This window comes from Amphibacillus jilinensis Y1 (assembly GCF_000306965.1).
In the GTDB taxonomy this organism is placed as follows: domain Bacteria; phylum Bacillota; class Bacilli; order Bacillales; family Amphibacillaceae; genus Amphibacillus_C; species Amphibacillus_C jilinensis.
On sequence record NZ_JH976434.1, the window covers coordinates 386,409 to 444,079 of the forward strand.

42 protein-coding genes, 2 pseudogenes and 1 riboswitch (1 of these 45 only partly in view) are annotated in these 57,671 nt (G+C 38.0%); of the genes and pseudogenes, 15 read left to right on the forward strand and 29 right to left on the reverse strand.

Annotated elements, in window-relative coordinates; genetic code table 11:
- Positions 1–311: hypothetical protein (locus B494_RS21325; RefSeq protein ID WP_420884334.1), on the forward strand; the 311-nt coding region annotated here is incomplete at its 5' end.
- A 162-nt stretch (positions 312–473) separates the two neighbouring features.
- Positions 474–1,397 (forward strand): aldo/keto reductase, encoded by a 924-nt coding sequence (locus tag B494_RS0102495; protein WP_017470782.1) that lies wholly within the window; start codon positions 474–476, stop codon positions 1,395–1,397.
- Positions 1,398–1,530: 133 nt separating this feature from the next.
- Here the strand turns inward: B494_RS0102495 and glpK are convergent, their stop codons facing one another.
- Positions 1,531–3,024 (reverse strand): glycerol kinase GlpK, encoded by a 1,494-nt coding sequence (gene glpK, locus B494_RS0102500; protein ID WP_017470783.1) that lies wholly within the window; start codon positions 3,022–3,024, stop codon positions 1,531–1,533.
- 706 nt (positions 3,025–3,730) lie between these two features.
- Here glpK and ppc point away from each other — a divergent pair.
- From ppc to B494_RS0102510, 3 genes are all read left to right on the forward strand, one after another.
- Complete coding sequence (gene ppc / locus B494_RS0102505) at positions 3,731–6,484, forward strand: phosphoenolpyruvate carboxylase (protein ID WP_017470784.1); 2,754 nt, start codon at positions 3,731–3,733, stop codon at positions 6,482–6,484.
- Between the two features lie 596 nt (positions 6,485–7,080).
- Entirely contained in the window at positions 7,081–7,218 is a 138-nt protein-coding gene (locus B494_RS21690) for an aspartyl-phosphate phosphatase Spo0E family protein (protein ID WP_420884338.1), read from the forward strand.
- A 305-nt stretch (positions 7,219–7,523) separates the two neighbouring features.
- On the forward strand, positions 7,524–9,392 hold the full coding sequence (locus tag B494_RS0102510; RefSeq protein ID WP_017470785.1) for a PTS fructose transporter subunit IIABC: 1,869 nt from the start codon (positions 7,524–7,526) through the stop codon (positions 9,390–9,392).
- A 250-nt stretch (positions 9,393–9,642) separates the two neighbouring features.
- On the opposite strand, the gene B494_RS0102515 is transcribed toward B494_RS0102510, so the two are convergent.
- The 10 genes from B494_RS0102515 to B494_RS0102560 form a co-directional block, all read right to left on the reverse strand.
- Positions 9,643–12,180 (reverse strand): PEP/pyruvate-binding domain-containing protein, encoded by a 2,538-nt coding sequence (locus tag B494_RS0102515; RefSeq protein WP_017470786.1) that lies wholly within the window; start codon positions 12,178–12,180, stop codon positions 9,643–9,645.
- Between the two features lie 406 nt (positions 12,181–12,586).
- Positions 12,587–13,921 (reverse strand): ISL3 family transposase, encoded by a 1,335-nt coding sequence (locus B494_RS0102520; RefSeq protein WP_017470787.1) that lies wholly within the window; start codon positions 13,919–13,921, stop codon positions 12,587–12,589.
- Positions 13,922–14,087: 166 nt separating this feature from the next.
- Complete coding sequence (locus B494_RS0102525; RefSeq protein WP_017470788.1) at positions 14,088–15,827, reverse strand: phospho-sugar mutase; 1,740 nt, start codon at positions 15,825–15,827, stop codon at positions 14,088–14,090.
- A 350-nt stretch (positions 15,828–16,177) separates the two neighbouring features.
- Positions 16,178–18,247, reverse strand: coding sequence for a beta-galactosidase (locus B494_RS0102530; RefSeq protein WP_026065122.1), 2,070 nt, complete (start codon positions 18,245–18,247; stop codon positions 16,178–16,180).
- 138 nt (positions 18,248–18,385) lie between these two features.
- Positions 18,386–20,050, reverse strand: a complete 1,665-nt coding sequence (locus B494_RS0102535) for a glycoside hydrolase family 53 protein (RefSeq protein WP_017470790.1) — start codon at positions 20,048–20,050, stop codon at positions 18,386–18,388.
- A gap of 86 nt (positions 20,051–20,136) precedes the next feature.
- On the reverse strand, positions 20,137–21,282 hold the full coding sequence (locus B494_RS0102540; RefSeq protein ID WP_017470791.1) for a glycoside hydrolase family 53 protein: 1,146 nt from the start codon (positions 21,280–21,282) through the stop codon (positions 20,137–20,139).
- A gap of 40 nt (positions 21,283–21,322) precedes the next feature.
- On the reverse strand, positions 21,323–22,165 hold the full coding sequence (locus B494_RS0102545; RefSeq protein WP_017470792.1) for a sugar ABC transporter permease: 843 nt from the start codon (positions 22,163–22,165) through the stop codon (positions 21,323–21,325).
- Positions 22,165–23,472, reverse strand: coding sequence for a carbohydrate ABC transporter permease (locus B494_RS0102550; protein WP_017470793.1), 1,308 nt, complete (start codon positions 23,470–23,472; stop codon positions 22,165–22,167). Before B494_RS0102550 ends, B494_RS0102545 begins: the two co-directional genes overlap by 1 nt.
- A 63-nt stretch (positions 23,473–23,535) precedes the next feature.
- Positions 23,536–24,786 (reverse strand): sugar ABC transporter substrate-binding protein, encoded by a 1,251-nt coding sequence (locus tag B494_RS0102555; protein ID WP_017470794.1) that lies wholly within the window; start codon positions 24,784–24,786, stop codon positions 23,536–23,538.
- A gap of 244 nt (positions 24,787–25,030) precedes the next feature.
- A complete protein-coding gene (locus tag B494_RS0102560) occupies positions 25,031–25,876 on the reverse strand; it encodes an AraC family transcriptional regulator (protein WP_017470795.1) in 846 nt (281 codons plus the stop codon).
- Between the two features lie 500 nt (positions 25,877–26,376).
- On the opposite strand from B494_RS0102560, the gene B494_RS0102565 reads away from it, so the two are divergent.
- On the forward strand, positions 26,377–27,333 hold the full coding sequence (locus B494_RS0102565) for a ribose-phosphate diphosphokinase (protein WP_017470796.1): 957 nt from the start codon (positions 26,377–26,379) through the stop codon (positions 27,331–27,333).
- Between the two features lie 37 nt (positions 27,334–27,370).
- Positions 27,371–27,448, forward strand: a pseudogene (locus tag B494_RS21060) (protein rep); the annotation flags it as partial.
- Positions 27,449–27,873: 425 nt separating this feature from the next.
- On the opposite strand, the gene B494_RS0102575 reads toward B494_RS21060, so the two are convergent.
- The 6 genes from B494_RS0102575 to B494_RS0102610 form a co-directional block, all read right to left on the reverse strand.
- Positions 27,874–28,365, reverse strand: a complete 492-nt coding sequence (locus tag B494_RS0102575) for a hypothetical protein (RefSeq protein ID WP_017470798.1) — start codon at positions 28,363–28,365, stop codon at positions 27,874–27,876.
- Between the two features lie 660 nt (positions 28,366–29,025).
- Entirely contained in the window at positions 29,026–29,673 is a 648-nt protein-coding gene (locus B494_RS0102590) for a hypothetical protein (RefSeq protein WP_017470801.1), read from the reverse strand.
- On the reverse strand, positions 29,660–30,538 hold the full coding sequence (locus tag B494_RS0102595) for an ATP-binding cassette domain-containing protein (protein ID WP_017470802.1): 879 nt from the start codon (positions 30,536–30,538) through the stop codon (positions 29,660–29,662). The genes B494_RS0102590 and B494_RS0102595 overlap by 14 nt, the downstream gene beginning before the upstream one ends.
- Positions 30,539–30,556: 18 nt before the next feature.
- Positions 30,557–32,656: an ABC transporter permease gene (locus B494_RS0102600; protein ID WP_017470803.1), complete on the reverse strand. Its 2,100-nt coding sequence runs from the start codon at positions 32,654–32,656 to the stop codon at positions 30,557–30,559.
- A 605-nt stretch (positions 32,657–33,261) separates the two neighbouring features.
- Positions 33,262–34,644: a zinc-binding metallopeptidase family protein gene (locus B494_RS18840; RefSeq protein WP_017470804.1), complete on the reverse strand. Its 1,383-nt coding sequence runs from the start codon at positions 34,642–34,644 to the stop codon at positions 33,262–33,264.
- A gap of 118 nt (positions 34,645–34,762) precedes the next feature.
- Positions 34,763–35,029, reverse strand: coding sequence for an AbrB/MazE/SpoVT family DNA-binding domain-containing protein (locus B494_RS0102610; protein ID WP_017470805.1), 267 nt, complete (start codon positions 35,027–35,029; stop codon positions 34,763–34,765).
- Between the two features lie 191 nt (positions 35,030–35,220).
- Here B494_RS0102610 and B494_RS0102615 point away from each other — a divergent pair, with 191 nt between their 5' ends.
- Complete coding sequence (locus B494_RS0102615) at positions 35,221–35,919, forward strand: TetR/AcrR family transcriptional regulator (protein WP_017470806.1); 699 nt, start codon at positions 35,221–35,223, stop codon at positions 35,917–35,919.
- Positions 35,920–35,931: 12 nt separating this feature from the next.
- The gene (locus B494_RS0102620; protein ID WP_017470807.1) at positions 35,932–37,980 is read left to right on the forward strand and encodes a CocE/NonD family hydrolase; all 2,049 of its coding nucleotides are present in this window, start codon (positions 35,932–35,934) and stop codon (positions 37,978–37,980) included.
- A 189-nt stretch (positions 37,981–38,169) separates the two neighbouring features.
- On the opposite strand, the gene B494_RS0102625 is transcribed toward B494_RS0102620, so the two are convergent.
- Positions 38,170–39,864, reverse strand: coding sequence for an FAD-dependent oxidoreductase (locus B494_RS0102625; protein WP_017470808.1), 1,695 nt, complete (start codon positions 39,862–39,864; stop codon positions 38,170–38,172).
- Between the two features lie 407 nt (positions 39,865–40,271).
- Here B494_RS0102625 and B494_RS0102630 point away from each other — a divergent pair, with 407 nt between their 5' ends.
- The 6 genes from B494_RS0102630 (at position 40,272) to B494_RS0102655 (ending at position 46,463) form a co-directional block, all read left to right on the forward strand.
- On the forward strand, positions 40,272–41,093 hold the full coding sequence (locus B494_RS0102630; RefSeq protein ID WP_017470809.1) for an ABC transporter ATP-binding protein: 822 nt from the start codon (positions 40,272–40,274) through the stop codon (positions 41,091–41,093).
- Between the two features lie 5 nt (positions 41,094–41,098).
- Entirely contained in the window at positions 41,099–42,145 is a 1,047-nt protein-coding gene (locus tag B494_RS0102635) for a FecCD family ABC transporter permease (RefSeq protein ID WP_017470810.1), read from the forward strand.
- A 14-nt stretch (positions 42,146–42,159) separates the two neighbouring features.
- Positions 42,160–43,179 (forward strand): FecCD family ABC transporter permease, encoded by a 1,020-nt coding sequence (locus B494_RS0102640; protein ID WP_241211400.1) that lies wholly within the window; start codon positions 42,160–42,162, stop codon positions 43,177–43,179.
- 190 nt (positions 43,180–43,369) lie between these two features.
- Positions 43,370–44,425 carry an NAD(P)/FAD-dependent oxidoreductase gene (locus B494_RS0102645; RefSeq protein WP_017470812.1) on the forward strand — a complete coding sequence of 352 codons (1,056 nt, stop codon included), beginning with the start codon at positions 43,370–43,372 and terminating at the stop codon, positions 44,423–44,425.
- Between the two features lie 77 nt (positions 44,426–44,502).
- Positions 44,503–45,507 carry an ABC transporter substrate-binding protein gene (locus B494_RS18845; RefSeq protein ID WP_017470813.1) on the forward strand — a complete coding sequence of 335 codons (1,005 nt, stop codon included), beginning with the start codon at positions 44,503–44,505 and terminating at the stop codon, positions 45,505–45,507.
- 20 nt (positions 45,508–45,527) lie between these two features.
- A complete protein-coding gene (locus tag B494_RS0102655) occupies positions 45,528–46,463 on the forward strand; it encodes an ABC transporter substrate-binding protein (RefSeq protein ID WP_017470814.1) in 936 nt (311 codons plus the stop codon).
- A gap of 390 nt (positions 46,464–46,853) precedes the next feature.
- Here B494_RS0102655 and B494_RS21695 read toward each other — a convergent pair.
- The 11 genes and pseudogenes from B494_RS21695 to B494_RS0102705 all read right to left on the reverse strand — a co-directional run.
- Positions 46,854–46,986, reverse strand: a pseudogene (locus B494_RS21695) (ISL3 family transposase); the annotation flags it as partial.
- 125 nt (positions 46,987–47,111) lie between these two features.
- Positions 47,112–47,969: an aldose epimerase family protein gene (locus tag B494_RS0102660; protein ID WP_017470815.1), complete on the reverse strand. Its 858-nt coding sequence runs from the start codon at positions 47,967–47,969 to the stop codon at positions 47,112–47,114.
- 144 nt (positions 47,970–48,113) lie between these two features.
- Positions 48,114–48,866: a VOC family protein gene (locus tag B494_RS18850; RefSeq protein WP_017470816.1), complete on the reverse strand. Its 753-nt coding sequence runs from the start codon at positions 48,864–48,866 to the stop codon at positions 48,114–48,116.
- Positions 48,867–48,879: 13 nt separating this feature from the next.
- Positions 48,880–49,683 (reverse strand): pyrroline-5-carboxylate reductase, encoded by an 804-nt coding sequence (proC, locus tag B494_RS0102670; protein WP_017470817.1) that lies wholly within the window; start codon positions 49,681–49,683, stop codon positions 48,880–48,882.
- Between the two features lie 219 nt (positions 49,684–49,902).
- Positions 49,903–50,715, reverse strand: a complete 813-nt coding sequence (locus tag B494_RS0102675; RefSeq protein WP_017470818.1) for a MetQ/NlpA family ABC transporter substrate-binding protein — start codon at positions 50,713–50,715, stop codon at positions 49,903–49,905.
- A 13-nt stretch (positions 50,716–50,728) separates the two neighbouring features.
- Positions 50,729–51,745: a uroporphyrinogen decarboxylase family protein gene (locus B494_RS0102680; protein ID WP_017470819.1), complete on the reverse strand. Its 1,017-nt coding sequence runs from the start codon at positions 51,743–51,745 to the stop codon at positions 50,729–50,731.
- A 127-nt stretch (positions 51,746–51,872) separates the two neighbouring features.
- On the reverse strand, positions 51,873–52,574 hold the full coding sequence (locus B494_RS0102685; protein ID WP_017470820.1) for a methionine ABC transporter permease: 702 nt from the start codon (positions 52,572–52,574) through the stop codon (positions 51,873–51,875).
- Positions 52,574–53,593 (reverse strand): methionine ABC transporter ATP-binding protein, encoded by a 1,020-nt coding sequence (locus B494_RS0102690; RefSeq protein WP_017470821.1) that lies wholly within the window; start codon positions 53,591–53,593, stop codon positions 52,574–52,576. Before B494_RS0102690 ends, B494_RS0102685 begins: the two co-directional genes overlap by 1 nt.
- A 654-nt stretch (positions 53,594–54,247) precedes the next feature.
- Positions 54,248–55,342: a 5-methyltetrahydropteroyltriglutamate--homocysteine S-methyltransferase gene (locus tag B494_RS0102695; RefSeq protein ID WP_017470822.1), complete on the reverse strand. Its 1,095-nt coding sequence runs from the start codon at positions 55,340–55,342 to the stop codon at positions 54,248–54,250.
- Between the two features lie 16 nt (positions 55,343–55,358).
- Positions 55,359–56,456, reverse strand: a complete 1,098-nt coding sequence (locus tag B494_RS0102700) for a PLP-dependent transferase (protein WP_017470823.1) — start codon at positions 56,454–56,456, stop codon at positions 55,359–55,361.
- 150 nt (positions 56,457–56,606) lie between these two features.
- A riboswitch (SAM riboswitch) is annotated at positions 56,607–56,712 on the reverse strand.
- A gap of 128 nt (positions 56,713–56,840) precedes the next feature.
- Positions 56,841–57,671, reverse strand: the 3' portion of a protein-coding gene (locus B494_RS0102705) for a PTS sugar transporter subunit IIC (RefSeq protein ID WP_017470824.1). The gene runs 483 nt beyond the window's last position; the window shows 831 of its 1,314 coding nt (coding positions 484–1,314); its start codon lies off the right edge, out of view; it ends in the stop codon at positions 56,841–56,843.

Below are 57,671 nucleotides of genomic sequence, written 5' to 3' on the forward strand. Positions count from 1 at the left end.
ATGGCAACAAGAGGTTAAAAAGGCTCTCGTTTGAAATAGCACATAGCAGAGGAAATATGCGAGACTCCTGCGGAAAAACGGGCGACCGAGACCCCACAGCGGTCTTTGCGAGGAGGCTTGGGCGTTCGTCCGCGGAAAGCGAGTATATTTCCCTCTGCGGCTTAGCAATAGCACTACTTTATGGAAAAAGAGCTTTTAACAAAGATGAATGGTGGAGTGAACATTACACCACCACATTTGACAGAGAACCGATTTTTCGATCTTCTACCACTATTGATGGTTTCACCGTAAACACCTGCCTAAATAGATGAGCTCTATGACTTTGAGATGGGGTTTTTACGGACAGTTATCTGTGATAAATGTAGCCAACATAAAGATAATTAGCGTAACTATTAAAGCTAAATTCCATTTGTTTTATTGGTGCTGTGAAATATGCTATCCTTAATTAGGACAATACAGAGAGGATGAATAGCATGCAATATCGAAAAATAGGTCAAACCAGTTTAGATGTTTCTGTTATTGGTTTAGGAACATGGCAGTTTGGTGGTGAATGGGGCGTTGACTTTACCCAAGATCAAGTCGATGCTATTCTTGATCAAGCTAAGCAAGAAGGGATTAACTTATTAGATACAGCAGAATGTTATGGTGACCATCTTTCCGAAAAGTTTATTGGTGATTATTTAAAAAGAAACTCACGCGAAGATTGGATTATAGCAACAAAATTCGGTCATCATTTTCACGCTCCGTTTGAGCGTACACGCCATGTTGATGCAAAAGATGTTCTTAAGCAGTTAGATACTTCCTTAAAAGTACTCAATACCGATTATATTGACCTTTATCAATCACATTCTTTAACAGATGAAGAATTCAATAATGACGAACTTTGGACGATGCTAGATAAACAAAAACAAGCAGGTAAAATTCATACGATTGGTTTATCTCTGCAAAACAATCCAAGTGTTTTGCAAACAAGACAAGCTAAATCAGTTGGCGTAGAGACGTTACAAATCGTTTACAATCGACTAACCCGTGAACCCGAGCAAGATATATTTCCTATAGCTGAAGCTGAACAGCTGGGGGTCTTAGCTCGTGTGCCATTAGCGAGTGGCTATTTAAGCGGCAAATATCAACCAGGTGCAACATTTAAAAAAGGCGATGTCCGTTCTAGACATAATCAAGATGAACAATCGCGTAAGCTAATGGAAGTAAGTAAAATCGCTGAAACCGAAGTGCCAAACGATGTCCCAATGGCAACATGGGCTTTGGCCTGGTGCTTACAACACGAAGCAGTAACTGCTGTCATTCCAGGCTGTAAAAGCCCGGAGCAAGTTTCTAAAAATGCAGAAGCTGTCCAATTAGATCTTGTCTCTAAAACACATCCACAATTCATAAAGTAATCAAAAGCTGTCGATGTTAAGTTAACCTCGACAGCTTTTAATATAATATACGTCTTGTTCTTTCAACGATCACGAGTGTGTTATCAGCTGGAGGAGCAAAAATAATTGCAGTATGTTTTGGGCTCGAACATCCTTATTTAAAAGCACGGGTGGCTTGTACTGCTTTTTGCCATCCCTCATACAACTGGTCACGTTCACGACGCTTCATCTTCGCTTCAAATGTCCGATCGTGTTGCCAGTGCTTAATTAATTCATCTTGACCTGACCAAAAGCCAATTGCTAATCCCGCTAGGTAAGCAGCTCCAAGCGCAGTTGTCTCATTAATTTTTGGTCGTTCTACAGTCACACCTAATAAATCACTCTGAAATTGCATCAGAAAGTTGTTCTTTACTACACCGCCATCTACACGTAGTTGCTTCACTTCAAGACCTGCATCTTTAACCATCGTATCCAACACATCTTTTGTTTGATAAGCGATTGATTCTAACGTTGCCCTAACAAAATGCTCTTTCGTGGTCCCACGCGTCATTCCAAACATTGCCCCACGCGCCTCACTATCCCAATATGGTGTACCTAATCCGACAAAAGCAGGAACAAAATAAACACCATCAGTAGATACGACGCGTTCAGCGTACTGCTCACTTTCACGTGAATCTTTTATTAGCCGAAGTCCATCACGTAACCATTGAATCGCAGAACCTGCAACAAAAATGCTCCCTTCAAGTGCATAATGAACATCACCATTAAGCCCCCAAGCAATTGTTGTTAATAATCCATGGTTAGAGTTAATTGCTTCTTGTCCTGTCAACATTAACATAAAACAACCCGTACCATAGGTGTTCTTTACCATCCCCTGTTGAAAACAAGCTTGTCCAAATAACGCTGCTTGTTGATCTCCTGTTGCAGAAGCGATTGGCACACTTTCACCAAAAAAATGATGCGGAATGGTATGCCCATATATTTCAGAGGACGAGCGTACATCAGGCAATATCGATCGTGGTATATTTAATAAATCTAATAACTGATCATCCCATTTTAATTCGTAAATGTTATAGAGCATCGTTCTTGACGCATTTGAGTAGTCTGTCACATGGGCTTCCCCACCGGTAAATTTGTAAATAAGCCAACTATCAATCGTTCCAAATTGAAGCATGCCTTTTCTCGCCTTTTCTTGTGCACCTTCAACGTGGTCTAAGATCCATTTTATTTTACTTCCAGAAAAATAAGGATCGATCAATAATCCAGTTTTATTTTTTATCATGTCACGATGCCCTTGTTCACGTAATTGTTGGCAAATCGATTCCGTTTGTCGTGACTGCCATACCACTGCATGATATATCGGTTTACCTGTTTGCCGATCCCATACAACCGTCGTTTCCCTCTGATTTGCTATGCCAATACCAGCGACTTGACTTGCATGGATATCAGCTTTTCTTAAAACATCTGCGACACAAGCTAACACAGATGTCCAAATCTCGTTTGCATCATGTTCTACCCAACCCGGTTGGGGAAAAAATTGTTCAAATGCATGCTGAGCACTCGCTATAATATCTCCTTTTTGATTGATTAGAAAAGCCCTTGAACTTGTTGTCCCTTGGTCAATCGTTAACATATATTTCGTTTTCATTACTCATACTCCTCTTATATTAATGTTTAAGCCCATTTTTCGGAATCGCTCTTTTATTCATTTGACCTGCAATAAAAATACTTCGACGCCTCATGATGTTCCTAGATAGTGGTCTTAAAGATTATTTGTTGTTAACTTACCTCTTACTATAACCTTTGTTTAATAACGTCATAATTTCTAATACCCCACTCACTATGATTAAATTCTTCATTTTTACTCAAACACTAAACTTTGAGAAGGCTATCATGGATACTAAAGACTTATTCACTTTATATTTTAAAACACGAGAGCATGCCCCACGATCGTATGATCCTATGTTATTTTAGAATAAAAAAACACCCACACCATAATTATGGCATGGGCAAAGACTTGCGAAGGGATGCAGCTCGCTTGCTACTTTTATATCATAACCAATTTTGAAAGCGTTATCAATACTTTTTTATAAAAAAATAAATTTTTTCTATCTTTCATAGGATAATAATCGCAACATGTTATAATTTATGATAATATAAGTTAAAATCATTGCCCTTTACGTATGATAACGCTTTATATTTACCGTTTCGAAGATTTTTTAAATGATTTTTCAGAAAAATTCATGTTATTATACAGTTAGAGCCTTGGCTTCAGACAATCACGCGCATCCACCTCCCCAACAATATCAAACACTACCACACGTTATAAGAAAATTCTGAAAGGAAGTGATGACATGGTACAAAAAGAAATGCAACTTAGCAAAATCACATTAAATCAAGATGTCGATTACTTAAATATGATCTTAGATGAAGTGTTACGTCATGAAGGGGGCGAAGAACTTCTTGGAACGGTAAAGCATTTCCGTTCCTTATCTAAAGCACTTCGTGATGATAAAAATCCGAGTAACTTTGATCAATTTAACCAAGAAATTTATAAACTCGAACCTGATTTACGCGAGAAGGTCATCCGTGCATTTTCTGTTAATTTACAACTTTACAACATTGCAGAACAAAATTATCGTGGGCGACGTCGTAGACAATATCAAATGCAAGATGATAACATCATTCAATCACGCTCTTTACAAGAAGGGGTTAATCAATTATTTGATCACAACATATCGATTGATCAAGTTGAAAAGGCATTGGAAGATTTATCGTTAGAATTGGTGATTACTGCGCACCCTACAGAAGCTACACGCCGGACCATGTTAAGAGTTCACCAACGCATTGCTAAACTTTTAAAACAATGGGAATTCTCTTATACACGTTATGATAAAAAAGTTATCCAAGAAATGATTGAAAATGAAATTACAATTCTTTGGCAAACAGCAGAAATTCGTGAAAAGAAACCATCCGTAATGAAAGAAGTCTCCAATGGTCTATATTTCTTTGATAAGGTACTGTTTAATATTTTACCTGTTCTACATCAAGATTTGGAAGATTTATTAAAGGAGAAGTACAATCATGATTTCCATGTACCAGCTTTCTTACGTTTCGGTTCATGGATCGGTGGGGACCGCGATGGTAATCCAAATGTAAAGGCCAAAACAACTTATAAAACCCTAAAAGAACATCGTAAGCTTGTGCTAGAAAAATATATCGAATCCATTGATAAATTGAAAGAAAAATTAAGTCAATCAACAAAGAAAGTGACCGTTAGTGAAGCATTAGTTGAATCGATTGCTAATGATCAAAAAGAACTCCAGTTTAACGGTTGGCACAAATCGGATGAAGTATATCGTGTAAAACTAGGGTTAATCTTGAGGCGTTTAAAATTAACAGCAAAGGATCAAGATGGGGGCTATCGTGATGCCCATGCCTTGCGTGATGATCTCTTACTTATTCAAGAGAGTCTCGATTACCATCATCCTAATGGACATCCAATTAAATTGTTACGCCACGTACTTCGTCAAGTTCAGATTTTTGGGTTCCATTTAGCTACTTTAGATATTCGTAACCATAGTGGTGAACATGAAAATACCCTTGCTGAAATTTTGCGTCAAGTAGGTATTGCTGATGACTATAAAGCACTTGATGAAGAAGAAAAATTAGCTACATTAATTAAAGTTCTTGAAGATCCACGACCACTGATATCTATTTATGATGAGTTTTCGGAATCATCTCAAGAAATGATTGAGACATTTAGAACGATTAAAGAAGCAAAGGATACATTCGGTGAACGAGCAATTGAGGTTTATTTGATTAGTATGACACAATCTGTTAGTGATATCCTTGAAGTACTTGTACTTGCTAAAGAAGTCGGTTTATATCGTGTTTATCCAGATGGAAAGGTCCGGAGTCGACTACACGTGGCACCATTGCTCGAAACGATCGATGATTTAAAATTCGGCCCTAAGATGATTAAGCATCTCTTCGATATTCCACTTTATCGTAAGCACTTAGAAGCACGTGGTGACTTGCAAGAGATTATGCTAGGTTATTCTGATAGTAGTAAAGATGGTGGAAATCTAACAGCAAATTGGGAACTCTACAAAACTCAGGATGAAATTCACTCTATCGCTTCATCCTACGGTGTTAAATTAAAATACTTCCATGGCCGTGGCGGCTCACTAGGACGTGGTGGTGGACCATTGTATTCAAGCTTATTATCACAACCACCGATCACTTTGGGTGATGGCGTCAAAATTACTGAGCAAGGTGAAGTTTTATCTTCTCGCTATTTATTACCTGATATTGCTTATCGTAGTTTGGAACAAGCCACAAGTGTATTGTTAACATCTATTGCTGGTATTACTCTAACCGAAAAACATGCAGACATGCCTTCTGAAGAAGCAAGAAAAACAATGGCATATATTTCAGAAGCTGCCTTAAAGAAATACCAAGATCTTGTGTTTGGTGATCAGGATTTTCTAAAATATTTCAATCAGGGTACACCTTTAAATGAACTTGGTGCTTTAAATATCGGTTCACGACCAATGAAGCGAAAAGGAAGTGATCGCTTTGAAGATTTACGCGCTATCCCTTGGGTTTTCGCTTGGACACAATCACGTCAGCTTCTTCCGGCCTGGTATGCTGCTGGAACTGGCCTAAAAGCTTATCTCGACGAAACGAATAATTTAACTTTACTACAAGAGATGTATCAACATTGGCCGTTCTTCCAAGCAACGATTAATAATTTACAAATGGCTCTAACAAAGGCTGACCTCGAAATTGCAGATGCTTACACCGATATGATTGAAGATCAAACAATGGCGGTGCGTATTTTTGATCAAATTAGAGATGAGCACGCGTTAACGAAAGAAGTTGTCTTGAAAATCGCACAGCAAGACGACCTTATGGATCACCAGCCAAATATCAAGGAATCGGTGAGATTACGTAATCCATTAGTCGACCCATTGAACCTGATTCAAGTTCAGTTAATTAACCAATTACGATCACTGGATGACAATGATGAATCGACACCATTGTTAGAGGAAGTATTACTAACGATAAACGGCATTGCCGCTGGCTTACGCAACACAGGTTGATGCTATTGATTATGACGGACAAAAAAATTAGCTTCAATGAATAAGAAATGGTTCTATTTACGTTTTTTCGTAGATAGAACCATTTTATTTGTAAGAATGTTTGACTTAGCGCCGCTCTCACCCAACTAAATAGATTTGCTCTACTGTGGTGCGTCATTCACGGCCGGTTATCTGTGGCTTCTTGATGTCCGAAGATCCGTTAATAAAGGCTTGGGAGAGCTGTTATGACTTAACTGAGGCCGATCTTGCTGTAGCAACCACTGAGAAAGTAGAAATCACCGCAGGATATTTTAAGCCAAGTAGATAATTATGAAATTCAGTAGTATAAGAAAGACCTATAGCGTTTTTTTACAGTATGTCTCTGTTAAGACTACCTGTTTTACTTCACCTGTTTATTCACTCTTCACACGAATTAAATCGATGTGCATTAAAATGTAATCGCACTCATACAAAAGTAGACAAAGTCAGACAATTTATCCCCGTTTACATAAGCTACCAATTTCATTAAACTATAATAGGGCAAAGACACAGAGGAGGTGTAAGAAATCGACGTTTTTTATAACAAAGCTGGGCCTTTTATAAATATTAATGCTGAAATAGAAAAGCTCAGATATGAAATGTACGATGTATATCAAGATACAAACGATCCGCAAAAGATCGTTGATATTTCCCAAAAGCTTGATCGACTTCTTAACCAGTTTTATTTTTCTAAATCTCCCAAAAAGAATCAATAAAACTTCGTGTTTGTCAGTCCTCCATTCATATCACTCGGCTCAATTGACTTTCAACTGTTAACCTACTTTTTAATAAAGTAGGTTTTTTTATTAATCAAAAAGGGCTTGTTCGTGAAATCACTGCTGTCTGCCTAAACTAAAATGATTGTTATTGATTATTTTTGATAAAAAATGATTGAAAATGATTGATTTATGAAAACGTTTCATTTATGATAGAAGTATAAACAGGTTATATTAAGGTATTATATTTTATATTCCATACTTCACCTGTTTACTTTCTAATCCAATCAAGGAGGGTTTGAACAATGAAAATTACCGATTTATTAGGAAAAGACACGATTAATCTTGAATTGTCAGCTGATTCAAAGGATCAGGCCATTGATCACTTAATTGATTCGTTAGAACAGGCCAATAAGCTTTCAGACAAACAAGCCTTTAAAGCAGCTATTATCGAACGTGAACAACATACTTCAACTGGAATTGGTGATGGTGTTGCTATCCCCCATGCGAAATCAAATGCGGTTAAACAACCTGCTATCGCATTTGGTCGGTCGAGCGCTGGAGTTGACTTCCAATCATTAGATGGTCAGCCTAGTCACTTGTTTTTTATGATTGCTGCTTCAGAAGGAGCGAACAATGAACATCTGGATACGCTTGCTCGATTATCAAGTATGCTAATGGACGAACAGTTTCGCGCTACTCTTTTACAGGCAACATCAGTGGATCAAATATTACAGGCAATTGATCAAAAAGAGGCTGAAAAACAGGAAGATGATATATCAAGTGCAAACGGTGGTAAGCAACTTTTAGCTGTCACTGCTTGTCCAACTGGAATTGCACACACCTTTATGGCAGCAGATGCCTTAAAGGCAAAAGCAAAAGAATTAGGCATCGATATTAAAGTAGAAACACGTGGATCAGGTGGAGCAAAAAACGTTCTCACAGATGAAGAAATTGCTTCTGCTGACGCCATCATCATTGCTGCAGATACTAAAGTTGATATGGATCGATTTGCTGGTAAAGTCGTTATTGAAGCAGGGGTTACTGACGGAATCAGAAGACCTGATGCCCTTATATCACAAGCATTAGCCGACGACGCTCCACGCCATCAAGGTTCAAGTCAAACGAGTGAACGTACAAACAAAACCGGGAAATCCGGAAATGCTTTTTACCGCCATCTCATGAACGGGGTTTCACATATGTTACCATTCGTTGTTGGCGGAGGGATTTTGATTGCACTTGGATTCCTGTTTGGGATCGAAGCCCACGTGCCCGGTGATGCTGATTATAACCGATTCGCTGAAGCGCTAAATACAATTGGTGGTGGAAATGCATTTGGATTGATGATTCCTGTTTTAGCCGGCTTTATTGCAATGAGTATTGCTGATCGACCGGGCTTAGCCCCAGGTATGGTTGGAGGCTTTATGGCTGCACAAGGAGATTCAGGCTTTCTTGGTGGGTTAATTGCAGGTTTCTTAGCTGGTTACATTGTTGTTGCTTTAAGAGCAGTATTTGCAAACATGCCGAAGTCATTAGAAGGCATTAAAACGATCTTAATTTATCCATTGCTTAGTATTTTTATCACTGGGATGTTAATGTTCTTTGTTATTGAAATGCCAGTTAGTTGGTTTAATAATGCCTTAGGCGATTGGTTACAAGGCATGGGAACAACTAACGCAGTCCTACTCGGTATTATTCTAGGTGGTATGATGGCCATTGACATGGGTGGTCCAATTAATAAGGCCGCTTATACATTTGGAATTGCGATGATCGCAGAAGGTTTCTTAACGCCACATGCTGCTATTATGGCTGGCGGGATGGTCCCACCACTAGGCATTGCTTTAGCTACGCTTTTATTTAAAAATAGATTTACAGGTGAAGAGCGTGACGCCGGGAAAACAAACATTATTATGGGATTCAGCTTTATTACAGAAGGTGCGATTCCTTTCGCTGCTGCTGATCCTGTCCGTGTTATCCCTTCATTAGTCGCAGGTTCTGCTATAGCTGGTGCATTATCGATGTTGTTTAACATCGGGCTTCCTGCACCACATGGTGGTATTTTCGTTATTGGTTTAGTTGAAGGTAGTGGTTTGATGTATTTACTCGCAATTATTATTGGCTCCATTGTTTCTGCACTGCTATTAGGCGCTTTGAAGAAACCGCTCGAACAATAAGACGACACTTCAATTAGTGGACGGAGGGCGACAGGACGTGGCCGGTCTTAGTCTTCGATCTTACCCTCCCACTGATTGCTAGTATCCGTTATCACCCACCTATATAGATTTACCTCTGTTCTCTATTTTGAGGTGGGTGCTTTACGGACGCTTATCTGTAATAAATATAGTATAAATTAACAGATTCTCCTCTCAACAAGAACAAATGGATGATAGAATATCCGTCTCTTGTTGGGAGGAGCTTTTATTTTTACCGACAGATCAACAATTGCTGAATAATATCTGCCTGTAATTCCATTCCCTTTACTTTCACACATGTTAGTGCTTGTTTTGTCTCTTCTTTATTCATTATATCTAATTTCACCGCTGGATAACGTGATAAATAATTCGGATCAAAACGAACCCCTTCACTTCCTTCAAAAACGGCTGCGTAAAAGATATTTGATTCAACCATATCTTGAAAAAAGTGACTTCCATATGATAATTCCGGTTCAAAACCTTTTTCGGGTGAAGCGACCTCGCAAATGACATCAACATGTTGAATCTCACTAAAATGAACAGGCACACCTAAGGAAGGAGTAGATGTCCCCCAACGTCCCGGTCCAATCAACATAATGGTTTTGTCTTTAAAATAACGTGTTAATTGACCAATTTGTCTTGCAACAGCATATTTATTTTGCTCCGTCAAATCAAGGTAGCGCTCGACATCAACATGGATAATATAATCAAGTGGTAAACGAATGTTACCACCCATAAAGTGTCCCGTTGTTTCAATCAAGCAATCTTCGTCAGCTAATCGCTGTTTGATCGGAACGTTTTTTCCTAAGCCTCTCGTTTGCAAAGGACGACACTGAACAAGATTGATCTTAAAAGCATCTTCTGATGTGAAATTCCCAGTGAATTCAATGTCAACGGGATATGCATAGACATCTGATAATCGTTTAAGCATAGCTTTCATTAATTGCGGAAAAGCTGTCTTTTTCAATAAGCGCTTAAAATCTAAAATATGAGGATCAGGTTGATCTTGGTAACCTAATTCTCGTAGACGCATACCCGCTAAATGATCTATCGTTGCAAATAAACGACGATCTACATTTAATACTTGACTCAATACATGATCTGCTTGAACACTTGTTAGTTGTCCGTCACGAAGACTTAAAAGGTCAACCGCTTGCTGTGAAAACTTCTTCTCATCTTCTTTGTGCACGAGTGGTTTTCGCGTTGGCCTATCAAGTGTGACTATTCTAGCATAATCGTCTACGGTTCGATCAACCGCACGTGTACCTAAGCCAAATACAAGTCTTAACATACCCGCTTGCATATCCACGTCCTTATCCCACACATATAAATTAGATGAATTACCGACACCAGCAAGATGCGGAAAGAAATAATCCTTATATTGATCACCTGATACACGTTGAACCAATATTGCCATTTGTTCATCTTTCATAGCAAGTCCACGATTGAGCCGATATTCTAATGCCTCCGGATTCATCGTACTTGCATACACTTGGCGAATCGCATCCTCAAATGCTTGATAACGCTGCTCTGGGGTACCTTGATTTATACAAAACACACTTTCATATTTACCTGCAAACGCATTGCCAAAGTTATCTTCTAGTAATGAGCTTGATCGAACAATAATAGGTGACTGTCCGAAATAAGCGAGCATTTGCGTGAACTGTTCTTTAATATGATTAGGAAACACCCCACTTTGTAACTTTTTCCGGAGCTTTTCTGCATAAGGATAATAGCCTGCTTCTGTCTTCTGATAAACACGATCTTTCCACCAGCCATTTTGTACAATATAAGTGTAAAAGATATCGGAACCTATATAAAACGAATCATGTGCTTCTAGATATGAAGAGAATCGATCTTCTGGGTCTGTGACTAATATCTTTCTTGCTAACAGCATGCCAACGCTCTTACCACCGATAAATCCCGTGCCAATTTCCCGTTGGGCAATGCGGAGAATGTCAGCTAAAGTAAAATAACGGTCACACAATTCAAACATACGTGATTGTTCACCAATCAATAAGGACATTAATTTACGCTTCATTTTATCTTTTTCACTATCTTTTATCGTTAAATCGGACGCTGCCTTTTGAAATAAAGCATCCCAATAATCTGGACGTTCTTCAATTCGATTAATATGACCAAATAGCGCAGCAGCTTCCGAACTTGACGTGATGCTTTTCACTTGATCCCCCTTAATTAAATGCGGAAAAAACATCGTTGGTGAGTAGCGCTCCCAAACTTTTATTGGATGAATATAATGGTGTTGATCAACTGAATAAAGATCAAGCAACACTTGTGTCGTCTCCCGTATACGTGCAATCGTAGAGTACGTGTGAACATTACGAGTTAAAGCAAAATAAGCAACAGTATCTAATTCATACAGATAAGGACAACATACTTTAAAAAAATTCCCAATCATTAAATCAGAGCACCATTGCTCTAATAAGTCCGTTAAACAGTCAAAGACATAGAAAACTTCAGGACCTTCTTCTTCAATTAAACGATGAACTTCAGTAGCAAAATATTCAAAACCTTGTGAAGCATCAACATGATAAACTGGAACAAATCCGTCTTCTAATAAGGGCTCATGTTGACCAAATCGCACATAGACGAGACGTCGTTGATCTGATAAGGCTTGATCGACATAAGATCGAACAACGCGTTGATAACTATCGATATGATCAACTTGCCAGACCACGTTATCCCCTAACCGAAGTCCATCAATCGTATGGTCAAACCCCGTAATACCAGTCGACACCTTTTGAACCATAACATACGCCTCCTTGTTTATCTTATCTCTTCTTTAACTATACCTTTTTATATTCCACCTTTTCTATATTAAATACAGATTGTTATCATATAACATTGTGATGTGAAATTAACGCGATGATGAAGTTGAATACAGTGAATTTTCACTAATTTGTAAAACAAACCGCTATTTTCGGTTGTTTGTCAAATATGGTAGGGCGACATTCACGCCCGACCTCTTTGTTAAAAAGCTCTAGCAAAAATAGAAGGGACCCAAACGTCTCGTCCATTCCTTCTGCTCATAACAAAAACGACTTCCATTTTGATTAATGAAAGTCGTTTTGAATTAATGGTTCTTTGTCAAATGACGTTGGTCAGAATTTTTGTCGACAATTTTATAGTTGAATTTCACAAACATTTAAGTAGGGTTATACTGCTTGAATGTTTGTTTGGTTTGGCACCATTTTTGTTGATTTTGATTCAACTGATCTTAACTTGAAATGAAGTAAGATGCGGTATTTATAGTTTCTGAAATTGCGATAACCATAGGCCACACGATTAAGCACTTTAATCTTATTGTTGATCCCCTCGATGCGTCCGTTGTTAAACGGGTACGTAAAGCTATTTTTAATGTAAGGCAGGTGTTGGCGTAAGGTTTTCATACTTGTCTTCATATAGCTAGAGACTGGGCCTTTATGCTGGTGGTTTAAGAGCGTCCGCAGTGCCTCCTGATCTGCTTGCTCAAACGCACACAAGATACGCTGATACAAGTCGTAATTCTCTTTTAATTCAGAGGAGAAACGAAGTAGTTCTTCTACTACATTGGTTTCCAACCGTTGCCCAAATAAATGAAAATACTTATATTCTGTATTCGATAAATCCGATTGACGCTTTAATAACAGACGCCAGTAACGCTTTAAGCGACGGTATTTCTTAAGATCTTCTCCGTTAGAAGTATGGAAGCTATTCATCACACGAATACGCGTCTTATTCATGGAACGATTGATTAATTGCGTGAGGTGAAAACGATCAATAACGATCTCCGCTTGAGGAAACATCGCTTTGATGACATTCACGTATCCCGCATTCATATCAATGGTGATGGTTTCCACATTTTTGCGGTCAGCTAAGCTATAATTCGCGATGAAGTGATCCTTAATCTTTCGAGCGTCTCGGTATTCAAGGATATCAAGAATATCGCCCGTTTCCGCGTTAATGTATTCAAAGGCCATCAATCCTTTGGCGTATTTAAATTCATCAAACGAAAGATGTTTAGGTAATAAGCAATGATGAAAGCTATACCCTTTCGCTTCTTCCGTAATGAGCCGTTGAACCGTTGTCGCAGACACGGCCGTATCTTTTGCGATATCCTGTAAAGACTGCGCTTCTGTCGCCTTGATTAAAACACATGCCTTCGTATATTTCGAAAGATAACAATGTTTTTCTACAAGAGAGGTAGTTGCGGTAAACGTACCCTCGCACGCCTTACACTTAAAGCGTTGCTTTCTCAAATTCAGGTAGGTTTTCTTCACCCCATCAATCGGAAGGGTAATACGTGAGCATTGTGTGCCATTTTTATAGATCGTGTAATCTTCATTCTTAACGCCACAACTTATGCAAGCTTCTGGTGTATACGTTAACTTTCCTTCTACATAGCGACACGGTTTTCCCTTTAATTCCCCATCATAGAGGCATCCTTCCTCAAAAGTTATATTTCGGTCTTGAATATCGAGTAACATTCTAATATCATTAGAGTATGACAAGTGCGTTCCCTCCTGGATTGGTTTTCGTCGACTTTAATTCTACAGGGAAACGCACTTGTTTTCTATCTATATACATAGAAAAGACGCTAGTGAATTTCGATCTCCTTTTCACATAATTATGAAAGGGAGATTTCTGTTCACCAACGTCAAATATTATACAACCGAATTAATTTAAGAAATCATCGACACGAGCCATGACCTCTGTTTCAATTTGATTTAACTTAGCTTTTGTTTCAGCTTCTGCTTCTCCATTAACAGCAAAGTAAAATTTAATTTTCGGTTCAGTACCCGAAGGTCGTACACAAAACCATGAACCATCTGCTAAGAAATATTTTAAAACATTCGACTTTGGCAAAGTAATAGGTTCAGTCGTTTGGTTTAATACATCCATGCGCACACTATTTTGATAATCTTCAATCGTGACGATAGCTTGATTAGCAATTGATTCAGGTGGTGTTTGACGAAAACCAACTAACAAGGCGTCAATTTGTTCAGCACCATCTTTACCTTTTAATGTTAATGATTGTAACCCTTCATAATAGTATCCATATCTCTTAAAGACATCCTGTAAGCCTTGGTAAAGTGTTTTGCCTTGCTTTTTATAGTAAGCGGCCACTTCAGCTGCTAACATGCTAGCTTGTACAGCATCTTTATCTCGAACAAAGTCTCCGACTAAGTAGCCATAACTTTCTTCATAACCAAATAAGAAGCTATGTTCTCCATTTTTTTCGTACTGCTTAATCTTTTCACCAATAAATTTAAAACCTGTCAGTGTATCAATCGTTTCTAAGCCATGTGCCTTTGCGATATCACGTCCTATCTCACTAGTTACAATCGTTTTAAGTACGGTTGCATTAGCTTTAAGCGTTCCTTGGGCTTTTTTCGCTACAATTAAATAGTCAAGCATTAAAGCACCAACTTGATTTCCAGTTAACACAACATAGCGTCCTTCATTATCTTTTGTGGCAATCCCAACACGGTCAGCATCAGGGTCTGTTCCAATCAACAGGTCTGCTCCCGATTTTTCGCCCTGTGCAATGGCAAGAGTAAAAGCTTCATGTTCTTCCGGATTTGGCGATTTTACCGTACCAAATGTTGGATCGGGTTGCTCCTGTTCCGGTACCACCTCAACATGTTGAAAACCCATAGATTGAAGTGCGTGTCGAACCGGAATGTTCCCTGTACCATGAAGCGGTGTGTATATAATTTTAAGTTGATCAGCAACGGCTTCTATAACAGTGGGTTGCTGAACAATCGTTTGTAAATGTGTTTGGTATGCCTGATCAACATCAGCACCAATCATTTCAATGAGTCCCTTTGCCTTTAAAGTTTGTTCTTGTTCAACTTGAATGGTCAACTCATTTTCTACTGCATTCACTTTCGCGATAATATCTGCTGCCATATCAAGACCAACTTGTCCACCATCATCATTGTATACTTTAAAACCATTATATTCTGGCGGATTATGGCTTGCTGTTACCATAATGCCACTAAACGCTTTAAGGTGTCGAACCGCAAACGATAGTTCCGGGGTTGAACGTAATGATTCAAATACATAGGCCTTGATACCATGTGTCGCTAATGTTCTAGCGGCTTCCATCGCAAATAATGGTGATTTGAAGCGACAGTCATAAGCAATAGCTACGCCACTATCCTTAGCTTGCTCACCTTTTTCTAGAATATATTGTGCCAAGCCACAGGCGGCCTTGCGAATCGTATAAATATTCATTCGATTTGATCCTGGTCCGAGTTCACCACGCATGCCACCCGTTCCAAATGTCAAATTTTTATAAAAACAATCTTCTAATTTTTTCTGATCAGATGCTAGCTCCTCTAACTGCTGTCGTAACTCTCCATCTAAATCTGTGAATTGAATCCATTGTTCATATGTATGTTGCCAACGCATTGAATCGCCTCCGCTTTTAAAATTCATTTTAGGTTGATACCCTTTTCATTATAGCAAAGATCTATCTCTACTTGGTTAAAAATTTAGAAAAACTTGACTGCTTATAAATGAACCTACAATCAATTGGTACTTTCGTTCTTCCCGGCTGATTATTGGGTGAATGAATCAGAAGATTAGCGGGTGTTTTATGGACGATTAGCTGTGAAAAACATTTTATCTAGCTATCAACAAAAACCAACCCGAACTTGATTCAAATGTCTACTGTTAGCATTTGAATCTGGTTCGGATTGATCATTTATTGGTTTTTCACTTATGATTAGTGTCTTTTTCTACTACTCAAGGTTGAACCACTAATCTACTTTTGATCGTGTTAGTACTTTAACCGAATGGCCTTCAAGTAAAATTGCACCTGTGATCGCTTCATCTGTTTTAATGTCCTTGTAAGCATGATCATCTAGGGGCACCACACGCACCTGCTCAGAAAAGTTTTGTGCAAATACGAAATCTGTTGTGTCATTCGAACGTAGTTGAACAGTTACGCCGTCTGGTAATTCCTGATCAATCACACGTTTTAAATCAAGTTGTTTGACTAAAGAACGATAAAAATCACGATTGAAATCAAGTGTATGTCTGGCAGCCATATAGTATGCCTTCCCTGCCCCCAGTTGATTTACCGTTAATGCAGGACGCCCCTGATAAAAATCATCTTGATAAGTAGCTAATGAAGTCGCACCCTCCAAATGAATTAAATCACACAGATCCCGCACTTGATAACGCCCTGATAAGCCAAGTTGATTCGCCTCACTCATTTGAATAGCATTGGTTTCATGGTCATACAATGCATCAATTTCTTCCGACCAGATCCCTAATGTTTTGCGAAGTGGCCCTGGGGAACCATTCAGGAAACAAAGATCAGTCTCATTGACAATGCCTGACCAATAAGTCGTTACGAATGTTCCACCAGTCTCAACAAACTGTTCAATTCGTTCTCCAACGCCTGCTCTAACCATGTAAAGCATCGGTGCAATAACCAACTTATATGAAGATAACTCCCGATCCATTCCAATCACATCAATTGGAATACCTTGCTCCCAAAATGATTGATAATGTTCTTGAACGGTACGCTCATAATGAACACCCATATTCCTAGGACCTTGCGCATCATTTATCGCCCAACGGTTCTCAGTATCAAAAATAATTGCCACTTCTGGCTGTACAGATGCGCCGACAAGACCATCCAATTGGGTTAATATTTCACCTAGTTCAGCAACTTCTTGAAAAACGCGGGTATGCTCATGACCAGCATGATCAACAACTGCACCGTGAAATTTTTCACTTGAACCGCGACTCTTACGCCATTGAAAATACTGAACAGAGTCCGAGCCATGCGCGACTGCTTGTAATGAAGACAATATGTGCATACCTGGCTTTTTCAATTTGCTAATATCCTGCCAATTCGTGAGGCTTGGCGTACTTTCCATCAACAAAAATGGTTGTCCACCCTTTAGGGAACGGAACCAATCATGATTCATAGCTGTATAAGCAGCGACATCACGTTGATCTTCAGCATCATGCCAAGTGGGATACGAATCCCAAGAGACGACATCTAAATCATCTGCAAATTTATCATAATTTAATCCTTCAAAGAGTTCCATAAAATTAGCAGTGACCGGTAAATCAGGATTTTTTGCTTTAAGCGGTTTGACTTCATGGCGATAAAAATCCAACGTTTGGTCGGTGACGAAGCGCTTCCAATCAAGGTTTTGACCATGAACCATTGTCTCACCATGCGGAGCTGGCGATTCAACTTGAGACCAACTCGTATACGTATGACTCCAAAATGCCGTCCACCACGCATGATTGAGTGCATCCAACGTTTGATATTTAGCTTTTACCCAATTGCGAAAAGCTTCCTGACAATAGTCACAATGGCATTCACCACCATATTCGTTTGAGATATGCCAACCTATCACTCCTGGATGATCACTATAACGATCTGCTAGTTTCGTATTGATAATCTTCGTTTTCTCTCGATAAATGGGTGATGTAAAGCAATGGTTGTGACGCATACCATGTAAATTACGCACACGATTTTTCTCTACTCGTAACACTTCCGAATACTTTTCTGACATCCAGGTTGGACGTGCACCACTAGGCGTTGCTAAAAAGACCGATACACCATGATCATAGAGGCGATCGATGACTTGGTCTAACCATTCAAAATTAAAATTCCCCTCTTCCGGCTCTAATTTTGCCCATGAAAAGATGCCAACAGACATTACATTACAATTTGCTAATTTCATAAGACGTAAATCTTCTTCAAAAACTTCCGGGTAATCGAGCCATTGCTCTGGATTATAATCTGCACCATGTAATAATTTTGGTAATTTGTTACTCACTGGTTTAAACATTTCAATCATCCTAACTTAGAATTCTAGTATTAAAACATGCAACAACAGTTAATTAATTAAATTAACTAACTGTTGTTATTGTACTATACTTCACTATAAAATAAAATTGCTTTCTTCAAAAATTAACCATAGTATGCATAACATTATTTAATTAACTTTATAAAATTTAACATTGTCTAAGTTTATCCAATTACCTGCATTTGCATAAGAGATAACCCCTATTTCACATTGTCCATTCGTTACTTGAATATTATTTATCTCGATTTTCTCCCAACGGATTGGACTAACTGGTAAAACGGCTTGTCTTTCTGAACCTCCATAATTTTTCGCATAAATATACGCCGTATCCTGACCACCACTATTTAGCATCCATGCGGTAAAGTTATACTCTCCATCTTCTAAGTTTGTGATCACTTGATAGGTTGAAACCGTATACGGTTGATTCTTCCAATGTGTTAGTTTGTAGTCACCTTTAACACCTGGTTCTTCCACGAAAACTGCATTTCTATTGTTTTCATTTTCTGCCCATACTCCCCAGTTGGTCGGGTTATTTGTCCAACCATCTTGCTCAAAACTGTGATTATTAACTAAATTTAGTGGCGGATGCTCAGTAAATACAGCAACACTACTAAGAAGATTTCCTTCAAAATCAAATAACGTCTGATTATCCCATGGATTTGATAATAGTCCCGTATCATTATTATATAACTTGCCAGCTTCTGTCCCCCAATGTGCGCCTTCTACAGGCAACCATGTAGGTTCCCACCAAATAATCCCTCTTCCTCTATTATTCGGTACATCATCGATAATTTCCCTTAAATCCCTTATAAAATCTGCCTGACCATTTGGTGTGGCTGGATAGCCGCCTATACTCTCTTCATTGACATAAAATGAATTGCCGAAACCATCCCCATCTTCTAACGTGAAGGCATAAGAAGTTTCTACAATCAACACATCTTTTTGATATCTTCTACTTATATCATTTAGATTGTAATGAAGTTCTCCCATTGTCCCATGCCAAAACGGATAAAAGGATAGACCTATAATATCAAAGTCTACATTTTGTTCAGTTATTGAATCAAACCACCATCTATATAATTGATTATCACCCCCATGATCAATATGCAATACGATTTCAATCTCATCACTTTGAGGCGCTGCATCTTTAATGCCGGCAATTCCTGCCGATAATAATTCCCCTAATTGTGTAAAATCGTCTAATCCATCTCCTACTTTCCCCTCGTCCCATAACATACCAGAAGTAATCTCATTTCCAACTTGCACCATACTCGGCATAACACCTTCATTATACATGGCTTCTATTACACCACGACTATATTGATATACCTCCTGCAGAAGTTGACTGTATGATAAGCCTTGCCAAGCTTTAGGCTTATTTTGTTTTCCAGGATCTGCCCAAAAATCACTATAATGAAAATCTAATAATATATTCATTCCTTCTGCTTTAGCCCTTTTTGCTAAAGCAATGGTCGTTTCTAAGTCGTTGGTACCTCCACCATACGGATTGCCTTGACTATCATAAGGATCAACCCATAAACGTAAACGAACATAATTCATTCCATTGTCACTCATTATTTCTAGTGGATCCTTCTCAATACCGGCTTCATAAAACACCCCACCCAAGCTTTCCACTTCTTCTAGCATAGACACATCTCCACCAAAGATAAATGGATGATCAGCAGCTAGAACACTCTCGGTACCTTGAACAAAAAAATGTTGATATAGCGGTGAAAAGAAAAGCATTAAAGCACTAACCGTCACCAAAAGGGTCAATTTCTTGCTCTTTCTCATTTACATCTTCTCCTTATTTAAAATTTATCTAATCTCATTAGTATTTTTAAATAAGTTATTTACAAGTTGTCATTTACTAAGAGAGATTATTTGATGCCAAATACATTTAATGATTCTAATGCGTTCCCTTGAAAGTCAAATAACCCTTGATTAGCCCAATGATTGCCTGGCTTAGCGACATCATGACCATACAACATTCCTGCATAGCTAGCCCAACTTGTCTCGCCTACTGGCAACCAAGCAGGCTCCCAATATATGATGCCTAAACCTAATTTATCTTTGTATTTAATATTATCTATTAATAATATTAAATCTTTTAAAAAAGTAAATTGTCCTTTGACAGTTGGTGGGTATCCCGCTTTATCAGATAAAGTAGAATTAAAGATACTATCTTCTCCTTTTGGTACTTTATCAGTAAAAGCATAAGCCGTTTCAGCAATTAAAATGTCTTTCTCGTACCTTGCAATAATATCGTTAAGGTTCAATTCTAAATCTTGTAAAGATCCATGCCAATAAGGGTAGTAAGAAAGTGCAATAATATCAAAATCTAAATGTCTTTTTGTTATTTCATCAAACCACCCCCGATAGAGATCATTAGCACCTCCAAAATCCAAATGAATAATAATTTTTAGATCTTTGGCTGATCGCATTTTTCGGGTGGCAGAAATACCAGCATTTAATAGGGTAACTAAATGATCAAATGCTTTCTCTTTAGCAGGTAACGCTATATCTTCAAATTTTCTTTCTTCAAATAAATACGTAGGTGTTCTTCCGTCTGGCCAAAGCATCCCATTTGTGATTTCATTACCAATTTGAATATACTCTGGCATCAAATCTAATTCATCAAGTTTTTGAAGCACCTCTCTCGTATACTGATAAACACGTTTTTCTAACGCTTTGCCAAATATATTCGTCCATTTCTTAGGCTTTTGCTGTTTTTTAGGGTCGGTCCAAAAATCACTATAATGTAAATTTAAAATAAATTTAAACCCGTGCATCTTCAATCTTGTAGCCAATTTAATCGTTGTCTCTAAATCATTTGTTCCACCTAAGTAAGGTTTTCCCTCTTGATCGTATGGGTCAACCCACACTCTCAATCTAATCGCATTCACACCTTTTAATCGTAAAATCTCAAAAAGATCTTTTCTTTCCCCATGAAGGAAAAAAGCACCTCCAAATGATTCAACTTCATTTAATGAAGAGATATCTACGCCTTTAATTTGTAATGTCATCAGTCTCTACTCACTTCCTTACCTAAAAGTAATAATTACCCTAACCTTTTGTTCCGCCAGAAGTTAATCCGGAAATTAAATATTTTTGTAAAAATAAATAGATGATTGAAACTGGAATAGCGATTAACATGGCTCCAGCTGCAAATCTAGTAAAATTATTTGAAAATTGATCATTAATGAAATTAAATAATCCTAACGCAATTGTGTAATTTTTTTGACTGTGTAATATAATAGACGGCAATAAAAAATCAAATAAAGGGGTCATAAAATTGAATAAAGCGACCACTGCAAGAATTGGCTTAGCTAGGGGTAAAATAATCTTTACAAACACTGTCAAATGCCCTGCACCATCTATACGCGCTGATTCATCTAATTCCCTTGGTATCGTATCTAAGTAACCTTTGACAAGCCAAGCATTAAAAGGAATTTGCCCACCAACATATATTAAAATCAGCCCAGATAACGTATCCAGAAGTCCGATTAAATTTAATAATATATAGAGTGCCACCATTGCCATCATGGCCGGAAACATTTGCAAAATAAGAAACGTGTATAATCCTGCTTTTCTCCCGACAAATTTATATCTAGAAAAAGCATAAGCTACTAAAGACGTCATGATCACAGATAAAACGGCATTAGAGCCAGATACAATCATACTATTTCTATACCAATTCACATAATTGCTATTCGGATCCGTGAACAGCCATTGATAATGAGCCAAGGACCAATTCTCAGGAATAATAGAAGAAGAATATAAGCTTGTTCCTTCATTTAAAGACATCCCAAAAGCCCATAATAGAGGGTACAATATCAGAATGGACATAAACCCAAAGACAGAATAAACACCGATCATTTCTATCGTGTTTTTAAGTTTTCTATTCATTAAATTTGTCCCTCCTCTTTGAATGAGCTTGTTTTTCTGAACTGAAATATGGCAAATAATGAAATTAGTATCCCTATAATCAGCGATATTGCAGCTGCCATACTAAAATTATTCGTTTCAAATGTTAGTTTGTACACCCAAGAAATTAATATATCGGTGCCTCCAGCATTTTGCCCTTTTACAGCTGGTCCTCCTTCATTAAACAAATAGATCACATTAAAATTGTTAAAGTTTGTTGTATATTGAATAATTAGTAATGGTGCCGTAGCAAACAAAACGTGTGGCAAAGTAATATTCTTAAATTTTTGCCAGCGTGTTGCCCCATCTACTTCTGCTGCCTCATACCAATCCTTCGAAATACTTTGTAAAACGCCCGAAAACAGAGCGAAAATAAAAGGATAACCTAGCCAAGTTTGGACAAATAGTAACGCTATTCTTGTATAAAAAGGATCTGACAGCCAATTTATGCCGCTACCTCCGAACAATGGTATAATGATATCTCTATTAATTGTTCCAAAATCATCATTAAACATAGCTGCAAAAATCAAAATAGACACAAAACCAGGCACTGCCCATGGCAAAATCAAAATGGTTCTAAAGAATTTCTTGAATTTCACTCGACTGTCATTAGCTAACACGGCTAGAAATAAACCGAGAGCAATTTGAAAGGAAGTAGCCACTAGTGTCCAAACAATCGTCCATGAAAAAACTGAAAAAAAAGTGTTTCTCCACAACGGAACAGTTAAAAGGGATTTAAAATTCTCAAAACCCACCCAATCTAATAAATTTCGTGGTGGTGAGTTGTATAGATCGTAATTAGTAAATGCTAAAGATACTGCAAACAATAAAGGTAATACAACAGTAAATACAAGTAAAATTAATCCGGGAGTGGTTAATAAGTATACAAAAGATTTATCATAGCCCTCTTTTACAGAATCAAATAAACCAGGTGCTTCCCACCCTTCTTTTATTTGTTTCGCCTGCTTTTTTGCATCTTGAATATTTAATAAATAAAACAGAGCAGCAAATAAAATAATAATGATTGAAATCAAACCATACACTAACAAAAATATCGAGTGATCTGTAATAGGGATAGTCCCTAACGTTATAATCCCCCACAACCCTAGGCCGATAAAGTCAATTAGTGTAATGATAAAAGCTATTTCTAATAGTATAAAGGTAAAACCTTTTAAATATCTTTTATTGTATAGTTGTCCTAAACCTGCAAATATAATAGATAGAAGCATAGCTAACTTAGGGTTATGCTTTTTATTAATATTGCCTGTTCTCAACGGGGCATCTACCATTGTCATCCCTCACTTATAATAGGCTTTGAGCAGAATATAAAATTCTGCTCAAAACTACTTCATTTAATACAAATCTATTTTATCTTTAATATTTTGTACCGTTTCTTGCAATACTTCTTCTATGTCCTCACCATTGATAATTAATTGAATGGCATCATCCATATCCCAAACAGCCGACATTTCTGGGATATTGGGCATTGGCGTCCCAAATTCAATCTGTTGCGTGTAACCATCATAAATAGGGTCATCTACGATATCAAACACATCAGGTCTAGGCGGTAGTTCCCCACTTATTTGATAATTTAATTCTGCACTCTCATCACTTGTTAAATATTTGGCCAAGTCCATAGCCCATTCAGGATTTTCAGTATATGACGAAATTAGCCAAGACTTCACACCAACAAAAGAAGGTGCATGTTCACCACCCATTTTGGGTAATGGAGCAGTTGCTAAATCTTCACCTAATGCTTCCCGGTAAATCGGGATGTTCCATGGGCCACTTACAACCATTCCGACCTTACCTTCAGTAAATAAACCATCCAACACGTCAACTGTTACTGTTCTTGGTAAAATACCTTCATTAATAAATTGCATATAATCTTCAAACCCTTGTATAGCACCTTCATTATCAAGCCCAATATCTTCTATGTCATATACTCCATCTTCCTCACCAAAGATATATCCACCATTACTATTGATAAATGAGTATAGGTAATAAAATTCTGGTGAAATGAGAAAACCATACTCGTCATTATCTCTATTTGTAAGTTCTCGGCTCATATCAAAAACTTCATCAATTGTTTCTGGAACTTCATCGATCAATGATTGATTGTAGTAAATGAAATAGGTTTCAATTGCTACTGGTGCTCCATAAATTTCACCTTCGTAAGTAAAAGCATCAATCGCTGCTTCACTATATTGTGATAATTCTTCATCAGTAAAAGTGATTGGCATGGACAAACCTTGCGCCACGACATCTCCTAGGCGGTCTTGGGGTTGGAAGAATAGATCTGGACCGTCTCCTGCAGGTCCAGCCAATGCTAAACGTTGAACTTGATCAGGCATGGGTACCGTCTCCATAACAACCTCAATTCCTGTTTCATCAGTATAATTGGCAAACATTTCCCGAGCAGCTTCTTGCGCAACTTCTTCATCATTCACCCAAACAATCAATTCATCTGGTTTTTCGGGCATTTCTCCTTCTGAAACTTCTTCACCAGAAGTCCCTTCCCCTCGATCAGGTTCACATGCTATTATCGTTAATACTGTCATCAATAATAATGCCATTAGAGCTAAATAATTTCGTTTTTTCATTACATACCCTCCCTCTTCCTAAATTAAATTAACTTATAAATTTATTATAAAACGCTTACATCGTTATTTATATATAAAAATGTTCTATTCAAAATTCATATTCTTAAATAAAACGAATCTTAAATCAGTAGGTGTTTTCATGCTTTCACAAAATAGATGAGCGCTGCTTTCTATTTTGCGGCGAAGGTTTTACGGAAAGTTATACGTGATAAACACTAACTTATTGTTATTAAATTTCACACCTTTATTTAACATGCAAATCACGATATTGCTTTGGTGTTATCCCCTCACGGTTTTTAAAAGTAGTTACAAAGTGACTAACTGCGTTAAAACCCACTTGCTGAGCAATATCTTTCAATGTTAAATGAACATCCGTAAGCAATAATCGCTTTGCTTCACGCATCCTTAATTGAACTAAAAATGAATAAGGACTCATTCCAAATGTATCATGAAAAAGTTTATTTAAATGTTGAGAACTAATATTAGCTTGTTCAGAAATTTCAAGTAACCCTATATTTTTAGGGTATACACGCTCTAACCATTCGACGATGGGACGAATCTTATCATAGGATTGGATCGTTGATAGACGATCATCTAACTTACCATACTTCTTTATTAAAATCATAAATTCATAAAGTTTAGCCGATAAATCGTAGTCAATTAAAGACCGATACGGCTGTTCTGCTTCAATAAAAGTAAACGTCTGCTTAATAAAATGATAGAAGAGATTTGGTTCGGTCTCACGATAAACGGCAGAATAATTCATCTGCAAAGCGTTAAGAATACGATCAATTGCCGCTCCACTAAAAGTCAAATAAACCGTTGACCATTGACTCGTCTTGTCATAATTCGGATGATACTTATGTGGTGTATAAGGTGCTAGTAATACACCACGACCTTCTTCAAGGATTAATCGCTGATCTGCAAACTCTAGTAGCCCTTCTCCTTTGATCGTTTGGAGCCAATGATAATATGGATAGCCTTCAGGGCGATCAAAATCAAGCTCCTGAGGATTATAGCCGATGCTATCCATATAAATGGGCAATGTTTTCTCTGAAGATGAAAAAGTATAACGTATTTTCTTTTTCAAATAAACCCCAACCTTTGTATATTTGACTTCATCTATTATTATAGATAATTTTATCTATAGTGAAAAGTTCCTATAATAATTTAAGAATAATTTAAGTTATAAAAGGGATGAAATACAACTAGGACTTACTATTAAATTTTCAAGTAACAACCTTAAAAATAATGCGAGCATTCAAAATGATAAACAAAGTTTTCTTTTTTTAAAAATTAAGGACGAGTTAGCTAGTAAAATGCAACGCATTGTTTTACAATAGTAGAGGATTTAATTATTCTAAATAAAACTAGCCTTCAATCAGTGGGTGTTTTGTTCTTCGTCCACTGATTGATCATTGAGTGAATCAGGACAAGCTCACCTCAAAACAGCTGATCTCCACTTCCTATTTTGAGGCTGCGTTTTGCGAGCGATAAGCGGTGATAAAAACGTAATTATCTTGTTGTTGCCAAGTCCATCTATATTTATATATTAAGTATACTAGTAAATGCAAAAGGGAGCGATTGTGAGTGTCAACCAATGAGTTAAAAGATGAAATGAAAGTGTTTAGCCTTAGCTCAAACAGGAGTTTAGCTAGTGAAATTGCTAATCATATCGGTGGAGAGTTAGGGAAGTGTTCGATTAAAACATTTAGTGACGGTGAAATTCAAATTAATATTGAAGAAAGTGTTCGCGGCTATGACACTTACATTATTCAATCAACAGATGATCCATCCGATCAACATATTATGGAGCTTCTTATTATGCTTGATGCCTTTAAGAGAGCTTCAGCAAAAACCGTCAATGTTGTGATTCCTTATTATGGATACGCTCGTCAAGATCGCAAGACTAAATCTCGTGAACCGATCACGGCTAAATTAATTGCCGATCTTATTGAAAAAGCTGGTGCGAGCCGTGTCATATCGATGGATCTGCATGCAACACAAACACAAGGTTTTTTCAACATTCCCGTGGATCATTTAAATGGGATACCTATTTTAGCCTCATATTTTTCAGACAAAAAGCTGGAAGATGTGGTTGTCGTGGCACCTGACCATGGTAGTGTAAAGCGCGCACGTCAATTTGCCGATCGTATTCACGCGCCGATTGCTATCTTAGACCGACGTGGTCCTCGTGATGTGGAACACTCAGAATTATCTGTAGTTGGGGATATTAAAAACAAAACCGCTATCTTGATCGATGATATTATCGATACAGGAAGACGTGTTTCAACGGGAGCAGCAGCTTTAGTCGCCAATGGAGCAAAGGATGTCTATGCAACGTGTACACATCCTGTCCTTTCAGGGATTGCAACCGAAAATATAATGCGCTCACCGATTAAAGAACTCGTGGTCACAAATACGATCGTGATACCAGAAGATAAATGGACAGACAAAATCACGCAACTTAGTACAGCTCCACTGTTCAGTGATGCGATTAAACGCGTCCATAACGAAGAGCCTGTTAGCCCATTGTTTAACTACTAATTACTAATCGCAAGTTGTAATTGACGAGACAGACCAAGTCGTTAAAGGTTACGCGAGAAAATTGGAAGTGACATACAATAAAGAACGAAACGACTATCATCCTCATTTCCATGTTTGAATAGCAGTTAACAAGAGCTATTTTAGGGATAAAGAATATTACTAAAACAGATTAAATTAAGCAGTCTACTAACTGGAAGAAAATTCATATAATGTACTAAGTTGTAGAGGGGAAGATAAAGTGAATATTTTAAGATTACCTTTTGTTCGTACTATAATATTTTGCATTTTAATTCTAACTTTACTTTTTATTAATCAATTGAATGTTCTACTATTCTTTTTATTGGGTGGCCTATACGCTTTAACTGAATCAATCATGTCAAAAAAAGGGGGCGATATAAATACGGGTAATAAATTTATTGATTTTGGTTGGATATTCTTTTTACTAATAACAATGTTTTTAGTGTTGATAGATTATTTTTAAATACAAACAAAAAAACAAGAAGAGTGGATCACTAACTACTACTCTTCTTGTTTTTTTGTTTATTTATACTGTGCGACTACTTTCGTTGAAATCACTTTAGGTCTAGGAATTCCTCCTCCATCTGATAATGAATTAAGTTGGTATTTCCACTTATAGGTGACTTTAAATCGTTTAATACCTTTTTTTCTCCAATGTTTATTTAGATAGTGTTGAGCAACTGAGACAGCATCTGATAACCAAACCACTTCCCCTACACCCGGTATCGCTTTAGCGCCTAACTTTTTCAAAATTTTGTTTACTGCTGTAGTACCGACACCTGCTGCAGTTAATGCTATAGGTGTTCCAGCAGTATTCTTTTTAACATTTATATATTTTACAGTAGTATGTGTTTTACAAGGGTTGTACTTCTTTAAGTATCCTGTGTATGGGTTCTCACACTTTTTTTTCGACGCTGCTTCTACACGATTACTATCTCCAATAGATAAGACACTAGTAGTCGATGTGAAAATAAGAGTAACTGCAATTAACGCTAAAAAGACCTTTTTAATCAAGATGAATTTCCCCTTTCCATAATTTTTAGTAAAGTTTTCCTATTATTATACTCGTTTTTTTGATAAATCTATCTTTTTTTACATTTTCTTGTGATTTGTTAATGTTTTAAAGGCGGGTGAAGACATGGAAATTAATGATGTCGATCAAGCTTTTACAGTGCTGAAGCAATACAAGATTACAAGTAATAAAGAAGTGTACGAAGATGGTATGAACTAGGTGTGATAAAAGGAATAGAGGAAATCCAAAGACTGGTTTAGCCGTCTTTTTATTGTTGGAAATAGCTGATTATCCTCCAGTGAAGAGATTGAAGGAGGTTAAGCAAATGACGATTACTTCTCATATGGAAATTCAAGTGCATCGTTACATGATTCATTTTTTAATTGCGTTAGCAAAGGGATTTATTCTCTTTAGCTAACATGTCGTAAAAGGGAAAAAAGAAAAACAAGGCATTCGTCAACGGGAAATCGGACGGAATGAAGCGAAAGCGAAAATGAAGGAGAATTTAAGGAGTTGACTGCACCCAAGACCCTCTTGGCATTGTCGAAAACCCCCGTCGCAATAAGAAAAGGTTCCCCTTCCTTATAGAAAGAGAGGCGGAACCTTTTTCTTCGAATTAATTGACACCCTAAAGGGAAACGAGGTACAGTTGCAAAATCTTTTTACTTTTGTTTAAAGGTTAAATAGTAATGACCAAACCAAAATAATAGTGATCCTATTATCGTATTAAGTAAACTTTTAGGGATAATAGTGCCTAAATCAAGGATAATTTCATTAAAAAAGAAAACATGATACCAAGGCATAACTTGACCGCCACTTAATAGTTCTGTAACAACATAAACAGCAATAAAAGAAATGGATATTGCTATGTCTTTGAAAAATGTCATTAGAGAAAAAGCTAACCCTGAGAAAAAAATAACTTGCGGTACTGATTGGAAAATTAGGTTTATAAAAACTTCTTGCTGACTATTCAGAGCAATTGCCGCCACAACCATTAATAATAAGACATTGTAGAATAAAACAAAAATCATCACTCTTGCTATTCCCAAATTGATTACCGATACAGGGTAACTAAATAAAATCTCGCCCCCCTCTTCCTCAAAATAATCATAAAATAAATAGATTACCCACCAGCTTGAAAAGGGTACAAAAAGAAATTCTATTAATTTCAACGCGATGACAAGGCTGATTTCTGGCTCACTAATTGAAAAAAAGTAAATGGTTATAAATAATGTCAATATAATGGGAACGTAAAAAGATACGCCCATCGACTTTATCTCAAAATTCAAGTCAATCTTAGCGCGCTTCACGTTCATCATTCCTTATTAGAGATAGGTAGCCATCTTCAAGTCTTGGCTCAACTAGAATAGCACTACTCAACGGTTGTTCATCAGATAATAATCTTACTGCATACTTATTTTCAATTTGCTGACTTGAGATAATTGTAAACTTATTGTTAAGCCCTTCTATCTCTTCAATAGGTATTTGAACTTCCCAGGTATGACCTTTAGCAAATTTAGAAATATCTTTTATTTGCCCCTCAGCAAGAACTTTACCATTTTTTAAAACACCAATGTTATCACATGCTAACTCTAAATCTTCAACAATGTGTGTGGAGATAATTATAATGCGATTACTACCAATCGACCTTAATAAACTTCTAAAACGAACGCGTTCTTCAACATCAAGGCCTGCTGTAGGTTCATCAATAATTAAAATTTCTGGAGATCCTATTAAAGCCTGGGCAATGCCGACTCTTCGCAACATTCCACCGGATAAATGCTTTATTTTTTTATCTTTATGATCACATAGGTTAACCTGGTGCACAATTTGTTCAAGTTGTTCTGTTCTATCAGCTTTATCACTTACTCCCTTTAAAATAGCTAAATGGTGCAAACATTCCATCAGCTTTACATTTTGATACATGGAGAAATATTGTGGTAAATAACCAATTCGCTTACGTACCTCCGTCGGTTGATCCCAGCTTACTTGGCCATAAGTGATCTTTCCCTTTGAAATTGGTAACAACGTAGCAATTGTCCTCATAAGGGTAGTTTTTCCAGCTCCATTTGGGCCTAATAAACCATATGTTCCTTTAATATTTAATGAAATATTATCAAGTACCGTTCTCCCCTTAAAACGCTTGGTTAAACTGTTTACAACAATACTATCCATTTACATGCATCCCCTTAACTATAATTCTATTCTTTGTTTCAAAGACTCCCAATCGGCATTTCCAGATCTCAATTCGCTATACCATTCTCTAAAAAATAGTTCATCAATCTTGCCATTTTTTATGCCTCTATAAAGTTTTTCTGCAATTTTTGCCTTGAAAACTAATTCTGTATCTTCTTTTTCAGAATTTTGTTGATTAAAGTCAGCCTGTCTTTTTAGATCGTCAACAAAAAATTCAAAAAATGAATACGTTGTTTCTATACCTTTGTTTTCGTTATACCAATATGAGAAAGAAGCATCAAATAGTTGAACATACGTAAGATCTTCAAAAATAACTCCTTCATATTTCCAAGTTACAGCGGGTACAAGTCCATAAGTTAAGTAAGGATTACTCTCTTCCAAACTACCTTCATTATTTTGAAAATAAATATTTGAAGAAATAATTAATTGATCTTCACTAGCCCAAACAAATTGCTCAGGAATATTTAAATCTGAAAAGGTTGGTCTAAAAATTACTTGTTTTATGTTGAATGTTTCCTTTATATCTAAAATTCTAGTTATTTCAGTAATAGAGGTGCTAATTACACTGTTAAATTGATCAAATTCACCAAGCATACTTTCCGAAGTTAAAGGATATATAATTTCTACGTCGGCTATTATTTCCTTTCCCACACTTCCTGCAATTAAGGTAATACCGTTTTTTGTTTTACCTTTCCAAGTGCCATTAGGCATTTTATTTAAATTCGTATATAACGGTTCAGGTCCGGTATAAGAAAGAGAATACTCTATTTCAGCATTTGGATGTAACGGAAGCCAAAATATCTCGCTATCATAAATTTTCATCGCCGGGCTCTGCTTAGTAGTTGGAAGCCATGGAAAATAAAAAGGCAAATTTACAGCTTGCTCATTTGCAAAGAAGGAAGGTGAACTAATCCCTACATAATCAAATGATAAGGTTAGAACTTCCTGCGGTCTTATACCTGACGGAAGATTTACTGAAACTAGATCTCCTTTTTGCTCATAGTTTAATGAATTATCTCCATACGAGACCTCGTTTACTTTTAAATTGTGATACAACGAAAATGTCAACATATCTTTTTCGGTTTCACCAATATTCTGCAAATTAACATCAACTGAAGCCGTAATCTTTCTGTTCGTGTTTAATACTATATCGTATCCTAATATGATAATATCATCACCGTTTTCCTCTGAAAAAAGGTCATGATAGTCTTGGTAATAATTAAAGTCATACTCAAAAACAGCATCTGCTTCTCTATCAAATGCTAGAACCTGATCCTCTTGGTTAAAGGCATAACTGAAAGGAATACTAACTAGGAAGATTACTAAAGCAACCATAAAATTGTGTATTCGTCGTGTCTTCAATCCAATAGATAAAAAAATAAGAGCAAATAGAAAAGTTATCCACAGTCCTTTTTTTAGCCATTGTGCAACTTCAAGAGAATAACCATATAGAGCATGATAAGGTTCGTAAGGGTTGGCCTGTCCTAAATTAAACAGGTTGGATAACTCTAATGTGTTCTCTATATTAAACAACAAGCCTAGTTGAATCATGAAGGGCGTATTAAGTGGACTAATGAGCAACCAAACTAAAATTATGAAAACGTAAAGTAATTTACCTTTAATCCAAAACGCAAATAATGACCCAATTATTCCTCCAATAAGAAAGCTTAACGACCAATACAGCAAAATATAAAGCGCTGCACTCAAATAAAATGAAGAGATCGATAAACCACTAATATAGAGCATTAAAAACAACGAAAAAATAGAAATTAGCGAGAAAACTAAAATAAGCGACAAAAAAAACAAAGCTTTACCAAGTAGCTTGTTTAGGGTACCCAATTGAATTGAGCTCAATAACTCATCAAGCTTCACTTTTTCTTCTACTCTAATAATTTGAACCCCTAACATCATAGAAACGATAATGCCACCCTGAACAACAAAGCTTGATCTGGCTAATGTTTCTCCTGGATCATAATCCAAAAAGAGATAATGATAAAACAACGTTTCTACATATAAAAATGCTAGGACAAGCACTAATAAAAAAAACTTATTACGATAAAATATTTTCCAAATCATTTTAAAAGAATCCCATATCATTGTACTAATACTCCTTATACTGTTAATCTATTTCCATTATAACAGTAATTTTAACTAAAAAATAAAATTCTTTAATTTCTATAAATAATTACAATTAAGATATAAAACGGTAACCACATGTCAAGCTAAATCCAAAAGGGCCTTTAGCTAAAGGAGTAAACGGATACGATTACGTTATTAATGACAGGAGTAAGTAACTAAATTTAGTACAAGCTTATCATCATATATGCTGTCACCACCTATAATAAAACGGTCTCGAATAACCCACCAAAGGTATACAGATTTCTTGATCTGCTATCTTAAGGGAGAATACTACCACCGGAAATTTACACCTTTTATAAATTTTGAGGGAGATTACGGACGGTCATCTATGAGAGTTTTCTAGATAACAAAGGAAAGCTGTGACATGAGCTCAGCTTTCCTTTTCATTTAAGTCGCATTATTTAAGTAGGTTGTGTGAAGTCAAATAGTAGTGTTAAGATTTAATTCTCCTTACTATAGTACTCGTTTTTTTATAAGAAACGCTTTCGATTATATAAATCCACCTTCCCGAAATATAAAATATACCCAATTGACATTTGCTTCTTAATCATAGTTGTCATCACTCAGTTTTGAATTAATCGCTCGATCACTTTCGCAAAGGTAATCGTCTGTTCTACAAACAAATCGGCATCAATTTTATCAATTTCACCATTCTCTCCTGCTGCACATAAATAAAGAGGTGCAGGGACAAAAGAAAGCGAAGGAATTCCTGCTTGATATAATGGTTCACCTTCTCCAAAATAAAAGCGACTGTCAGCTTTAAAGGTTGATGAACGCAACTGTGTTCGATCTTCTGTGGCATCCCAGTATAGATCATTTAGCTTATCATTTGAAGCATACACAATTTCACGCTCTATGTTTTCTGTCGCTTGATATAAACCTGAACGATTTTGGTCAGTCCATTCCATACAGCCCAAGTGTTCAATTGTGATTCCAGCAATAGCTTTAAAATGGTCTCCTTTACCATCCCACCACTCACGATGATCGTTCAACCACCGTGAAGTTGCTTGTTGCTCACCCATCCCAAACTGCGGAAGTTGAAAGTGGCCAGTTACAAACACAAACACTAAAGTTCTTTTTCGCTGAGATATAGGCATTCTACTAAAAAAATCAGCAAGATGAAGTAAAGCAATGCCTCCATTTTCCTCAATAGCGTTCGGACCGTCCGTATGCGTGTTAATAATAATCGTTTCTTTCCCTTCATCTTCCCCTGGCAATACTGCATACACCGTTTCCGACGCCGTCTTTTCTTGTTCAGCTTCAAGAATTAAATGTGCAGAAGCTCCTTCTTTGGCTCGTTCTTTCAAAACTGCCCCCTCTGTATGGCTAACCCACACTGTTGGACACTGATGCTGAGGTTCCGTAAACGGTAAATATTGACGATAAGAAAGCTCAGCTGATTGATTCTCAAACACACAAATAACTGCTTTCACACCAAATTTCTCAGCAACACTCAAGTCTGGTCCTTTAATAGCGGCATTTATCACGGGATGTTGAATAAGGAAAGGTAGTTTCGATTGATGATCCCGATATCCTCTCCATTTCTTAAAAAGGTACATGGCTGGTATCTTAACGTTTTTTACTGGATAAATAGCTATTTTACCTGCAGCTTTTTCTAAATCTTTATTGGAACGACAGAAAAAAAGCTCGCCATCTATCCCGTCTGTCGATCCAGAATAAGGATAATAAGATGATAATGGAATGTCTTTCGTTTTTGATCCATAACGGATTGAAAGTTTGCATGCTTTTGCTTCCCAGCGATTCATCTTGTAGCTATCTGTAACATATTGAAGTCCGATCTTCTCTAATTCTTTTTTAATAAATTGTATATAGCATTTATGTGCTTTACTTCCCGTTAACCTCGGGCCTAAATCATTCATGAATAATTGATCATCCCATATTTTTTGCTTGTTCATTTTAAAATAAGCTTCTCGTTTATTTGACACCGTATGTACACTCCTGCTTCGAACAAAATTGGTAAAAATTTAAATACATGCTAATAAGTAAAAAAGAAAGGTTGATCCAGTAAGATCACCTCTCATTTTTAAATTAATGTTAACACTATTATTTATCTAATTCTTGAAGAAGGCTACGCATCCCTTCTTCACTTAAGATGACTTTGCCACCACACAAGACGTAGTTTTCATCACTAATTTCACCTGTAACCATACACTCTTTGACAGGTTTAAACTTCTTTAACACTATGCGTTCACCGTCAATAAATATTTCTAGTGGGTCTTTGGTTGCAATATCAAGTGAGCGACGTAATTCTTTCGGTAGAACAATCCGTCCTAAATGATCCGTTTTTCGAACAATACCTGTACTTTTCATGATATGCATAGCTCCCTACTATCTATAATTTTAAGTTATATACAGCATACCATAATTTACAACTTTTGCAATTGCTATCATGCAGAATATATTTGTTTTTTGACATCTGTTCAAGTTTTGTTAGACTATAAATAACATAAAATGAACACGTTCATAAAAAAAACACGTTCATACCAAAGGAGGGTTGGAAGTTGAAAAACGATCGAAAAGCTTTACAACGCACAAGAATGTGGCAATATTTCATTGAAGCAGCGACAGATTTAATTACTGAAGAAGGCATGGAAAAGCTTACAATACGCAAAGTTGCTGATTTAGCGGGTTATACAAGTTCTACTGCATATAACTACTTTTCCGACTTATCTCAACTAAAATTTTTTGCGGCTTTACGATTTACAAAATCATATAGTGCAGATTTATCAACTTTTTTAGCAAAAGGAAACAACACGATCGAAAAATGGCTCTATTCTTGGGAATGTTTTTGTAAACATAGTTTTAAACAACCTTACATCTATGCGGTTATTTTTATTGAAAATGTAGGCAGTTCAGCCCAATCACTTTTAGATAAATATTATGATGTTTTTCCAGATGACTTAATAGCTATTCCTCCAGAAATGAAAGAGTTATTGATGGATGAGAGTTTTGCACGTAGAAGTTCTAAATTTATTGAACCTGCCATTGAAGAAGGTTTTATTGACGATAAGCATATTAAACACCTAGCTGATATAACATTTATGATTTGGACCGGTGCGATGACAACTTATATGAACCAAAGAAGAGGTTGGACAGAACAAGAGGCTATTCAGTATACACTTGAATCTGTTCAAGATATCATCCTCCAATATATTAAACCAGACAAAAGAGCATTGATTAAATATACACCAACACATTAGGGGGACAACAAAATGGTTTTTAACATTCAAGAATCAAATAAAAGACAAACAAAGGTTCACTTTCCGCGAGATATTGAAAAGCACGAACATATTTTTATTCCAATGTCAGATGGTAAGAAATTAGCGGCAACGCTGTGGATGCCAACAGATGCAGAAAACAACCCAGTCCCCGCACTGCTTGAATATTTACCTTATCGAAAAAATGATTTCACAGCGATTCGAGACTCTGCCCGTCATCCATATTTCGCTGGCCACGGTTATGCAAGCATACGCGTGGACATTAGGGGTGCTGGTGATTCAGATGACATTTTACTTGATGAGTACTTGAAACAAGAGCAAGATGATGCCCTTGAAATCCTCGATTGGATTGCTAAGCAACCATGGTCGACAGGTAAAATCGGTATGTTCGGTAAATCATGGGGTGGGTTCAACAGCCTGCAAGTTGCTGCGCGCCAACACCCTGCACTAAAAACAATCATCACCCTATGCTCGACTGATGACCGCTATCGTGATGATGTCCATTATCGTGGTGGCAATATTTTAGCTTCTGATATGCTCTGGTGGGCATCAACAATGTTTGCATACAACGCTCGACCACAAGATCCAGAAGTGGTTGGAGATCGTTGGCGAGATAATTGGATAAATAGAATTGAAAATACCCCACCATTTGTTGAGGAATGGCTTCGTCATCAACGGCGTGATGACTACTGGAAACATGGTTCTATTTGTGAAGACTACACAGATGTTAATATTCCTGTGTTTGCGGTTGGGGGCTGGCAAGACGCCTATACCGATCCGATTTTTCGTATGTTAGAGCATTTACCCCACGCTAAAGGTTTAATCGGACCTTGGGCTCACGAGTATCCTGAAGTTGCCACACCAGAACCTGCAATTGGTTTCTTACAAGAGGCATTACGTTGGTGGGACTATTGGTTAAAAGATATCGATACCGGCATTATGGATGAACCAAAGCTTACGGCATGGATCCAAAAAAGCGAGAAACCTGCCGTAAGCTATGACGAACGCCCTGGACGTTGGATTGGAGAAATGGCATGGCCAGCACCATCGATTGATAACCAAAAAAACTATTTACATGAACAGAAGTTAGCATTTGAACCACCGAGTGAAACAGCGCTTTCCATTCCAAGCGTACAAGAACACGGGCTTTACGCAGGAACATTTTGTCCATTTGGTCAGCCTGGTGACTTGCCTGCAGATCAGCGACTGGAAAATGGCAAAGCGATCACCTTTGTGTCTGATCCTATAATAGAAACAACCGATTACCTTGGTGAACCTGTCTTTCATGGCCGGGTAAGTGTCGATCAGGAAAATGCTATGATCGTTGTTCGATTGATGGACAAAGCACCAAGCGGTGAGTCTACTTTAATCAGTTGGGGCATGCTTAATTTAAACCATTATCAGTCACATGAATATCCTGTAGCATTAGAGTCTGGTAAGCGATATGATATTGCAGTTAAGTTAAATGCTTTAGGACAACAAATTCCAGCTGGCCATCGTTTGGAAGTTGCTTTATCTCCAACGTATTGGACAAAAGCTTGGCCATCACCTAAACCGGTCAACCTCACATTATATACAGGTGAACATACTTATATTGAGCTACCTGTAAGAAACGGGGACGGAGTGGATCAGAAAGTTGCTAACTTTGATCTACCTGAAACAGCAGAAATTATGAAACGTGAAATTTTAAGAGAAGAAAAAAGGTCTTATGATATTATTCACCAACCGATACAGTCAACTTGGAAAGTCGTGGACTACTCTGACGAAGGTCGCCGTCGTTTACCAACAAATGGACTTGAGTATGGCAGTATTAACAAAAATACGTATACCATTCGTGAGAACGATCCACTAACAGCTAAGGCGCAATGTGAGTGGGAATTAACAGTTGGCAGAGGCGACTGGCAAACCAAACTCGTCACTTACAGTGAGATGACTGCCGATTTAAACCATTTTCACCTCGTCAACACAATTACTGCATATGAACATGAACAAGAGGTAACAACAAAAACATGGAAAACGACTATCGCTCGAGACTTTAATTAACAATAAAGACCTGTGCAGATCAAACGAACCTTCAATCAGTGGTGGTCGTTCTATGCCCACTGATTAAAGGTTGAGTAAATCAGGATATTAGCGCCCATTATCCCTCGTCTAAACAGGTCATCTCTGCTCTCTATTTTGAGGCGGGCGTTTTGCGGACGGTTATCTGTAGACGAGGGGTACTGGTTTTACTTATTTAAAATTATAAGCTGTAACGATCGGTTCTCGTCCTTGACTGCAATCATTAAAATACTCATATAAAGAAATACCCAAAAATGAACCTGAAATGTTATAAACTTGATCATAACCAAGGTGTTGTAGCGCAACAACCATATTATAGCTTCGTTGTGCTGATCGACAATGGATATAAACCGGTTGATCTTTTGGAATCTCATCAAGGCGTTGACGGAACTGACTTAGTGGAATATTAATCGCATTTCTCAAATGCGCGCGCTTAAATTCATTAGACTCGCGCGCATCAATAATAAAAGCATCCGTTTCTACCAGTTTGCGCACCTCGGTTACTTTAACTTGCTTAACCACATTATTTAACACATTCAAGCCAACCAAAGCAGCAAAGTTAACAACATCCTTTGCAGTTCCAAAAACAGGAGAATAGCAGAGCTCAAGCTCCTTCAAATCTTCCAACGTTCCATTCATCATAATCATCGTTGCAATCACATCAATACGTTTATCAACATTCCCTTTTCCAATCGCCTGTGCTCCTAAAATCCGCCCCGTCGGCACTTCAAAAATAAGTTTAAAGTGAAGCGGGTTACTTTCAGGCATGATCCCAACCATGTCTGTAGGAATTACATAAACAAAATCATAATCAAACCCAGTTGCTTTGGCTAGTCGTTCATTAATCCCGGTAGTTGCTGCATGAAGATCAAAAACTTTAATAGCAGATGAACCAATCACACCTGTATGTTGATGGGGAATTCCATACATATGACCAGCAGCTGCACGCGCTTGTCGCTGTGCTGGACCCGCTAAAGGTAAACGTGTTTTTTGACCAGTGATTTTATGATGCACCTCAATCGCATCGCCAACTGCATAGATGTAAGGATTAGACGTTTGATAGTTGTGATTGACTTTAATCCCGCCTGTTGCACCAAGTTCCAGATCTGCTTGTTTTGCTAAGCCTATTTCTGGACGGACACCTATCGCCATCACGACAGCATGTGCTGTTATCTTTTTCCCAGACTGGAGCACAATGTGATCGGATTCAACCGCTTCAATACCATCATTTAAAACAAGCGTCATATCATGATCAATCACTTCTTTGTGTAAGATCTGAACCATATCATGATCAAATGGAGCCATCACTTGGTCTTGCGCTTCAATAAGCGTCACTTTTTTACCAGCATAAACAAGGTTTTCAGCAACTTCTAAACCAATAAAGCCACCACCAATGACAGCGACTTCCTCAATTGATTCACCTTGAAGATATTGATTCAACTTCTCAATGTCAACGACATTTCTCACCGTAAACACATGATCAGATTCAACACCTTCTAATTTAGGAACAATTGGACTTGCACCAGGAGACAAGACCAAAAAATCATATTTTTCTTTTTTCACTTCATGAGTAAGTAAATTTTTGACCACAATCGTTTTTTGATTAGGGTGAACCTCAATCACTTCTGTATTTGTCTGTGCATCAATACGGTATTGTTTCGCAAATTTTTCTGGACTCATCAATACAAGCTTCTCACTGGTCTCAATCTCCCCGCTCAGATGATAAGGTAAAGCACAATTCGAAAATGACACATGTGGCCCTCGTTCAAACATAACAATTTCTGCATGCTCATCAAGACGGCGAACACGTGCGGCCACCGAAGCGCCCCCCGCCACACCACCTACTATTAATATGCGTTTATTCATGAAATACGCCTCCTTCAATTTTCCTTAGATACCATTTAACCTTAGTGCATAACTTCACAATAACTATAATACCATTAGGGGTATATAAAAGCAAGTGGTTTAAGCTAGTGAATAAAACGAACCTTCACGTAAAATGCCTACTATCGATTGATTGTTATTTATCACTAGCATTTTCTATCTGAATTATAATGTGATTTATTGCTCTGATATAAGCGTACTGAAACCCTTGCCACTCCTCTGCATGCTATAATATTTAGCTCTTGGTCAGACGAAGGACTTCACTAGCAAAAAAATAAGATACGCATCCAATATTAAACGATTAATTAGTGAATAATGTTGAATTTTCAATAAATTTATGTATAATTGATAATGATTATCATTATTATTAATAAAAGGAGGTGCTTATCATGCCGAGTCTTGCTATTGATCAAGTTAAAGTAGGCTATTCGAATCTTATCATCCTTGACGACTTAAGTGTTGAAATACCTGAGCAAAAAATTACAACAATCGTTGGCGCAAATGGTTGTGGAAAATCAACATTATTAAAAGCAATAGCAAGGATATTGAAGACACAGAAAGGCGCCGTGTATTTAGATGGTAAAGCCATTCAACTACTCCCAACAAAAGAAGTGGCGAAAAAAATGGCGATTTTACCTCAATCGTCTCAAGTTCCTACTGGTCTCACCGTATACGAACTGATCTCTTACGGTAGATTTCCTTATCAGACGGGCATGGGTACATTAAAAGTAGACGATCTGAAACATATTGATTGGGCGATTGAAGCAACGGGGTTAAATCCATTAAAAGACAGACCTGTTGAAGCTTTATCAGGTGGACAAAGGCAACGGGTATGGATCGCTATGGCACTCGCTCAAGATACAGAGATTCTTATACTAGATGAGCCAACAACCTACTTAGATTTAGCGCATCAACTGGACATTTTATTGTTGCTTCAGAAATTGAATAAAGAACAAAAAAGAACGATTATCATGGTGCTCCACGATCTAAATCATGCATCGAGAGTGTCTCATAATCTAGTTGCTATGAGAGATGGAGCCATTATCGAAGAAGGGACACCTGAACAAGTGATGACCCAATCCAATTTGAAAGCAATTTTTGACATTGAAGCAACAATGTCAACCTGCCCATTTAGTAACAATCCTATATATCTCTCTTATACATTGAGTCAATCAACTAAACACATGGTACAGAATAAAAAATCAGGGTGAAATAAATGTCAGCTTACGTAGAACCATCATTAGAAGTTAAAAAAAAGGGACTAAAGTCTCGTCCCGTCATAGCTACCATTATTCTTATTGGTGGAATCATTGGCTTATTACTTGCGATTGGGATATCTGTTTCTATTGGAGCAGCTGAAATTGATGTGAGGACAGTTTGGTCAGCTGTATTCCAATATGATTCTACACTTGTACCCCATCAAATTATTCAAGAAACTCGCCTTCCACGAGTGATTGGCGCAGCACTCGTAGGTTCCAGTCTCGCCGTTTCCGGATCAATTATGCAAGGTATGACACGAAATCCTCTGGCCGATCCAGGGTTATTAGGTCTAAATGCAGGAGCAGCTTTTATGCTAGCTATTTGTTTTGCTTTCTTCCCTGGACTGCCTTATATATATATCATACTTTTTGCATTTGTCGGTGCAGCTCTGGGCGCGGGGCTTGTTTTTGGTGTAGGATCCCTAGCTAAAGGGGGATTAACCCCCATGCGGCTTGTGTTAGCAGGTGCGGCCGTTACTGCATTGCTTGTCGCATTAAGTGAAGGAATTGCCATCTATTATCGCATCAATCAAGATTTAGCATTTTGGAATGCAGGTGGCGTTTCAGGTGCTAGATGGGAAAACATTAAAATTATGGCATCATGGGTCATACTAGCGATTCTAGCAGCTATCGTGCTATCCAAATCCATTACACTTCTTAGCCTAGGTGAAGAAATCGCGGTCGGCCTTGGTCAAAAAACAGGGGTGATTAAACTTTTTGGAACGATTATTATTTTGATTTTGGCAGGTTCGGCTGTATCAGTTGTCGGTGCAGTAGGTTTTGTCGGTCTGGTTATCCCCCATATCACTCGTTTTCTTGTCGGTTATGATTATCGCTGGATCATACCCTGTTCTGCAGTTTTAGGGGGGGGATTAGTGGTACTAGCCGATTTAGCAGCCAGAATGGTTAACCCACCTCAGGAAACACCGATTGGAGCTTTAATCGCAGTCATCGGGGTTCCATTCTTCCTTTACTTGACTAGAAAAGGAGGGCAACCATTGTGATCGATAAACAGTTTATTTCCAGCTACCAACAAAATAAGAAAAAGCGTAAGGTCTATACAATATTGATTATCATCCTTCTTATCTTTATCTCATTTATGATTAGCATGAATACAGGGTATATTAGGCTTTCCCCTTTACAATTGCTTGAAACACTGATTGGAATGGGGACAGAGCAACAAAACTTGATTTTGTTTGAATTCCGTTTACCGAGAATCGTGATTTCAGTCTTAGTGGGAATGGGACTTGCGTTAGCTGGGTGTGTTCTGCAGGGTGTTTCAGGCAATCCGTTAGCAGACCCAGGCATTTTAGGGATTAATTCCGGAGCAGGGTTAGCAGTTGTTCTGTTTATTTCTTTTTTCCCTTCAACCTCCGATGTTCCTGTTATGTTTCTGCCAGTTTTAGCTTTCATAGGTGCCGGCGTAACAGCTATTATTATTTACGCCCTCTCTTATAAGCGAGGCGAAGGCATATCACCCACAAGATTAATGTTGACGGGTGTTGCTATTGCAGCTGGGATTAGTGCTGCCATGATCATATTAACCTTACGATTGACCCCAGACAATTATCAATTTGTTGCGGTGTGGTTAGCCGGAAGTATTTGGGGATCGAACTGGATGTTTGTCCTCTCGTTGCTTCCATGGTTACTAATCTTGATTCCTTATATTTTTATAAAAGCTCGTGTATTAAATACGCTCAACCTTGGTGAAGTCACAGCAACAGGACTGGGCGTTAATATTGAAAAGGAGCGATTATTCTTACTTGCTGCTGCAGTGGCATTAGCAGGCTCAAGTGTGTCGGTAAGCGGTGGGATTGGTTTTATCGGACTGATCGCTCCACATTTAGCCCGTCAGTTAGTAGGCGGAAAACATCAATTCGTTATTCCAGCTGCTGCAGCATTAGGAGCATTGTTACTGCTAGTTGCAGACACAATTGGCCGCTGGTTCATTCAGCCATCTGAAATCCCAGCAGGAATCGTTGTAGCAGTAATTGGTGCACCATACTTCTTATATTTACTAGCAAAATCAAAAGCATAAAACGAATCTTTTAAGCAGTGGGGGTTTTCGTACTTCTCTTACTGATGGGTTGCTGAGTGAACCGGAATGAGCAGGTGTTATATTTCCCGCCTGAATACATTCTCTGTGCTCTATTGTTAACAATACTTTACACACTTTACAGACAGTTATCTGTGATAATATACATTACTATTTTAAAGGAGTAGATCTTATGAATTCTAATCAAATATATGATGTAACGATCATTGGTGGGGGTCCAGCTGGACTTTATTCAGCTTTTTATAGTGGATTAAGAGAAATGAAGACTAAAATTATTGAGTACCACACATTTTTAGGTGGGAAAGTTCATGTGTATCCAGAGAAGTTGATTTGGGATATCGGTGGGGTGACGCCGATTACAGGCGAGCAGCTTATTGAACAGATGGTTCAGCAAGCGAAAACCTTTGATCCGGAAATTGTTTTAGGTGAAAAAGTAACAGCGATTGAAAAAGATGATCAAGATCTCTTTCTTATTGAAACAGCAAGTGGTGAACAGCATATCTCTAAAACAGTCATCTTAGCCGTTGGGGGCGGTATTATTACCCCATCACGGTTAGAGCTGGAAGGAGCAAATCGTTTTGAAGTTAGCAATCTGAATTATACCGTAACATCCTTATCAAAGTTTCATGGAAAGACGGTGCTTATTTCAGGTGGTGGTAATGTAGCGATTGATTGGGCAAATGAGTTAGAGCCTATTGCGAAAAAGGTCTACCTTACGTATCGAAATGAAGGGTTGAAAGGGCACGAAGCAGAAGTGAAAAAATTGCAAAACAGCTCGGTTGAACTTCTATTAAAAACATCGATTCATAAATTGGTGGCAGACCATGCTCATGATCAAATTAACGCTGTTGAATTGCTCAATAAGGAAGATGCGTCTACCTTTAATATTGAGGTTGATGAAGTCATCATCAATCATGGCTATGAGCGTGATACAGCCCTTCTAACCCAAAGTGGCGTGGACGTGAAGGTAACAGAAGAATATCGTGTTGCTGCTTCCCCAATGTGCGAAACCTCTGTTCCAGGTCTGTTTGCTGCCGGTGATATTGTCGACCATGAAGGAAAATTTAAGTTAATTGCTGGTGCTTTTCAGGAAGCAGGTAATGCAGTGAACATGGCTAAACTTTACATTGATCCAGATGCAAATAATAGAGGGCGGGTCTCGTCTCATAATGATTTATTTCAAGAAAAAAACCGTGAATTGATTAAACATCTCTACAAAAGAGAGTGATATTCTTAAAGCCATTTGACATGATCAATTTTGGAAAAACAACAGGAATTCCACCATATGAAGGAGTGTATCTAACAGTGAAAAAAGGTAACGCTTTATACTTTTGGTTTAGTATGTTATTCATCGTTTTAACATTATTCGGTTGTAGCAAGGATGACTCAACCGAAGCCTCTTCCGATTTGAAATCAAATAATGGTACAAATGCAGAAACACAGTTGGTAACCCATGAATTAGGGGAAATAGAAGTACCGAAAAACCCTGAACGCATCGTCGTTTTAGGTCTTGAAGATATGATGTTATCACTTGAAGCACCTATACAAGCCACAACTTCAACAAAGGGACAATATCTACATGATGCGTTAATAGACTATGATGCAGAAATCATCGAAACGACCGGAATGAGTTATAGTTTTGAAGCAATACTTGCACAGGAACCTGATTTGATCTTAGTCGATGCAAGTCATGCAGGTACAGATGATGTTTATGAAAGGTTAACCGACATAGCGCCTACCCTTGCTTTCGATCGTGAAGATTGGGAAACATCGATACAAAAAATTGCTGAAATCTTTGAAAAAGAAGACAAAGCGAACCAAATAATCGAAAACTTTAATACAAAGCTTGCAGAAGCAAAAGAACAAATTATTGAGCAAGTCGGTGAGAACAAGACCGTAGCCTTTATTCGACCTTCTCAAAAAGACGTACAGCTGCTATTTCCAGGATTCGCTTATACTCGTGTGCTATATGATAACCATCTAGGCCTAGAAGCAGGTCCCTTAATCCAAGAATTACAAAAACAAGAAGATGATGATGCATGGGGAATCGTGATGTCCTTTGAGAAGCTACCTTATTTAGAGGCAGATTATTTATTTGTAACCGCAGGTATGTCATTAGGAAACGAGGAAGATAATGAACAGGCTTGGGCGATGCTTGAGGAATTAACAGAAGATACGCTTTGGCAAAGTATTCCTGCTGTTAAATCAGGCCATGTCTATACCGTATCGTCACGCCATTGGATGTTAAATGGTCCAATCGCAGATTCGAGAAAAATAGATGATGTCCTTCATGCTCTCACCAATCAGTAACTAGAAAAGGAGACGGAATCATGAAACAACTAAAAAAATTTTTAATCCCCTTCATTCTCCTTCTTTTTGTTTTAAGTGGATGCGATCAGAATAATCAAACAGACGGAGCATCAGAAACGAGGATATACACGGACTCAACTGGCGTAGAAGTTGAAATTCCACAGCAACCAGATCGCGTTGTAACGACATACTATTTAGATGCTATGCTCGCTCTCGGACAAAAGCCAATTGGCGTCGCTTCACATGTACTAGATAATGAGTATTTAAAAGAACAGCAAGAAGGTGTGATAGATATCGGTCACCCTGTTAATGTAGAGAAAGTATTGGAATTGAATCCAGATTTAATTATCACTTCAAGTCCAGACGAGGTGCAGCAACTTAGCAAGATTGCACCAACAGTTGTTATTGACTTCAGTGCTCTCGATGTTTATGGTCAATTAACTGAAGTGGGCAAAGTGTTAAATAGAGAAGAAGAAGCTGAAAATTGGATTGCCGATTATAAGCAAAAAGCGCAAGAGGTGCAAAACCAACTAGAAGGCGTCATTGAGCAAGATGAAACAGTCAGTATTTTTATGACCTATAAAGACATTTTACGTGTTTATGGTGGTCGAAATATTGGGCACATCTTTTACCGCTCTCTGGATTTAACTCCACCACCCTATGTACAAGAAAAAATCGAGGATGACCCTGAATTTGTGGAATTTAATACAGAAGAAATATCCATGGAAAAAATTCCAGAACTTGCTGGAGACCATATTGTCATACTTAACTATGGACCTGAAACAACCGAAGAAGGTGGGATGTTTCATGATATTGAGCGTAGCGCGTTATGGCAAAACCTTGACGCTGTTCAATCAGAAAATCTTTATGTGATTCAGGAGGATCCTTGGTTTATCTATTCTCCTCTCGCCTCTGAAAAATCATTGGAGCTGGTTGTAGATTTGCTGACGAAATAAAACAAACTATCATTCAAGGCAAGTCGTTATTTTAAATTACGAACGTCATTTGTGTCAATTCAATTTATTATCGTTTGAAATGAAGGCGAAACGGTTACAAAATAGAATAGATAAATAGGTTTGATTTCGTTTGTCTTGTGGGATGCTGCAAGTAATTAGGTTCTCTGTCAAGTGTGGTGGTGTAATGTTCACTCCACCATGCATCTTTGTTAAAAGCTTGCTAAGCCGCAGAGGGAAATATACTCGGTTCTTTCCGCGGACGAACGCCCAAGCCTCCTCGCAACGCCGGCTGTGGGGTCTCGGTCGCCCGTGTTTCCGCAGGAGCCTCGCATATTTCCTCTGCTATGTACTATTTCAAACGAGAGCCTTTTTAATCTATCGTTTCTATAATAATCGAAGGAGACGGTTCGTTGTCATCCCTACCAAGTGAGCTGCACAAAGCATTTGTACAACGTTGATAATCATCCACCATTTGTAATCGTTCATAAAAAGGACGACTACAATTTGGACACAAATATCTTCGCTACAGGAATCCCATCACGATAGAGGACACCACCACATTCAGTATAGAGCCAGTAATTATTATAACAAACACAAAAAAGCCCAAAGCAACATTTGCTCTGAGCTATAAATAATAGATCTTTTTGGCTAGACTACTTGAAAACTGACCCATGTTTCATGAGCCTGTTTGGGTTCGACAATAATTAATTCATCCTGATGTTCCAATTCACCAGTCTTGGCAGTCCAAGGTTCTACACAAACAAATTCCTTGTCTTGTTCTGACCATAAAACGGTATAACGAAAATCTTTTCCCATTTCGATATGAACATCGACATCATCAAACTTAGCGTCCACGGCTGTTCGCTTGTTCTCTAAAACGACAGCTTCCTTCAATTTTTCCAAATCGATTTTCCCTTCAAACGCTTTTGTTTTGCCATCATTATAATCATAATACGTTTCGGCATCAGTGTCGATCGATACGAGCTTTGAATTTGCTTTAAAATAAGGATGTAGTCCGGGATAAATCGGCATTGGAGTTGCGCCTACATTACGATAAGTTTGATAGATAAAGAGTTGATCTTCCTTAAGTGTATATGTAAAGATAACCTCGAAATCAAACGGGTAAGCTTCTTTTGTTCCAATGCTACTCTCAAATAAAATGGAAATAAACGCTTTTTCTTCATCAGCATACGTCTCAATAACTTCCCACGGATGAATACGAGCAAGGCCGTGATTGGGCATATGATAATGCTTATCCTCCCACTGATACTGACCGTTAGGTAATTGACCAGAGATTGGGAATAAAATTGGAATCCCGCCACGAATATTTTGCTTACGATCATACAATGTTTCTTCATTTAAATATAGCTTCTCTTGACCTTTGGTACCATAGCCAATTATAATTCCGCCACGTTCAGGGCAAACGGTAATCCACGACGTGCCCTCTTCATTGCTTAGTTGATACATCGCAAACATTTGTTTTTCAAAGCTTTCAATTTTATACATATGTTAGATATCCCCTTAACGATTTTTGTTCATCTCTCTATCTAAGTATGTAGTCTAAGCCTAACCTAATACTTAAGAAAATACTAGGTCAAATCACACCTACTCTATTATACTAAAAATCGTCGAAATTGAATATCTATTTTTTTATTTTGTCGATCGAAGGCAGTAATTTGCCCCGTTCATCTCTATTAACTTTGTCTCAGGACTATCAATAACAAGTTCAGAGAGCTGTGCCTTTCTTGCTTCTTTAAATACAAATACTTTATCATCAAGCGTTAAGCGAGTCGGACTCTTTTTTTCAATAGGAAAAACAGTCGCCCAATGGTTAACCGTTGCTTCTGGATCTGGCACGTGAAAAACAGCTTCCGACATAGTGAGTTCACCAAGTGGATGTTCAGAAATAATGCTCGCTTCACGTAATTGTTCATATCTTTCTTGATCCGTTCCCGACCATTCAATGACAAATGGATAAGGTAGCCCTTGAAAGTCTCCGGCTATCGTCATCATCTTCCACTCAATCAGTTGGTTTTGCGCATTATATCGCTTGCCCGCCATAATAGGAGAAACATCAATGTGATGCTCGATTAATTGTTCTCGAATCGCTTCAATATTATCTGTTCGTAAAGCTACTCGACTAAATCCTTCGTGATCAGGTAAACATTTAACCGCATCTTTTACCACTTGATTTGGCTCTGTAATCGATTCAGCTAACTGACGATCCTCAATGCCAAGGAACTCCAAGTAAGTTAAACCAAAATAACTTAAAACGTTATACGTTCCCCATTGCTTATGTGAACCACCTTGAAATGCGGTGATGCCTTGTTTTTCAAAGGTTTGACGAGCATGTTCTAAATCATTAACGTAATGGACGGTATGATCCCAAATTAACTTTGCCATCTTTACTCTCCTCCTATTGATTTGCTAATTCTGTTGTTCGTTTAACTGCTTTAAGTACACTGCGCTGTAAGCCAGCAGCAAAGTCTGATCCGTTTAATTCATGCAGCGCATTGATCCCAACACCAGCAGGTGAGTTGTTAATGTCCAATAATTGACGAGGGTGCTTGTCAGATTTTTTGAGCATCTCGACAGCACCTACCATATTTTCTAGAGCGACTTCCCAAGCTATATCACGAGGTAGACCGGCGAGAACACCAGCATCCGCTAAAGACTCAATAAAATAATAGATGTAATTAGGACCTGCTACACCATAGCCCGTAAATATATCAATTAATTTCTCATCAATGTATTTTACTTTGCCAAATCCATTTAGGAATGGATCAACATCTGCTTGATTGGCATGTCGATTTAAGGCGACGCCACTATAACCTCTTCCTGTATCGGTTAACGTATTTGGGATCACACGGGCAATCGCTCGGTTTTGCTCAAACCACCGTTCAAATTGATCAATCGTCACACCTGCTACAATTGAGATAACAGTCGCAGCTTTTGAGCCATAGTTATTAATCACTTGGCAGACTGATTGGAGATCATCTTGTGGTCTGACACCAATAACAATAAGATCAGCATCCGCCAGGAACTGCGTTTGCTGTTGACCAGTCTCAATTTGATATGTCTCCGTTAAATACGTTTGGCGCTCTTCACTAATATCGGTCACCGTTATATCTTTTGTTGTTAACACGTTATTCGCTAAAATCGCTCGAATCATTGCTTCAGACATTTGTCCGCCACCAATAAAATGCACTCGATTCCCCATTACCATTCACTCCTTCTTTTTTAACCGTCCGTAAGCACCCATCTCAAATTAGAGAGTAGAGCAAATCTATTCCGGTGGGTGATAACGGCCGCTAATGTCCTGATTTATTCAACTAACAAACACGAAAACCATTGTTACAAACAGTCTCAAGCTAAACGTGCCAAAAAATCAGTAGAGCCATTATTGATCTCTACTGATTTTCTTTAATCAGCAACTTACTTAATTATTCTCCCAAGCTTCTGGTAAAACAAAGCCATCATACTTTGATTCACCTGTAATATATGCTTCAAATTCTGCTGATTCATATGCCGCTTTTAAGTCTTGAGCCCATTCTTCATCTAAGTCTTCTTCTAATACGGTGACAATAATGCGATGCTCCTCAGGTGTGTCTTCAATCGCTAAGCCATCAGCAATACGCATCCCTGCTTCAGCAATATAATTCCCATTAATAATACCGAAATCCACATCTTCTAATGAAACGAGAATTTGTGCTGGATCTAACACTTGAAAGTCAACCTCATAGTCTGCTGCTGACACACTACTTAAATTAAAATCTGTGGTTCCTGCATCATCTGCAATCGTTACCCAACCTAAATCTTCTAGAATACGGACAGCCCGTTCTTGATTAACTGGGTCATTAGGAAGGGCTACTGTTGAACCATCTTCGACCGCATCTAATGAATCGTGGCGTACAGAATGAAGTGACTGCGGTGCTCCAGGCGCAAACGCTAATCGCGTCATTTCAATTCCTAACTCATCGTTAATCCCTTCCATGTACGCTGTACTTTGAAACACACTTGCATCAATAGCTCCCTCTGCCATTGCAGGGTTTACTTGCATATTTTGTGAGAATACTTGGATTTCTACTTCATAGCCTTGTTCTTCTAAAATAGGTAAAATACCTTCTCTAAATTGTTCTTCGTAAGTTCCAACACCAAATCCGACGGTAATTGTATCCGTGTCATCTTCTCCACCACACGCTGCTAATACGACTACTACAGTTAAAATTAACAAAAATATTTTTTTCTTCATTTCTTTTTGCCCCCTATTGTCTAATGCTATCTCTTAAAGATTGAAGTGCTTGATGTGTGGCATCAGGAGATACCGCACAATTTGGCACTAATAAAAATGGTTGACCTTCCATAATGGATAAAGCCTGTTTTGCTTGTAATTGAATCGACGTTGGATCATCAGTATTGAATATATGATGATCTACCCCCGCTACTTTAACTTTCTCAAGCGATACCGATAAATCAGGATTTCCAGTAGCATCAGGATCCCAACTTATCCCTTCAACAGGGTAATCATTAAAACGCGCTGGATCAGCATAAGCACCACAAGTATGCAAAATCCGTCCACCTGGATTAATCGCTTGTAATACGATCATATCATAGGGGCGTGAGAACTCATTAAATTGCGCTTCAGTAAATAAATCCGGGTGTGCCGTACCGGTTGTCGCATAAAATAAGCCATCGACACCGTTTTTTTCAAGCTCCTTAATGTAATCTGCCATGGTAAGTGCAATCGCAAGTAGCGCTTGATGAACCTCACTACGATGTGTAGTAAGCAGGCGGTGAAAATCAATCGGTTGCTCACTGCCATACATCGTTTGATCAACGTAAGAAATATGCCCTGCTAAAAACATTAAAATGGTTAGTGGTGAAAACACCGTTTGGACAATTGGCATGTCGTCTAACCCTGTTCTGATTTGTTTAGCCGCATCAAGCTGTTCTTGCAGTGGCTCAGACTTTGAGATATTAAGTCGAGTAATTTTACTCAAATCACTTGGTGTTTGCACGACAGCTTTTACTTGTTTTGGGAAAACCCATTGATAGTCAGTAAAATCATAAACGTTACCAAAGGCTTCCGCTAAATAAGTGGCTCTTGGATTTATTTTAATCCAATCCCAATCGTACTGTTTGGCAAAACGAATCGTTGCATCGGCTAAATCATTAGCGGTATGCTCTTCATCTAAAAAATGATGCCAACCACTAACCAACGATCGATCATGCACTTCCTGTGACAGAATTTTTTTGAACTGCGCTCTTTTATGATATGGCATGTACCTCTCTCCTTTTTATCACAGATAATCGTCCGTAAAACACTCACACTAAACGGACGCTAATGCCCTGATTCACTCAACTAACAATCAGTTGGCTAATAACGAACGCTCCTGATTGAAGGTGGTTTTATCGACGGCGTATCAAGCGAGCCACTGTATTTCCAGTAGACTGGATCAGTTGAACAATTATAATAAGAATAAAAATGGTTGCAAACATCGCAAACGTGTCATAGCGCTGATAGCCATAAATAATCGCAATATTACCAATACCGCCACCGCCTACTACTCCAGCCATTGCTGACGCGCCAATTAATGAAATCGTCGCCGTCGCAAGTGAGAGAATTAGCGAACCAAATGCCTCTGGTAAAATAAAATACCAAATAATTTGAAATGGGGTTGCCCCCATAGATTCAGCTGCCTCTATGATTCCCGGTCCCACTTCAAGTAATGAATTTTCAACAAGTCTAGCAATAAATGGGGTGATGAATATAATTAAAGGGACAATTGCTGCGTTTGTTCCAATTGACGTCCCAACAATACTACGTGTAAATGGTATCATCGCTACCATCAGAATAATAAATGGTACAGATCGAACAATATTAATCAAAAAGTTCAAAATAAAGTAAACAAACGGCACAGCAAGTATGCCCCCACGCCTGGTAACAACAATGACCACACCCAATATGGAACCAAAAATCGTCCCAATTAAAAGCGACATTCCTACCATATAAAGCGTATTAACGATTTCTTCCAAGAACTCTTGAAGGGTAACATTTGTATTAATAATTTCTCCCAAGAACTCTTGAAGGGTAACAGCTGGATTAAACATTAAATAGACACCTCCTCAATGCGAACACCTTGTGCTTCTAAATAGGCAAGTGCATTAGCTTTGTCTTCTTCCTTCCCCTCAATATCCAAATACCAAATTGCGAGTGTTGTATCTTGTATTTCAGTCATATTGGTGAATACAGCACTTACTGTTAACCCAAAACGTTGTATTAATGTTGCGAGTATAGGTTGAGTCGCATGCTCACCAACCATTTCAAGTTTCGTTAAGGCATGCACACCTTGTTGTTTCAACTGCTCTTGGATTTGACTTGGAACATCGGTTCTAACAACTGTTTGGACAAAATTACGCGATGTTGGGTGCTTCGGATGGCCAAACACATCAAGAACCGATCCCTCTTCGATTATTTTACCCTCTTCCATAACGGCAACTTTATTGCAAATTTTTTGAATCACTGACATCTCATGCGTAATTAACATAATGGTAATCCCGTATTCTTTATTTACACGTTGTAATAAATCAAGAATAGATTGTGTCGTCTGAGGATCTAAGGCAGAGGTTGCCTCATCACATAATAGTATTTTAGGATTTGAAGCAAGTGCTCTAGCGATCCCAACGCGCTGCTTCTGTCCACCAGAAAGTTCACTCGGATAGTTCATTGCCTTATCTGCTAAACCGACAAATGCTAATAATTCTGAAACACGCGCATGTATTTCTTTTTTTGATTTTTTCGCCAAGATTAACGGCATCGCGACATTTTTATAAATGGTCTTGGATTCTAGTAAATTAAAATGTTGAAAAATCATCCCAATTTGTTTTTTTATTTGACGAAGTGCGCTTGGTGGTTGATCAGCTAAGTGTGCACCATCAACGATAACACTTCCCTCTGTCGGCTCTTCCAGATAATTGACCAAACGAACTAATGTGCTCTTTCCTGCACCACTGTAACCGATCACCCCAAAAATATCTCCTTTTTCAATCCTTAAATCTACCCCTTCAAGGGCATGAATTTCTGTATCTTTTTTTTGATAAATTTTATGAATGCCGCGTAGCTCAATCATGATGGCCCCCCTTTTCAAAAACATGTTAGAAAAACGCATGTTCGCTTATCCTTAGGTGAATAGACTAATTTTTCTTATACTTATTTTAACAACCTTGCTTCTCGCTGATTTGCTAAAATTTATGCTTTCTATCCTAACACAGGACAAAGCGCATTGAATAGATCGGAATAATATGTATTACAGATAAAAAACATGACCTAACATCCTTATCATAAGGTATAAGTCATTGGCGTTCTTAATTCTTTAAACTTGAAATCCCCGCCTCAAAAGAGAGAGTGGAGATAACGTCTTGATTCACTCGGGGCAACAGGATGTTGGTCACACAAGCGTCTTCGCAGGACGCGAAGACGTTAGCTTGTGTTCCTCAGTTGGTGGGGTGGGTAAGATCGTAGACTAAAACCGCCACATCTTTAAGAAGGATTACATACGAAGACCACCATGTCCTGTAGCCCTCCGCCCACTGGTTGTTCATCTTATGCTTAAATGTATAAATTGAAAAGCAAGATAGCTTGGTGTTAATCATAGGTGCGCATATATTTAGTTACTTATTACTTTACCAAATGAACGCGTCAACTGTCTATTTTTTTAACTTTGATGAAGAAGCGGTCTATCATCACACCGCCGTGTAAGTATCTCTTGCAAAAGGGATTCACTTTAACCCCAGACTTCCTTTGCAATCTCAACAACATGCTTAAGTTTATTCCATTGATCTTCTTCAGTCACCAGATTTCCGTGGTGTGTAGAAGCAAATCCGCACTGTGGACTTAAACACAATTGATCAAGTGGAACATGTTCAGTTGCTTCTTTAATCCGTTTTTTAATCACTTCTTTATCCTCAAGCTCCGCGCGTTTTGATGTAATCAAACCGAGCACAACACGAGGTCCACCATTCGGGATGTGTTGTAATGGTTCAAAATCACCTGAACGGTCATCATCATATTCCAAGAAAAACCCGTTTACCTTTTCTTTAGCAAAAAGCGTAGGGGCAATTAGGCCATAACTACCGCCAAATGCATAGGTTGATTGATAGTTCCCGCGACAAATGTGAGTGGTAATCGTCAAGTCATCTGGTTTGCCTTCAAGGACGCCATTAACGACCCGAAGTGCTAAGTCTATTAAATAATCACGTGAATATGGTCCACTATCAAAATCAATGTCTGGTGATGATAACGCCGCTAAATAGACATCATCAATTTGCAAATAACGGACACCTGCCTGATAAAAGGCTTGCACTGCATCACGATAAGCTTGAATGATATCTGTAGCATAGGACTCATAGTCTGGATATATATCATGGTTAATGATATCCGCATGGAATAATTGGTTTGGACTTGGAATGGTTTGTTTTGCAATGGCTCGCCCATCAACAATTGCATTAAATTCTTTAAAGTCTTTAATAAATGGATGGTCTGGATTAAAAGAGATCTTGCCCACATTGCGGACATTATAGGGTTCAGTTTCAACCCCCGCAAAAGCATAGCCATGGTCTGGAACATAACCTTCAAACCCATTTAAATGTTCTAAGAAATCAATGTGCCACCAATCTCGGCGGAATTCGCCGTCTGTAACTACCTCTAACCCTGCCTCAATTTGTCGATTAACAATACGATTGATTTCTTCTGTCTCAACCTCTCGCCGTTCAACTAAACTAATTTTACCTTCTTTGTAATCACGTCTTGCTTTTTTTAACCGTTCTGGTCTTAACAAACTTCCTACGTGGTCTGCATGAAATGGTGCTTTAACTGTCATTTAAATCCCCTGCCTTTTATTTTAGTTTTGATAAGCTTGTTTCTAGGTCTAACATAATGTCTTCTTTCGCTTCTATTCCTATTGAAAACCTTAATAAGGTTTGATCAATGCCTCGAGCAATCCGTTCTTGTTCCGGAATATCTGCATGGGTCTGTGTCGTCGGATAGGTAATCAAACTCTCAACGCCACCGAGGCTTTCTGCAAAACTAATGATGCGAAGCTGTTCTAAAAAAGGTTTAACCCAAATCTGCTTTTGCAAATAAAAAGATAACATTCCCCCTTTTCCCGGATAAATAACTGATGAAATCTTTTCGTGATTTTGTAAATAATCAACAATATGCTTTGCATTTTCTTGCTGTTGTTTAAGCCGGAGCGGCAATGTTTTCATCCCCCTAATCACAAGCCAAGCATCAAAAGGGGATAATGTTGCCCCAATGTTATTATGCAATACCTCCAATCGTTCAGAAACTTCTGAATTTTTAGATACAACTAGACCTGCTAATACATCATTATGTCCGGCCAAATACTTAGTCGCACTGTGAATGACGATATCCGCCCCAAGCGCTAACGGTTTTTGTAAGTAAGGGGTATAAAATGTATTATCTACAATTACCTTGAGATCAAATGATCTTGCCACATTACTCACTTCTACAATATCCAATTCTTCTAAAAGGGGGTTAGTAGGCGTTTCAAGAAAAATTGCTTTCGTCGTCGGACGAATCGCTTGGTTTAATGCAACACTATCTTTAAAGTCCAAATAACTGATCTCGATTTGATATTGCTGTGAAAGGTGATCAAATAAGCGATAAGTCCCTCCATATATATCTGTAGGCACAAGAAGATGGTCTCCTGCTTGGAACAATGAAAGAACTAATTGGATAGCAGCCATTCCAGAACTACAAGCAAACCCGTGTGTTCCCCCTTCTAAGTCAGCAATTCCCTGCTCTAAAACATGTCGCGTCGGATTCTTTGTCCGGGTATAATCATAGCCCGTTGATTCACCTAAAGTAGGATGACGATAAGCCGTTGAAAGGTGGATCGGTAGGCTAATCGCACCCGTATCATGATCGCCACGATTCCCTAATTGAGTCAAAAGTGTTTCATCTCGGTACATCGTTCCTTCACCTCATTTCAAACAAATATTTAATTGCCTCACACTTACCCTGAAAATGCTCATGTCTAAACAATCACTCAAGGCTTTTTACTATGGATATTAAAAAAAGACCTTCTAAGAAGAAGGTCTTTATCAATAACAGAGCCGTTCTTCTTATCTTCTAGGCATTGCCTATTGGAATTAGCACCGTACCTTATCGCATAAGGTGGTTGCTGAGACTTCATCGGGCCAATCCCTCAGTCTCTCTGGATAAGAATTATTTAATTACGTTAAGTTTATTATACAAGTTTATGAAAAGCAATACTTTTTTATTTTCCATTTGAAAATTCCATCAGCTCTTTCCTTAAATCAAACGTACGAGCCACTGTGAAAATGCTTATATGACTATGCGTTTGAAGCCTTTGCTGCTTTATTAGCAGCCACTTCAGGATCTTCTCCTTGCTCAACTAAAAGAGCTTCTCTATCTAATGAACGAAAGAATGGATAATAGAGCGCTAAAGAAACAAACAATAGCACTAACTGTAAAATCGGGACACGCCATCCACCCTCTAAAAAGCCATTTATAAAAATCGGTGTTCCTAATGGGACACCTATTCCTCTCAGAGGTTCAACTAGGCCAATTGTTGTTGCAATCATAGCGATGATACTTGTCGCTAATGGGGCAATAATTAATGGAATAAGCAATTTCATATTTAAAACAAGTGGAACACCGAACATAATTGGTTCGTTAATCCCTGTTAGTCCTGGAACAACAGCTAACTTCCCTAATGTTTTGTAGCGCTTAGATTTAGCCATCAATAATAAAACTGCTAACCCAATCGTTGCACCGGTACCGCCTATTGCCGTATAGGTCATAAAGAATGCACCACCAGCTATCGTATGTGGCAGTTCTACACCTGCTTGATAGGCTTCTAAATTTTCTAATCGCAAACTTGTCCATATCGGCAAGATAACCCCCATGACGACAATCGTACCATGAATACCGAAAAACCAAAGTAAACTCATCACAAAAACGACAATTAAATAAGCCCACCAACTTCCACCTAGATTCACAAGAGGAACTTGAACTAAAGTATAAATAAACTCATGTATATTTCCAAACGGCGTTAATTCAAAGATCCCTCTAATCATTAACATCAGAATAATCGCCATAAAAGCAGGGGTTAATGCTGCAAATGACTTCTCAATTGTCGGGGGAACACCCTTTGGCATCTT

Bases quoted from the DNA above. Each gene is read 5' to 3' on its own strand.
- B494_RS0102495 (WP_017470782.1), top strand. From the start codon at position 474: ATGCAATATCGAAAAATAGGTCAAACCAGTTTAGATGTTTCTGTTATT.
- glpK (WP_017470783.1), bottom strand. From the start codon at position 3,024: ATGAAAACGAAATATATGTTAACGATTGACCAAGGGACAACAAGTTCA.
- ppc (WP_017470784.1), top strand. From the start codon at position 3,731: ATGGTACAAAAAGAAATGCAACTTAGCAAAATCACATTAAATCAAGAT.
- B494_RS0102510 (WP_017470785.1), top strand. From the start codon at position 7,524: ATGAAAATTACCGATTTATTAGGAAAAGACACGATTAATCTTGAATTG.
- B494_RS0102515 (WP_017470786.1), bottom strand. From the start codon at position 12,180: ATGGTTCAAAAGGTGTCGACTGGTATTACGGGGTTTGACCATACGATT.
- B494_RS0102525 (WP_017470788.1), bottom strand. From the start codon at position 15,827: ATGCGTTGGCAACATACATATGAACAATGGATTCAATTCACAGATTTA.
- B494_RS0102530 (WP_026065122.1), bottom strand. From the start codon at position 18,247: ATGATTGAAATGTTTAAACCAGTGAGTAACAAATTACCAAAATTATTA.
- B494_RS0102535 (WP_017470790.1), bottom strand. From the start codon at position 20,050: ATGAGAAAGAGCAAGAAATTGACCCTTTTGGTGACGGTTAGTGCTTTA.
- B494_RS0102540 (WP_017470791.1), bottom strand. From the start codon at position 21,282: ATGACATTACAAATTAAAGGCGTAGATATCTCTTCATTAAATGAAGTT.
- B494_RS0102545 (WP_017470792.1), bottom strand. From the start codon at position 22,165: ATGAATAGAAAACTTAAAAACACGATAGAAATGATCGGTGTTTATTCT.
- B494_RS0102550 (WP_017470793.1), bottom strand. From the start codon at position 23,472: ATGGTAGATGCCCCGTTGAGAACAGGCAATATTAATAAAAAGCATAAC.
- B494_RS0102555 (WP_017470794.1), bottom strand. From the start codon at position 24,786: ATGAAAAAACGAAATTATTTAGCTCTAATGGCATTATTATTGATGACA.
- B494_RS0102595 (WP_017470802.1), bottom strand. From the start codon at position 30,538: ATGGATAGTATTGTTGTAAACAGTTTAACCAAGCGTTTTAAGGGGAGA.
- B494_RS0102600 (WP_017470803.1), bottom strand. From the start codon at position 32,656: ATGATATGGGATTCTTTTAAAATGATTTGGAAAATATTTTATCGTAAT.
- B494_RS0102610 (WP_017470805.1), bottom strand. From the start codon at position 35,029: ATGAAAAGTACAGGTATTGTTCGAAAAACGGATCATTTAGGACGGATT.
- B494_RS0102620 (WP_017470807.1), top strand. From the start codon at position 35,932: ATGGTTTTTAACATTCAAGAATCAAATAAAAGACAAACAAAGGTTCAC.
- B494_RS0102625 (WP_017470808.1), bottom strand. From the start codon at position 39,864: ATGAATAAACGCATATTAATAGTAGGTGGTGTGGCGGGGGGCGCTTCG.
- B494_RS0102630 (WP_017470809.1), top strand. From the start codon at position 40,272: ATGCCGAGTCTTGCTATTGATCAAGTTAAAGTAGGCTATTCGAATCTT.
- B494_RS0102635 (WP_017470810.1), top strand. From the start codon at position 41,099: ATGTCAGCTTACGTAGAACCATCATTAGAAGTTAAAAAAAAGGGACTA.
- B494_RS0102645 (WP_017470812.1), top strand. From the start codon at position 43,370: ATGAATTCTAATCAAATATATGATGTAACGATCATTGGTGGGGGTCCA.
- B494_RS0102655 (WP_017470814.1), top strand. From the start codon at position 45,528: ATGAAACAACTAAAAAAATTTTTAATCCCCTTCATTCTCCTTCTTTTT.
- B494_RS0102660 (WP_017470815.1), bottom strand. From the start codon at position 47,969: ATGTATAAAATTGAAAGCTTTGAAAAACAAATGTTTGCGATGTATCAA.
- B494_RS18850 (WP_017470816.1), bottom strand. From the start codon at position 48,866: ATGGCAAAGTTAATTTGGGATCATACCGTCCATTACGTTAATGATTTA.
- proC (WP_017470817.1), bottom strand. From the start codon at position 49,683: ATGGGGAATCGAGTGCATTTTATTGGTGGCGGACAAATGTCTGAAGCA.
- B494_RS0102675 (WP_017470818.1), bottom strand. From the start codon at position 50,715: ATGAAGAAAAAAATATTTTTGTTAATTTTAACTGTAGTAGTCGTATTA.
- B494_RS0102680 (WP_017470819.1), bottom strand. From the start codon at position 51,745: ATGCCATATCATAAAAGAGCGCAGTTCAAAAAAATTCTGTCACAGGAA.
- B494_RS0102685 (WP_017470820.1), bottom strand. From the start codon at position 52,574: ATGTTTAATCCAGCTGTTACCCTTCAAGAGTTCTTGGGAGAAATTATT.
- B494_RS0102690 (WP_017470821.1), bottom strand. From the start codon at position 53,593: ATGATTGAGCTACGCGGCATTCATAAAATTTATCAAAAAAAAGATACA.
- B494_RS0102695 (WP_017470822.1), bottom strand. From the start codon at position 55,342: ATGACAGTTAAAGCACCATTTCATGCAGACCACGTAGGAAGTTTGTTA.
- B494_RS0102700 (WP_017470823.1), bottom strand. From the start codon at position 56,456: ATGTACCGAGATGAAACACTTTTGACTCAATTAGGGAATCGTGGCGAT.